The sequence below is a fragment of the Enterobacter sp. H2G27 genome (assembly GCF_054403075.1).
Genome location: NZ_JBSVSI010000002.1, coordinates 1 through 57,671, shown reverse-complemented (window position 1 = coordinate 57,671; position 57,671 = coordinate 1). Strand labels below are relative to the sequence as shown.

Sequence of the window (57,671 nt, the reverse complement as noted above, 5' to 3'; positions counted from 1 at the left end):
GACGAGAAATGTTCCCGTAAATCCACCTCCTTGAGTATGTCTATCAACTCCAGATCGGCCCAGCGCTGGCCAATCTCCTGTTTCAGCGCTGCGGTGTTGGGGGGCTCTGCCTGCTTATCCAGCGGTGTCAGGTGGATGCGGTTTTTCCCCTGTTCCCTGATGCGAAGTCTGGGATTATCCGGCAGACCATTATTCAGCGTACCGAGCCAGTAACGCATCCTGTCCTGGATTTGGTTAATAAAGGTTGTCGCATCAGTAGGTGCCTGCAACAGGGAATAATAATATGCGCGATTGGTGACAAAATCGGCAGGGAGATCTTCTGCCGGATCACGATAACGATCAGCGCCGGTGACCCAGATTTCTTTGTTGCGCAGACTTTTGCGTAAGGCCCGTAACACACAGATTTCATAGTTGATACGATTAATACGCTCTTCACCGGACGGGCTCTGTACGATGACAACATCCCGCCATTTTTTCTGAATAATACCGTCAACAGGCACATCACCCACCACATAGAAATGCTGATTGCTGGTCCTGTTTTCCTTAATAATCTGGATGGCATCAATCACAGGGCGATACAGGGCGTTGCCGGACTGAAACTCAAGCCGGTCCAGTACCGGCATCAACATCCGACGATAGTGGCTACCGTAAGAAGAACGCATGGATTCATGTACTTCCTGTTCGGTATTTACCCCGAGTGATTTGAATTCATCGACCAGATTTTGCAGCATTTTCTGTGAGACAACGGGATAGACAACCTCCTTTATGACGCCGTCCGGCTGGTCAACAGTGGCCTCGGCCATGCGGAACAGCAGGCGCGCCTTGCCCCTTACTTTTTTAAACGCCGCAAACTGCTTTTTATCGACCTTTTTTTCAGCCCGGGTGCCGAGGTTATGGATTAGCACCATCAACATCTCAATCAGCGCATCGGTCAGTTGCTGGCGCCGACGCCAGCAAAACATAGCTACCATGCTGTAACGGATCGCGGAAGGGTGGCGACGAAGCTCCCTGATCGATTCACTTGCACACCGTTGTTGAAACTGCACGATGAATTTAGGGGATATGCCCTGAAAAATATTCGGCTGAAGCGCAACACCATCAAGGCATTTTAGCTGGGCGATGACGGAAAGAACATTCTCCAGACTGGGCCTTCCCGGGTCAGCTTTGAGGCCGCTGAATGTGACTTCGTTTATTCTGGCAGTGCCCGGTTCTTCGGCGGACAGTAAGTGATTGATGGCAACCTTACTGTCGAGTGAAAGTCGGGTAAATATGGTGTTTTGTTGCTTTGTTTCAAACTGGTGCACGGCTGAACGTATAATCCGATCCAGATGCTCGGCAGCGGGCCGTTCAATCTGCTGCTCCTGACACCAGTCAGTAGCAAGTTCGCTGCCGTGTACAGCCTGCGGGTTTAACGGGAGGATAAATTCGGTTAACCAGGTGCTGAGTCGTGCGATATCAGCTTTATTGGGGAGTCTGACACCCAGATAGCGACGAATATTTTGGCGGTGCCGCTGAGCCTGCCGTCCCTGTAGCGGATAGTTTTCAAGAGATACCGAAGTGCATCCGATCTGCTCAGCAATAGCATGCACAACACCTGAAGGGAAATCGTTTAATGACTCAGGGTAATGGCCCTGTACCTGTCGGAATTTTAGTTGAATGGCAAATCCCAGGCGCCCTGTATCGGTCATTCCCGGTAACAGGGAAAGCTCTTCAGCAAGCAAACGCCACTCGTCCCTGCCATCAAAAGTCTGTTCCGGTGACAACATCACAACTCCCTGAATCATCAATGATTAATCGCTATGCCAACCATTTCACAGGTGAGTGTTTTTTACTCAGATCCAGTTCAAAAAAGTCAGATGTCGCATTTTGCAGCTTCGCTCCCACCAGGCCAGGTCGTTATCCACACAAAAGGACCGCAGCCCTTCTGGGCTGCGGAATTTTCGGTTTTCTTTTCTCGTCGGGTCAGGGGGCGGCTGAAGAAGTTCAGCCTGCGATGAGTCATCCTGATGTCGGCATCTGACTCTTTGTTTTAGAATGCATAGCGAACTTTCAAAAAACCGCCTAAGTTACGGTAGTCATCGGTTCCCATATGGCCACTAGCCCCACCGCCTATACTGAGTTGTTTTGTCAGTTGACCCTCAACACCCAGTTTCAGCTCACCAATATTTTTCACACCAGAAGTAGATAGTTTAATATCGTCCATCTTAACTCCATACTCATTGGTGTTATGATGCCAATTCATGGTGACATAAGGTTTCCACATAACCTCAGAACTTTCTTTACCGGTTCGGATTTCCATCCCAGCTTTTAAACCCAACCGTGTATGAATGTTATCAGTCCCTTCACTTTTAACCACTGTTCCGTTGCCTTCGCGGAATTCTTCAGCTTTAACACCATTCCAGATGGCCTGCGCCTGTGGTTCGATGATATAATCCAAGTTCTTGTTACCTGATAATACAAATGCATAACCTGTTTCCACAGATGCCTGCAAACCATCAGAATCATATTTCTCTTCCAACAGACCTTCTCCCTGTACGCTATTACTGAACCACGCGTACTGAAGCCAAGTATCAATCCAGGCCCCCCTGCGGCGATCAGCATATTCAAACCATGTTCCGTACAGTCCCATGGTATAACCATCCGCGTTACCTTTTGACTGATAGCCAGTTATATCTGAACGGGTACTGCTGTGGCTGTTACCATAGCCCGCCATGACGCCCAGACGCCAGTTATCCTCTCCGGTAAAGGAACCATTGATAACATCACCGCCAATCTGAATAATATAGCGATTTTCATCGGTGAAGAGTTGATCACTGCTATCTTTGCTGTCCAGATGGCGCCCTTCCGAGCGTAGCCACATACTTGTCTGTTTTTTCTCACCCGTAGTCAAATCAGTGTAGAGGTGCTCACGACCACGGTCTTCCATTCGAGTGAAGAACATATCTGTGGCGGCTAAGTTGCTAATATAGCTTCCGGCTTCCGGGCGAGTAATATTAACGCCCGGAGTGACTGGTAAAGTTGGGTCAACTGGGTCAACTGGGTCAACTGGGTCAACTGGCAAAGGGCCAGGGATTACTGGTGGTATTACTGGATCCACACCGCCATTACTACTTGTCAGATACCAGCTATTACTATTACCACTGTTACCTCCCTGAACTAAGTGATAATCATAAGCACCTGCAACAATCCGACCGTTTTGGCGGAATTCCGTTCCTTCTGCAATGTTACCGTCGATAGTTATTAGTTTTATTCCCTCTACGGTCTGAGAACCACTACCACCCAAGTTATTAACGGTGACAAATGTTTCTCCATCAGCGCTACCAGTAACATGAAGTGTATCAGTAAGCGAATTATCGCTTTCAAGTACACTGTTGAATACCAGACTGCCACCATTACCATGATAATCACCATTTACAGTGAGCTCAGTTCCAGCCGAATCACCGGTCTCATTGAAATAGATAGTGCCAGAATTATTAATTGTGCCCGTTGTTTGGCTGAATCCATTTAAATCAAGAACCCCTGTAGTAAGTAAAGAATATTCAGAAGATGCGCTTGTTACGTTTTCGTTTTGGGCTACAAACATAGCATTATCAATTACTGTAATTCCAGTGATGGTATTTCCCCCGTAAAAATTAGAAGTGCCTCCGCTAAGATACATCGCTCCATCACCTGAGAAATTGGAGTGAATTTCATAATCATTAGAGTTGTGATTCAATATAAATCGGGAGCTTTCACCCCCGAGAATTATATTTTCAACATTTAAATAACCAGGTTCAACAGCGTCAGACTGCCCCCCTATAATTATATTGCTTTCACCATAGCCAGTAGTAATGTTGTTAGCGCTTATTTTTGCTCCATCTGAAAGTGTGATATTTCCGATGGAACCCTCATCTGGAGCGACCTGAATAGTAGGAGCAACCCATTCAGAGCCTTCTCCCCTAATATCTACATAGCCTTTTCCTCCACCTACTCCAACGATGGTAGTCGAATATAACTTACCTCCATTCGATATATTTAAAAAACCAGTTCCAAATCCACCACCAACAGCAGTTTGTATTGAGTTAACACGCCCCCCATCAATATTAAAAACTGCGTAATCAGGTATATCGCTATTGGCAGCAGCTACATATAACCCCCCCAAACCTACATTCACAGTGGAACCATTAGTTACATACATTTCAGCCGCTTGACCTAATTCTCCTTTTAAATTTAACTGCCCTGTACTTAATGTTGAATTTCCGTCCATAATTACAGAAGCGTTGTTACCTAACTCAACGAAACATTGCGCACAATTGGAGACACTTGCACCATTTGTAAGGTGTAGTGTAGATGGAGCTGAAAGGTCGCCTCTCAAAACAATATGACTAGTTGCTTCAACATTTGCATTATCAACTGTGAGAGAACCATTTCCATTTATTTGTATGCTAGAATAAATAGTTGTTCCTGAGTCGATTGTTTGTTCTTCATTGGTTAAAGTCAATGAATCAATAGCAAAAGTTGATTTTGAAATAAATATAAACAAAAGGGCTGGGGTTGAGTTTGATATTAATTTTCTCACTGGAAAAACCTAATGTATTGAAGATTATAAGGGTGATAAAAAAGGTATTGCTTACCTAGTTCAAAATACCACATCATAAATTCTAGTGATCCATAAATGTCACATTCACCAACCTAGATAACATTTAATTAACAACCTGCTTGTTTTGAGGTACCTGGTTTCAGTTGCCACATACTGACCCCTGATCCGGGTTACGGGATACCGAAGGTGGGGTTCTTTAATACGCCCGATCTGTATATACACTGTCTGTCGCAGAAATCCCCCCCTTATACCATCACTCTGAAGATTGTCATTGAAGGCCTTATGAACGAAGACTGGACTAAAGGATGGAAGCCAGCCACAAAATATTCAGCAAACAATACAGATAATTAATGTACCATCTTCACCCATTTAAATGAGTCTATAAATTGAGCAAAATTTAGAACTCTAATATGAAATCTTATTAGGAATTTTCTTGTCATGCTAAATATAATATTCATGCGGCCGATAATAAGAGTGTAAGAAAGGGGGCGGTGTGAACGATTTTCATAATTTAAGTATTTGTATTCAGAATAAGGATGTGGCAGGCGCATTGCGCGTGCTGCGTGATAAATCAGAATTTGCGGTGCGCAAGATTCTGGAGAAACTCAAGATCAGGGTCACATCGCAAACCGGCAGGGCATTCTGGCATTATGTTCAGGGCTGGCTGTTAACCGCGTGTCGCCAGGGGAGTATACAGCATGAACCATTCAGTACCCGACGTTCTTCCCAAAATCCGGAATGCCAGCCAGCTCAGTCCCGCTGCTCTCGATATGGTCAAGCTTCTCGCACTTCTGGCCATGATTATCGACCACACCAATACGGTGTTTCTGTCGCCAGCCTGGCCGATGATGTATGCGCTTGGCCGGATGGCCTTCCCCCTGTTCACGCTTATATGGGCGATGAACGTACAGCGCACCCCGGAACGACTGCAGAAGAGAGCCAGTCGCCTGTGGATCTGGGCAGTCATCACGCAGCCGGTGTTCAGCCTGGCATTCTGCCATCACCAGCCCTGGTGGGCCCTGAACATTCTGTTCGTGTTTACCGGCGTCACGCAGCTGCTTGCCCTGCAGTACCGGCACGGCCGGAAAGGAATGCTCGCCGGATATCTGCTCCTGGCCCTCATGATTTGGCCACTGCAGCCGGCAAGCTACGGGCTGGCAGGAATAACGCTGGCCATCAGTATGGCAACGGTTTCTGGCAGCGATACACTCGGAGTACAGCGGCTGGCAGCCATAACTGCCGTGCTGTCACTGATTTGTTTAAACGGGTTATCGCATCTCCTGGATATGCCTGCAGAAACATTATTACTGGCCACGCTGCCTACTCTGGCATTCCCCCTGGCAGTGGTTTCCTTCTGCAGGCAAATCTGTCCGGAGGGCCGCAGGCGTTTCATGCCGCGTAATTTCTTTTATTATGCTTACGCCGGTCACCTGGGGATTATTGGTCTGGTACAGTATACTTTCGCCTGATAAGGGAGGACGTGATGGCTATCAGTAAATCAAGCGCCACTTTGGCTTTAACCCCCCATTCCGCAATTTTAAGCGCCATTGCGGGACGTGGCGTGCCGGATACTTTCCTGAAGAAATCGGGCCTGGTCCAGTACCACAGCCGTTGTGCTTCGGGTTTCAGCCTCAGGCCATACGCGCCGTAGACTTCGCTGAAGAGTGTGACAGCCTTATACGTCCCCAGCCCCTGCTGCCGGCTGAAGCCCAGAAATTCAGCGATCTCCATCGAGCCGTCAGCGAATATTCCCTCCGTCTGCTTATCACCGAGGAGGTTGTGCGCGGCTTTCCGTGAAATCGTGTTAAAGCCATTTACGACAATCACCGCGCCGGCCACTACGACGTCGACAGCTGAAATGATGTAACCCACAATTTTATTCTTATCCCGGACAACCTTCACCTCGGCATAGAGTTTTGCATAGCCGGTTTTGAGCGATCGGGACTGCTCCAGCAGGCTGGTATTTTCAGCCCGTAAGGCCCGCAGACAGGCCATACAGTCATCAACCGTTTTCGCCCGGCGTGCGGCCTCAAACTGGGCCATGATGAATGCTCTGATCTCATCCACAAACTGAATCCGGATGAAACCATCCTGGAGATGCATAGCCGCCACCGTGTTGGCCGTATTCACCAGTTTCCTGGCCTCCAGGTTGATCATGGTTTCCGCCCAGACACGGGAATTCTGGCCGGGTAAAAGCAACGTGTCCATTTTATCGCCTCGCTTATCTGTTTCTGAAAGCATATTCCCGAAACGAGTTTTGACAACAAAAAAGGGCACGCTACCCTGCAGAACTCACTGATGCCGCATCGCGGCATGGAGGCGCCAGCTGAGGCCAGACAGGGAGAGAATGCCGACGGGCGCCGTGACCGGCGTAAGCCGCTGCGGTTTGAAAGGTTCTGCCTGTCCCATCCCTTACCCTGCAAAGCCATATCCGGTAACCGCCACGCCTGATGGTGATGTGCGCGGTCGGAGTGAGCCCGTCGAGGCCAGAGGCCGCTGACGGGCTGTATCTCCGCGTTAGCGCCGTGAGGCGCTTACGAGCGTGTACAGCGGGCTTGCCGCGACGCTAACTGCAGCTGCTCTGATTTCTAGTTACAACATCCCTCTTAAAGCGAGGGTGTTCCGGCCCTTCGGGCCGGGGCGGCGTCGGTTTAGCAGGGGTCAGGTAAGTATGCAGTGTTGGGTTTTGGCCAGAACGGGGCCCGGCGCTTGCGACGGGAGGTACTTTTGGTTTTTGTTCTGAGCGCGCGGCCGTGAGGCCGCTGCATGCGAAGGCATTTTACGTTATCCACAGAGTTGCCGAAGACAAAGATCTACTCTGGAATGTAATGAACAGAGAGATAAAAATGGTGAAGTAAGACTGTTTTGCGGAATGTCTTTTATTCATTTCCGGGTTACTTCACTTATTCGTTTGCGGATTTCTGTGTAAAAAAAAGAGACAGTGGCCATTGCGGACCATAACGACCGGCAGAACGTCATGATGATCGGAAGTAGAAAGGAGTAAAGGATGAAAAATGAGCAGAATGGCCGAAAAAAACCAGCACTAAAAGCCCCGGTTAGGGGACTGTAAACAGAAAGTCTGTTGTTTCGTCTGTGATTAGTCAGGTGGAGAAAGCGCCAGATCCAGCTGGTAAAGATGCTGGATGGCCAGAGCTTTCAGGCGCTCAGATGTGCACCAGTACGCTTCGTCAGGCGGCAGGGTGCGGTAAATCCATTCAGACATTGCATGGAGTCGTTCATCTGCCGGCAGCTTGATCAGATTGTTGGCACGTTTACGCTCCGCGCCTTTTTTGCGGCGGTAAACGAGTGCCTCCCGGCGCTTACGGCCGGACCAGCATTTCCGCGCGGAATGGGGCTGAACATCATCATGTTCGCTCATCACCCCTTCCCGGATCAGCTGCTCACGCTCGGCGCTCTGGCGGAGCTTCTTCTCCTGCTCTTTAAACAGCTTGTCCATATCGACGCCCAGCATCTGAAATCCCACGGGGGTGATATAGACATACGTTGGCAGCCAGGAGCGGGATTCACGATCCCAGGTGCGTTCTTCCGCAAGGCCAAGAACGCCAAACCGTACCTGTTCCTCAATAAGCCGTGAAAGGCGTGACACCGTCACCTCCGTTTCCGGAATGACATTGCCTTTGGCGTCCTTTGCACTGAGCTCTTTTGCCAGACGGGAGATACACATGCCGACAGTATGCTTGCCGGCATCACAGAAGCTGATGAGCACTGGCCAGAGCGCATCGAGCAGGCGCTGACGTTCCGGACGGAAGCCATATTTACGTCCAGCTTTACGGCGGCCGGCGACATAGAGAGGGTGACGAGAAACATGCATGCGCAGGCTGACCTGCCCGGTTTCTTTATCTTTTTTCACCAGGCGATTGTAGGCATGACCAAGCTGCCCGGAGAGCTTTTTATAATGCTCCGGGCGATACCAGGCCGGATTCTCACATTTGGCTTTTGTGGAATGCTTACCGCGTTTACGGCGGGTCAGTTTTTTGACCGGAGCAATGAGGAAATTACTCTGAGTTCCGGCCTCGACATCCTGCCAGAAACGTTTTAGCTCATCTGCCGGTAAAACTGACCAGTGAAGAGAAATCTGTTTGTCATTCACGGCGGCCTGTTCTTATGGCGGCCGGGTGTTGTGTTATGTGGTGCATGCGTTATAATCCTTCACAGGCAAATCGCCTGCTTTTGGACCCCCTGATATCTGTGTCTTCCGCCAAGTTGATGACAGTTATCGGGGGGTTTGTGCATTCAGACTCCGGGAAGTCCCGTTACCTGCTCCTGAACGTTTTACTGGACACGTCCTGTCCTTATTTGTTTCCGGAAGTCCGCATTTCTTCCGTAAACCATTTTTGTCACCCGCCTGCCTCACCACAAAGCAGTCAACCCGTCAGTTTGAGTTAGGTCACAAAAGTAATCTGAATCAACAATCTGTCCCACCACAAGACGATCGCTGACGATCAGAATACTACCTTCTCGTCAGTAATTTTTCCAGATGTTAGACCAGATTACTATCCATCATATGCGACTGATTACCCTTACGAGATTTTTACCGACTGCGTTCGCCGTTATCTCTGAGCGTTAGGTGTAATCAAGTGAGCCTACAGAGAGCTGAGACATTTGCATGCAGGGCATTTGAGTCATGAATTTATAAGGTGAAACTTTCGAACCATAACCGCAAAGATAAAAGTCTGTATAGCTTTTGCTATACATGAATCTTATGCTATGCTTGTAAAGCAATTACTATACAAGGAGAGCACTTATGAAATCTGATGTTCAGCTCAATCTTAGAGCCAAAGAGTCACAAAGAGCACTAATCGATGCTGCTGCAGAGATCCTCCATAAATCACGTACAGACTTCATTCTGGAAATGGCATGCCAGGCTGCAGAGAATGTGATCCTGGATCGGCGCGTTTTCAATTTTAACGATGAGCAGTATGCAGAATTTATCGATATGCTCGAAGCACCAGTTTCGGATGACGTTGCCATTAATAAACTCCTGGCAAGGAAACCTCAGTGGAACGTGTAACAGCTCCAGAACCGTTATCCAGCTTTCATCAACTTGCTGAATTTGTAAGTGGTGAGACGGTACTTGATAACTGGCTTAAACAGAGAGGATTAAAAAATCAGGCTCTTGGTGGATCCCGAACGTTTGTTGTGTGTAAAACAGGAACGAAACAAGTTGCCGGTTTTTACTCTCTGGCCACCGGCAGTGTTAACCACGTGGAAGCAACGGGAAGTGTCAGGCGCAATATGCCAGACCCAATTCCCGTAATCATACTTGCTCGTCTGGCTGTCGATGTCTCATTTCGAGGGAAAGGTCTTGGTGCTGATTTACTGCACGATGCAGTTCTGCGCTGTTACCGTGTAGCTGAGAATATTGGAGTCCGTGCGATTATGGTTCATGCACTGACTGAAGAAGCCAAAAGCTTTTACCTTCACCATGGCTTTAAGGCATCACAAACCCAGGTGCGGACTTTGTTTCTCAAACTACCATAGTAGGTTTTGAGTACGGAAGGGGGGGGTATTAACTCCTTGATTTTAAATATATAATTATTTTATTTAACATAATCTTTGTTAAGCGTACTAAAAATGTAGTGGCTCAATGCTAATGTCTATTTGTGGCTCATTAGGAATGTCCAGGCTATAGTTTTTAAATCTGTATGACTAGACAAAGACTCACTTTTTCCTGATGAGGAGTTTTCTATGGCTATACAAGATACCGGGATGTTCTCCGTGAACGAAATCAACCGCCTCAAAATCCTTCAGGATGTCATCGATCACAACCTGCGTCCTGGTCAGGCAGCGGAGATGCTCGGCATCACGCCACGTCATTGCAGCCGTCTGCTGAAACGCTATCATCAACTTGGACCGCTTGGCATGAACAACCAGAGTCGTGGCCGCACTGGTAACCGTCTGTTGCCAGCGTCACTGACAGATCAGGCACTAAGTATAATCCGGGAGCACTACCGTGATTTTAGCCCCACGCTGGCGCGGGAAAAGCTGGAGGAAGTTCACGGTCTGGTCCTTGGCAAAGAAACCATCCGACGCCTCATGATACAAGCCGGACTCTGGATCCCTCGCAGACAGCGCGCACCTAAAATTCATCAGCCTCGTTACCGGCGGCCTTGTACTGGCGAACTGATACAAATTGATGGCTGTGACCATCACTGGTTTGAAAACCGGGGTCGACCCTGTACTGCTCTTGTCTATGTTGACGATGCCACCAGTCGCCTGATGCACCTGCTGTTTGTGAAATCTGAATCCACATTTACCTATTTTGAAGCGACTCGTGGCTATATCGAAAAATACGGTAAACCCATGATCCTTTACAGCGATAAAGCCAGTGTCTTCTGGGTTAATAATAAGCATGCCACCACCGGTCCCGGCGAAACCCAGTTTGCCAGGGCAATGCGCTGCCTCAATATCACACCGCTGTGCGCAGAAACCAGCCAGGCCAAAGGCCGTGTGGAACGTGCTCATCTAACCCTTCAGGACCGGCTGGTTAAGGAGTTCAGGCTTAAGGGGATCTGTACGATAGAAGCGGCCAACGCATTTGCAGAAGAATACATGGCGGATTATAACCGGCGCTTTGCTAAAGAACCATTGCATGATTTTAACGCGCACCGGCCACTGGCATTAGACGATGACCTTGATGCGGAATTTACTTGGCGAGAGCCCCGTCGTGTATCAAAAAGTCTGACTGTACAATACGATAAAATCCTCTATCTGATTGAGGACAGCGAATGCAGTCGAAGAGCCATCGGCAAATATATTGATGTCTAGCATTACCCTGCCGGACATAAGGAGTTGTGACTAAATGGCGTGCTGCTGCCCTACTCCACCTATGACCGGCTTTCTGAGGTTGATACCGTCGCAATTGTGGATAACAAGAGACTTGGCCATGTGTTGGATATTGCCCGTCAGGTCCAGAGAAAACGGGACAATAATCGCTCGCAATCGTTACCTTGTTCTGGTGATGAGCCTTCCCGCAGACGGCACGCCCCTAGTATCAACAAATCCCAGCGCTCACTGAACGAAGATGACCTGCTTGAAGCCATGATTAAGCTTCAGGGGAGCTCTGAGGCCATTTTTGGTAAAAGGTGAACTTGCCTCGTACTCACTGACCAGCGGCAATGTGTGCGCTATCTTTCGGCTATTGCAATCAAATCCAGAAAAGATTTCTGAGAAATGCAAAAACTTCAATGATATTATATACAAAGGAAACCATCAGAAACCGAGGTAAAATTCGGGTGTCACAGAACCCCGAACTGGTTTGCGATGAAAATAACTATTTTATCCAATTATACTATTGAGGTTATATGGCAGCAGATACAGCAAGTGCACTGGACACAGCAATAACTATTGTAGGTTTCATTGCAACAATTGCTTCATTAGTTCTTGCAATCGGAGCTATTTGGCTTTCATTTGTATTTTACAAAATGTCTAATGAAGCATCTAAAGAAACAACGAAAGCTGCGAAAGATATCCAATCCAGTGTTGAAAGACTAGAAAAGATATTTGACAAATTGTATTCTGATACATTTTCCATGATGAAGGACACTGTGACTGATATGCGCCAACATATATGGAAAAAGCCACAGCCCAACAGTGCTGTTGATGCTATTGGTGATGATGAAAAAATAAACGCACTTAAAAATAGCATTAGCCAGGAAATAATTGGTTTAGTTGATGAGAAACTCAAGTCAAGCGAGGGAAACGAGTTTAAAATCAAGGAGTTAGAGGATAAAATAAAAAGGACCCTTGAAAGTGGCATTCAGAAAACGATGCGACTCCAAGCCCTTCCTTCCGCATTAATTCGCCGCAGGCTATTAGGTTTGATAAGGAGAAACAATTCAATATCGCTTGATGGGTTGATAAAAAAAATGAACGCCATGTATCCTGAAGAATATTCATTAGACGATACCAAATTTATAAATAATTTATTTTCATTGCGTGAGTCTGGTGCGATAACATGGGATGGCCCATCAACTAGAATTTCCACAAGTAATATTTTGACGTATGTTGGTGAAAATAAAGAACATACAGAAAAAGATTGATTGATGGTTCGCATAATGACGTTATGCTAAAGAGGCGGCTGCGGATAACATTTTCGCAGCGGCCTTTTCAACATATAGACATTTCTAACGAGCCAGTGATTAGACATTTTCACTGAGCTTTGACAAGAAATGTAGAGGCTCAATGCTAATGTCTATTTATGGCTCATTAGTCATTAGGAATGTCCAAGCTATAGTTCTCAGACCTGTATGATTACATGTTTGGCGCTAAACAATGATCTCAGCTCGCGCGAGATCGATACGCTGGTCGAACAGGCGAGCAATGCAGAACTTGGTCAGGTCGTCAAAGACTTACTAAACCACATCCGAACGAAGAAATAAATGGATCTATGTCAACATGTTAAGTCTGATTTGTGCGAATCCGTGAGTCACGTGACATTTGATGCTTCTCGCCAGCATGTGTACAAAAGTATCTTTAGCGCGTTACGCGGCAAATAATCATCATATCGGCACCGTAAATCAGGTTTTTTGATGCCATTTTCTGTTTTGTTGTCGTGCATGCATCTGATGCGTGAGTTTGCACGCGCTGCTGTGGTTTTCTCACCAGCTCTTCCGCCAGCGTTGGTGGGGGTGCAAGTGCATTAAAAGCGGCCCTTAAAGTGGGCAGGCGTGGCGGGGAAAGCATTGCGCGCGGAGAATGCTATAAATGATTATCACATGTTGTTAAACATATCTTTAATCGTTGGCACAAAACATTTTTGTGATTTAAAAAGTATTTGATAGTCTTGAAAATATGGGGGTATAGAAATTAGATTCCCTGCACCTACATACGAACAGAGAACCTAAGGCGACTTAACTTACGTTGCGATAATTACTTTTTAGGTGAATAGTTAAGATATATGGGTATGTGAATGACTTTATACTCATTACCGCTTACATCGTGCGTGTGAGTGGTTATTTTGATATTGTGGTCATCATTAAGGCATTCTTCTTTTGAAATTGCAGGGAATCTGGATTTTAGTTCAATCATCCAATTCGACATAAAAGAATTAATTTTTTTTTGATTGCAGTATAAAATTAAACCACCTGATTTAGAGTTTGCTCCACTTACTGAATATCGAGTGGTTAGTTGTTGAAATCCATCGAAAACCCATTGATAATCTTTTGCCTTTTTTGCTTCCCCAAGCCATTTATACTTTCCTAACTCTATGGATATGTCACAATGCCCACCATTGTTTGCTTCTCGGCTAACATTTAATCCATAGCTTTTATATCCGCTTAAAATATAAAAAAGAACGGCTGAGTAGCCATCTTCTGAAGTGCTTTCATACTTCAGATGGTTTCGCGATTCAGACATTGATGCAGATGCATTAATGAGCAATTCATGAATTAAATTCTCAAAATCATCCCAGCTACTCCTGGCTTTTCTGAATCGAGTTATGTTTTGGAAGAGTCTTAACTCGTCAGGTGATGAATCTGATAAATTTTCAGTTTGAAAGGTTAGCATTCATGCCGCCAATGTTTTTGTTCGATATACAATTCATTAATGACGAATGTGGGAAAAATATAATCATTAAAATCGTATATGATTTGGTCGGGGTTATTAGGGTTTTGTAAGTAGCCAAGTCTAAAAGCATCGGCCATAGCATCATTGCTTATGTCTATAGGTTCATCGTTATCATCAATAACTAGAACATATTCAAGCTGAAGAAAGTCAATGTCAGGATGAGTTAGTAAAGAAACTAAATCAAGATAACTTGTTTTTATGTTATTGTTTTCTATTATTTTTTTAACCGCCCCCATGGAGAGAACAACATTCCTTGGGTCTTCGTTTAATCCCATGGCAACCCTGGCAAACTCTACAGTATCGTCCTTAATTCCATCATAAACGACTAGTGATGATATTTTATCTTTTAAAATTGCCATGGCAGTATCTATATTCATGATTAAAGAATCAACGGTTCTATGGTTCTGAAATCGCTCATGCTTAGGAAGTTTGTTGATAGGAAGTAATCAGTTTTCCCCTTCGCATGTGCAGCTTTAGAATAACTTCCAGGTATGCTAACTATGACCTTATACTTGAAGCCTACAATTGGATGAGTTTTGTCGATATTAAAAGAAACCTTGTAAAAAATTAGAGATTGAATGTTGTTTTTTAGACCATCTTTATTAAATGTGTCATTTCTTATATCAGGTTTGTTTGGCGATTTCTTTGCGGTGTACCTGGATAGTTCTGGTGTTATAAAATTGATTTCATGTACTGAATAATTGGCCTTATTGTAAGGCGCTGTATCTTGAACACAAATTAAACCAATGGAATTAAAAATGTCCTTTGTACTTATGTTGGATATTTGAGTATGCTTGAGTATCTCTAGTTTTATTTTGGGAAGTAAAATGTCGTATGACTGTTTGCAATACTCATGGCTGTCATCATCTATAACGTCAACTAGCATAAAAGCTTTATCATGTGTGAGAAGTAGACAGTCAATATACTGGTTTTTTACGAGTTCATAACCATAAAGAGAATCAAATCCTTCCATGCCAGGATGCTTCTTAGGGTCTAAGGATGTCTTTTTATTTGCCTCCTTTACTGAAGGAAAAAAACACACCTTACAATTTTCATAATCTATCCAACAAGAGTTTCTTTTCTGGCCGCTAAAGTCTTCACTTCTGTCCACTATATCCAATGCATTGTCTTGTGGATCAGAATTAATGCTGTTTAGCAAAGCGTCAACATCTTTTTGTTGCAAGTTGATACTATAAATTGCCTTGTTACTGATGGTAAGTATTGATAGTGCGTAATCCTTTATTTCTTTAAATACAAGTTCAAATGCAGCTTTGTTTTTATCCTTCAACTCGTTAAAGCTGATATTTAACTTCTCATATGTTGCGCGTCTGCTGTTGCTCATCAAGTTATCTAAGCTATGATGTTTTAAAAAATCACGAATAAACTCCCAATTACCTCTCATTGCAAACAAGAAAATGGCACTCTGTTCTTGCTCGCTCAACGCATTGATCAGCACATCTTCATTAGATACGCTCTCAACACCACCATCGATAGCTACAGCTTTCATCTTTGAATACGCCTTGTTTAGTCGAGTTGCTCTGAAACTAGCTTATAACAGATAACGTACCTGTTCTAGAATTTCCTAGACTCTACAATCTTCAATCTGATGCGTTTTGACAAGCTTGGAAAGCACATCTATCGCGGAAGTGTGATGGAAAGCAATCTGTCGTTGGCTATCATCCTCTACTAGTTTTTATTAACGCCTTAAAAAAGCCGCCTCCCGGCGGCACTATCCGTTATTCGTTATAAGGATCTAATGAGTACTTCGAAGCGGATGATGTCCTCGCCCACCCACTCGTTCAGCTCCATACAGCGCGACTGTAGAGGCCCCAGCTCGTTACGGACAAAGACCTTTTCCACTTTCTCGACATCACCAACGGAGCCGACATTCTCGGGCTTGCCGCCCATTAACTGGAACGGGATGCGGTGCGCATCGAGAAGGTCACCGGCGCTAACTTTCTTGATGTTAAAGAAGTCATCTTTTGTCGCGACCTCACTCAGCGGCACCATTTTAATGCCGTCGGCTTTGCCGTTCGGCGCGTAGAAAAACAGATTCTTAAAGTTCCCGAGCCCCTTCGAGTCACGCATTGCTTTGCCCTGCCCCGGACTTATGAGCTTAGTTTCGACAAGTGGCGTAGTAGCTAAATTGAGATGTCCGTCTCTGACCAAATAGACATGTCCGCACTACAGTCTCACCACAGCGATCGCTGCTTTCAAAGGATGAGACTCATGACGACATACGGAACGGGTTTTTTCTCAATGAACGATCTAAACCGAATCATGATCCTTCAGGACGTTATCGACCGCCGTCTTACCACACGTCTTGCAGCAACCCGGCTTGAGATATCTGACAGACATTGCCGACGGTTGCTGGAGCGCTATCGTGAACATGGGCCACTTTCACTTGTTAACCGTCGTCGTGGCCAGCCTGGCAACCGGCAACTCATGCGGGGCCTCGCTGAACGAGCACTACGTATTATCCGCGAACGCTACGCTGATTTTGGCCCGACGAGAAGGTTATTATCTGGTATAGGAGTCAGTTTGGAGATCGGATAATTTTGTAGTTATGCATATTATTTTACAGATCGATATGTGCAATGGATTGATTTTACGCCTGCGGCTATCGCATTCAGGTTATCCGATTAAGATCAAATCCCATGAAAACAGCGTATAAAGCGGGAGAATTCCCTACTGCGAAGGCCTGATCTGTTCAAAAAAATGCATACCGTATCATCCAAACTGACCCTATATAGGTTTTTAAGTACTAAAAGACTTAAGGGAGTCTTGTTAGGTAAGCATCCACTTTCATGCGTTTGCCTTCTGCATTGTATGCATCGGGATTTTTTGACCTAAAGGCCCTGAGCTTTTCATACGTCTTAGGAAGGGTTTCTGCTATTTTATCGATGAAGGAATCCGATGGATTGCCTTCAACATCAGGAGTTATTGGTGATGTAGTAGTTTGCAAGAATGAAAAAATCAATTTGATGATTGTTAGATCATCAAATTTAGATGCGAAAATTTTATCATTTGTAGTTAAATAAGACACTCTTTTCTGTATTCTTTTGTACTGATCCTCATCAACCTTATATTTTGGTGATAGCCATTTAATGAAATAATTAATAAAGTCGGTTTTTAGAGGGTCACTATCACTAGATATACAGGAATCCCAACAGTCATATTTTGTAAAGACGTTTTCTTTAAATGCAATATTGAATTTGCCATAAAGTTCAGGGTTTTTTTCCGCGATTGAAACAAATGCTCTCCTCACACTCCTGATAGAAGACATACTATAGTTATTAGTTTTCATATCCATAGATAATAATGATATTATTCTAGCTGAAAATTTATTTTCAAGAACATCAGCGTGCTGGATTGCAGTGGCAATAACCATCCATTTGAATTCATCTTTGGTATATTTTGTTTTGTTAATCTGGCTAATTACAATTTTAGATAAGTCATCTCTATTCTGATTAAGAAGAGATAGTAAAAATAAAACATAATTCTCTTCATCTGGATCGTTAGATATACTATCAATAACCTTGCTTACTAAATATAATAATGCCGATTCATGAATCGAGTCTATGTCATATCTTACTATTTTAGTATTTTCTTTAAAGTCAGATTTTGATGGGAAGTAATTATTATCTTTTAACAAAGAAAGAATGTCATCTGCAGCAGAACGAGAAAGTATTCTTCCTTTAGAGAGAACAAGATCAATGATAGTGGTAAATACATACCTTGCCTCTTCAGCTGTTGGCTCATGATCTGTTGGATGAGAGGCCTTATTCCTCATTACTCTCATACCATCCAATATATCTTTTTCTAGTTTGGAAATTAGATTATTTGATGCAAGATTGTCTATTAAAAAAGATTCATATACTTCTTGCTGCTGCTTCTTTCTCTCTATTTCTTGGTACAGGGCCTTAATCGATGAGTTTGTTTCCTTCAAAGCTTCAAGCTTATCGCATAGGTCGTGAAACATGGCATTGAATGCTGTGCTTATAGATGCCCTATATGCAAAAGCGTTATAGCACCTCATGGATTCTTCCATTAGAGGGACTATTTTTTTATTCCTTATGTTTAATAGCATTGTTTCCATATCTCTAATTGCCATACATACCTCTTTATTATTCCTAAAGTAATTTCTTCTTATACCAAATGAATTGCATTGTGAGTTAAGGCTGAGGCTTCGAATACCTTTACTTCTCTTTCCAATTAGCAATGCTTTTGGCTATCCCTGTCACCTCATTTTCATCTAGAGGTGCAGCAAATTGCGGGTTATAGGCACTGGCTCGTTCACAACATTTTACCGTGGTTACCGGAATGCTACCGCCCTCAGAGCGTCATGTCTGATAGCTATATCATCTAACCGATAATTCAAATGTTTTATCTTTGTTAAAGATATAGGCAACAGGACATAGACTCAATATTATTTCTACTTATTAAAATGTACGTTTGAAAAAGTAGACTCTCTGCGGTACGCTTTGGCGTATACTTTTCCCCGATTTTTCACGCAGCGCGCCGGACGCTTTCCGTCCCGGACGGAGCCCTGGATGACCCTGATGCCTGACGATGAACCCGAGCAGATCCTGTCCCCGGCGCGCATTCCGCCCGGCGAAGGTTTCCTGCCGGAGCCGTTCGCCAGTGATGTGCCTGTCAGTCCCGCCCGGGCCTACCTGCTGTCCCTCAATTCTCCCCGAAGCCGGCAGACCATGGCCTCATTCCTCGGAATTGTTGCCGGCATGCTCGGCGCCGCGTCCCTGGAGTCCTGCAGCTGGGGCAGCCTGCGGCGCCATCACGTGATGGCAGTCACCGAGCTGCTGCGCGACACCGGCCGTGCAACCGCCACGATCAACACCTATCTTTCGGCACTGAAAGGGGTGGCGAAGGAAGCCTGGATGCTTAAGCTAATGGACGTCGAGAGTTTCCAGCACATCCGGGCGGTACGTAATCTGAGGGGCAGCCACCTGCCGCGCGGCCGGGCCCTGCCGCCGGAGGAGATACGGGCGCTGTTTGGTGCCTGTGAGGCCGATGACACCAGCATCGGAGTGCGCGATGCGGCGATGCTGGCCGTCATTCTCGGCTGCGGCCTGCGTCGCTCGGAGGCCGTGGGGCTGGATTTGAGTGACGTTGTCACAAATGAGCAGGCACTTCGTGTGCTGGGCAAGGGCAACAAGGAGCGGCTGGCCTACATGCCGGCTGGTACCTGGCAGCGGCTAACAATGTGGATTGAACAGGTCCGGGGAGAGAGAGAGGGGCCGCTGTTCACCCGTATCCGCAGATTCGACACCCTGACGAGAGACCGCCTGACCGATCAGGCGGTGTACCATGTCCTGCAGGTTCGCCAGCGCCAGGCCGGAATAGCGAAATGCGCGCCACACGATTTAAGGCGAACCTTTGCCACCGCCATGCTTGATAATGGTGAAGATCTCATCACTGTGAAGGATGCGATGGGCCACGCCAGCGTTACCACCACGCAGCAGTACGAGCGCCGCGGTGAAGCGCGTCTTCGCCAGGCCAGGGATCGCTTAAAAATTTAACCGTCATCCATAAGGTATATAAATGCTTCTGTATCATTACACTGACCAGAATGGGTTCATGGGTATCATTAATAACTGCGAGCTCTGGGCTACGAAAATTCAGTATCTTAATGACAGCAATGAGTTCTTCCTTGCGATTACTTTAGCTAATCGCCTTCTGAATGAAATGATTGCCAAAGAAAAGGATGAAAGGATTAAGCTAAGGCTTAATCGATTTATCAGTAACCTTAAAGGGATTCGGAATCTTAATCTGTGTGTTTGCTCATTGTCAGAAGAGGGCGATTTGCTGAGCCAGTGGCGCGGATACTCCAAGCAGCAGGGGGGATATTCGATAGGCTTTGATTCAGATGCTCTTACTTTGCTGCTGCAATCACAGGGCTTTCGTTTAGGTAAGTGTGTTTATGAAAAAGATGCCCAGAAACATCTCGTCCAGGATGTGATTAACAGATCTCTGGTCAGATATCAGGACATGGATGAACCTGAACCTGAAGTTTTGATATATCCATCTGATTCAACACGTTTTTTCATTAATGAGTTGTCACTGACTGCCCCTTTAATAAAAGACATTTCTTTTTCTGAAGAGAAAGAATGGCGCATATTGTCTGAAGGTGGAATTACTTTTGGTAATCTAAGGTTTCGTGCGGGTATTTCTATGCTAATTCCTTACTATGGTATAAGTCTCAGACCTGACTTCTGGAATCTCATCCGCCAGGTAATTGTTGGACATACACCAAATCCTGAGCTCGCACATTCGTCAACCAGTGCTTTTTTGATTGGAAAATTCAGGGAGGTATCAAAAGATATGCCGCCGTTCAGTATTCAACCAGATGTTGCGCCGGTTAAAAATAGCTCGATTCCTTACCGAAGCTGGTGATGAGGTGAACTGACTGTCAACTTGTCATCTACTGGTAAGAGTTAGTATTAATGCGTTTCTCTGGATAAAGTTGTTTAATCGGCCATTCTCCTTCCCTTCTAACCGGGGTGGTTTGGATTAGGAGGATGGCCGATTTTCTATCAATTTTTCAGGCTGCTTTTTGTGCATTATTCAAGCTATTTACATTTACAATCGCTGTAAGCTGCGTCGTTTGTACAGCCGTCCGTATACTTTGTTCTGAATCAAATATTTCGCAAACTTGTTTGATGCAAATCACTATATGTAGCACTTAGAATACTATCCAGAAACAATAACATACAAGATATTGTATTGTGTTTCCGGGTCTCTGTTCGGTGATTCTGCCAGATCACTTATGCGTATAAACAGGGCATTTATTTTGGTGGCAAGGCTTCGCTCAGATAGTCGTTCCTGCACAAAAGCGCAGATGGTGCAGGATGTCGCCCCTGATTACAGGAGGCTTTATGAACAGATGGGTTTACTGCATTCTGGTTCTGGCACTCTGCGGTTACCCCTCAGGTAACCAGAGTGGCTGGGTTCTGAATGTCAGTCACATCAATATCAGCGTCTCAATCTGATTCGTTGATATATTTACAAAAAAACCACCTGCCAGGGTGGTTTTTTTGCGCCCTGATAGTGAATAACAGGACTGGCAAGACTTCGCTCACGACGAATTATCCGTCGGACATGGATGTCCCGCAATCCTTTTATTCGCAAAAACGACTCGCGTTTCATGACAGTAATCAAAAACCTGAGAGTGGAAGTTATGTTACTGGGCTTTCCGGATTGCAGCTTGTAGCCTGTCAGCGGTAACGGCTTCCGGGAAAACCGTGATGGTGTCGGGAGTCGCCCCGCTAACGGGCATGACGATGATCCCCGGCGTTCCGGTGAGCCCCAGTTCCTCTGCCAGGTTACTGTTTTTCTCAAGGGACGCGGTATGGTCGCCCGGCACAGAGGCGGCCAGACCTGCCTTTGACGCTGCCGCGAGTATATCCTCCGCCGTCAGCTTGCCTTCATTATGGCCGGTGGCGTAGATGGCATTGTGATAGGTAACATAGGCCTGTGGCCCTTTCTTTTGCCAGACCGTCAGCCCCTTCTGCGCTGCCTTAAGTGAAGCTTCCCAGCGGCCACCAAATATTGGCCACTCCTTAAAGAGGTAGCGGACGTCCGGCTGCGCTTTCATGACCTTCTCCAGCTCTGGCGCGAAGCGGCTGCAGAACACGCACTGGTAATCAAAGAATTCAATCACCGCGACCTTTGCATTATCAGGCCCGTAAACCGGGGTGTCCGGATCATGCAGAAGGTTCGACTGATTCTCCATCACGTTGAGTGCAAACATCTTCTGCTTACGTGCCTCCTGCTGTTCCTGAAGCTTATTACTGACGGTCACCAGAATCTCCGGGTGAGATACCAGATAGTCGGCAGCGATTTCGCCGATACGAGCCTCCTGCTCCGGGCTGAATACCGGGGTCGTCTCAGAAAACGGAAAATAAAGCACGCTAAGGCGTAACTACCCTCGGCTACACCGCGTCGGCACCACGCGGCTCTTTCTCCCCTTGCAGCGAAGCAATCAGCGGGCAAGAAACGTTCCCTTGCCGCGCATGGCAGGCGAACACAAGTTCGGATAGCACGGTTTCCATGCGCGCCAGGTCGGTCATTTTTTCGCGCACGTCCTGAAGCTTGTGCTCGGCCAGGCTGCTGGCTTCCTCGCAGTGGGTGCCGTCATCCAGCCTCAGCAGCTCTGCGATCTCGTCGAGGCTGAATCCGAGCCGCTGGGCTGATTTCACGAAGCGCACCCGCGTCACATCCGCCTCGCCATAGCGGCGGATGCTGCCATAGGGCTTGTCCGGCTCCGGCAACAAGCCCTTGCGCTGATAGAACCGGATTGTTTCCACGTTGACCCCGGCCGCCTTGGCGAAAACGCCAATAGTCAGATTCTCCAAATTTTTTTCCATATCGCTTGACTCCGTACATTGGTACGGAAGTAAGCTTAAGCTATCCAATCCAGATTTGAAAGGACAAGCGTATGTCTGAACCTCAAAACGGGCGCGGGGCGCTCTTCACTGGCGGGCTAGCCGCCATCCTCGCCTCGGCTTGCTGCCTGGGGCCGCTGGTTCTGATCGCCCTGGGGTTCAGCGGCGCTTGGATCGGCAACTTGACGGTGTTGGAACCTTATCGCCCGATCTTCATCGGCGCGGCGTTGGTGGCGCTGTTTTTCGCCTGGCGGCGCATCTACCGACCGGCGCAAGCCTGCAAACCAGGGGATGTGTGTGCGATTCCCCAAGTGCGCGCTACTTACAAGCTCATTTTCTGGGTCGTGGCCGCGCTGGTTCTGGTCGCGCTCGGATTTCCCTACGTCATGCCATTTTTCTATTAATCACAGGAGTTCATCATGAAAAAACTGTTTGCCTCTCTCGCCATCGCTGCCGTTGTTGCCCCCGTGTGGGCCGCCACCCAGACCGTCACGCTGTCCGTACCGGGCATGACCTGCTCCGCTTGTCCGATCACCGTCAAGAAGGCGATTTCCAAGGTCGAAGGCGTCAGCAAAGTTAACGTGACCTTCGAGACACGCGAAGCGGTTGTCACCTTCGATGATGCCAAGACCAGCGTGCAGAAGCTGACCAAGGCCACCGAAGACGCAGGCTATCCGTCCAGCGTCAAGAAGTGAGGCACTGAAAACGGCAGCGCAGCACATCTGACGCCCTTGTCTGCTACCACAAACGAAAAAGGATCTGTCGCATGACCCATCTAAAAATCACCGGCATGACCTGCGACTCGTGCGCGGCGCACGTCAAGGAAGCGCTGGAAAAAGTACCCGGCGTCCAATCTGCCATAGTGTCCTATGCGGCTCTGTTGCAAAGATTGGCGGCAGTCAGAGGTAGGCTGTCGCTCTGCGCCGATCAGGCGGCTGCTGCGAAATGGTGGTTGAGCATGCCCATGGCCTCCGTCAGCGCCGAGGGCCCAATGCCAAAAGCTCTCTCCACAAGGCGCACCTCGCCCCTGATGCCGGGCTGCAGGCACCAGGGGCGAGCCTGTCCTTTGCGCAGGGCTCGCATGACTTCGAATCCCTTGATCGTGGCATAGGCCGTGGGGATCGATTTGAAACCGCGCACCGGCTTGATCAGTATCTTGAGCTTTCCGTGATCGGCCTCGATCACGTTATTGAGATACTTCACCTGCCGGTGGGCCGTCTCCCGGTCCAGCTTTCCTTCGCGCTTCAATTCGGTGATCGCTGCACCATAGCTCGGCGCTTTGTCGGTATTGAGCGTGGCAGGCTTTTCCCAGTGCTTCAGGCCTCGCAGGGCCTTGCCCAGGAACCGCTTCGCTGCCTTGGCGCTGCGGGTCGGCGACAGGTAGAAATCGATCGTGTCGCCCCGCTTGTCGACTGCCCGGTACAGGTAGGTCCACTTGCCCCGCACCTTGACGTAGGTTTCATCCAGGCGCCAGCTCGGATCAAAGCCACGCCGCCAGAACCAGCGCAGCCGCTTCTCCATCTCCGGGGCGTAGCACTGGACCCAGCGATAGATCGTCGTATGGTCGACCGAAATGCCGCGTTCCGCCAGCATTTCCTCAAGGTCGCGATAGCTGATCGGATAGCGACAATACCAGCGCACCGCCCACAGGATCACATCACCCTGGAAATGGCGCCACTTGAAATCCGTCATCGTTCCGTCCGTCCAATCTCCGCCAAGCATGCTCAAGCTTCACGATTTTTGCAACAGAGCCCACACGAGTATTGAGCATAGTCGAGATTGGTGCAGATCACTTCTGATATTGAACTGTCAGGAGCTGGCTGCACAACAGCCATTACGCCCAATCAACTGGTGCAGTCGTCTTCTGAAAATGACATTTGGTATCTCTCATAAACGGATGTTTTTGAGAGAACTATCTTCGGCCTTCACACGCACGAAAGGCGGCGAAGCTCCGCCGTTAATCCGTCCGCCGGAGATCTCGCCCAGGCAGGCTGAAGGCCGAGCAAGCCTGACAGGCCCGAAAAGCCCGGCACGGGCGTCGGCGGCGATGACGGCGGCGGCATTATCCAGGGTTGATGATGGAAGTGGAGGATATCGACAACCTCTCGCGCAACCAAGACATCGCGGTCGGACTGCAAGTGATCTTGAAGCCACGGGCCCGTCCCACCCCGACATGGACCTCGATGCCCGAACGGACGTTAGATTTCGAGTTCTAGGCGTTCTGCGATGAAGGTTGGATCCCAGCCGGGATTGAAAGTGTCGACGTGGGTGAATCCGAGCCGCTCGTATAGGCCACGCAGGTTCGGGTGGCAGTCGAGCCGCAGCTTGGCGCACCCCTGCGTTCGCGCGGCATGGCGGCAAGCCTCGATCAGCGCGGAGCTGACACCCCGGCCCGCATGTGTCCGTCGCACCGCGAGCTTGTGCAGATATGCGGCCTCCCCCTTGAGGGCGTCGGGCCAGAACTCGGGATCCTCGGCCGACAAGGTGCAACAGCCGACGATGCCGTCGCTGCAACTCGCGACTAGGAGCTCGGATCTCAGGACGAAGGTCTCCGCGAATGTCCGGTCGATCCGCGCGACGTCCCAGGCGGGCGTTCCCTTGGCGGACATCCACGCCGCAGCGTCGTGCATCAGCCGCACAACCTCGTCGATATCACCCGAGCAGGCGACCCGAACGTTCGGAGGCTCCTCGCTGTCCATTCGCTCCCCTGGCGCGGTATGAACCGCCGCCTCATAGTGCAGTTTGATCCTGACGAGCCCAGCATGTCTGCGCCCACCTTCGCGGAACCTGACCAGGGTCCGCTAGCGGGCGGCCGGAAGGTGAATGCTAGGCATGATCTAACCCTCGGTCTCTGGCGTCGCGACTGCGAAATTTCGCGAGGGTTTCCGAGAAGGTGATTGCGCTTCGCAGATCTCCAGGCGCGTGGGTGCGGACGTAGTCAGCGCCATTGCCGATCGCGTGAAGTTCCGCCGCAAGGCTCGCTGGACCCAGATCCTTTACAGGAAGGCCAACGGTGGCGCCCAAGAAGGATTTCCGCGACACCGAGACCAATAGCGGAAGCCCCAACGCCGACTTCAGCTTTTGAAGGTTCGACAGCACGTGCAGCGATGTTTCCGGTGCGGGGCTCAAGAAAAATCCCATCCCCGGATCGAGGATGAGCCGGTCGGCAGCGACCCCGCTCCGTCGCAAGGCGGAAACCCGCGCCTCGAAGAACCGCACAATCTCGTCGAGCGCGTCTTCGGGTCGAAGGTGACCGGTGCGGGTGGCGATGCCATCCCGCTGCGCTGAGTGCATAACCACCAGCCTGCAGTCCGCCTCAGCAATATCGGGATAGAGCGCAGGGTCAGGAAATCCTTGGATATCGTTCAGGTAGCCCACGCCGCGTTCGACGCGCTCCGGCGCACGATCGAGACGCAGGGCGCGCAGATCGGCGCGGAAATGACCGTGATGCGGCGCGGGCTGGAAGCGGCTTTCGACCAGCTCGAAAAGATCGAGCCGGCGCAGGACTACAAGCCCCAGCTCGCCCAGCTCGTGCAGGCGCTCGACAATGTTGCGGAGCGGCTGCACGGCGTAGAGCAATCGCCTATTCTCCGGCAGGGTGCGACACACTATGCGGCGCTCCTCGAGCGCAGCGGCGAGGCCCTGATACGCACCGCCGCGCAGCAGCTCGAGCGGCAGGCGTCCGACCTCGAGCGCGCCGGCCGGAACCTCGCCGCTCATACGAAAAGCGCCTACGACCGGAAAAGTCAGGATTTCCGCATATGGATGGCCGGCCTTGTCGGGCTGTTCGTCGGCATATTCCTGATTTTGCTGTTGCCGCGTTTCCTGCCCTTCTCGGCCGACACCCATGTTGCGGCGACCGTCATAGGTCAGGACCGATGGAACGCCGGCGTCACCATGATGCGGGTGGCCGATCCCCGAAGCTGGCGCGGCGTGGCCGATTCCTCGCAGCTCGTGCGCGACAATGCCGAGGCGATCGGGCAATGCGCCGAGGCCGCGCGCACGGCCGGTTCAGATCAGCAATGCACCATCACCGTGAAAGCGCCGGCAGCACCGGCGCAGTAGGGTTGTGGGGGGACACCAGTTATTTCGGGAGGTTTTCTTCCGCCTCAACAGGTCCGGCGGCCATCGCGACGAGGCGCGCCGCGATACGCTTGCGCAGTTGCTCGGGGAGCGGGCGCGACGACAGCGCCTCGTGAATCCACAGCCCATCGGCGGCAAGGCGCGAAATGAACCTGTCCAACTCGGCAGCGTCGTTTCCAATCGGCGCAGGAGGTGCCCAGCGGTCGATGACCTGTTGCCACAGATCGCCAAGCTGCCGATTGTCGGAGCTTTCCAGCATGAGCAGCAGTTCGACCCGCCGGGCAGCTCTTGCGCAGGTGTTGATGTAGGCGGCGTGTCGTTCGGCGTCTGTCGCCCTGTCCGAGGTGTTGCCGGCGCTCGCTTCCAGCTCCTGTTCCCATGAGCGAGTCAGATGCTCATGGGTGGCGAGGATCAGGGCTTCGCGCGACGGGAAATGATACAGAAGGCCGGCGCGTGTCATGCCGGTTTCGAGCGCTACGGCGTCGAGGGTGACGGCGGTGAGGCCGTCACGCTCGATGATGCTCACAATGGCTTCAAGCACTTCGAGGCGCTTGCTGGCTCTCGCCATGTCGGCTTCCTTAGTGTTGTGTGGGATAGGCTGACGATTGCGAGCCGGGACCGTAGCGCCGCAACAGGATGCCGGTGATCAGGGCACCCACGGCCAGAACACCCGCCGCCACGTACATGACGACCGTATAGGCGTGGTCGAATGCGATTCCTGCCGCTTGACGCACGACAACACCATCGGCCCCCGCCTCGTTGGCAAAGACCAGCGCCGACGCCATGCTGTCGCGGGCCGCTTCCGAGGTTCCGGCGGGGAACACGACGTTGACCGTATAGAGGTAGGCCAAAAGACTTCCGAGAATTGTGACAGCGAACAGACTGCCAAACTCGTAGGACACTTCCTCGACCGACGACGCCATGCCGGCGCGATGCACAGGCACATTGCCCACAATAGCCGTTGATGCCACCGACATTGTTGCACCTACGCCGGCACCGGTCAGCGCCAGACCGGCGATCAGCCAGCCAAGGCCATGAGTGATGCCCCATGTCGCAAGCAGGACCGCCAGCGATCCCGCCGCAAGCCCGCCAGCTATAAGGATACGTAGGCCAATACGATGCAGGAATGCACCACCGAGCAGCGCAGTCGGCAATGATCCGAGCGCCGCCGCCGAAACCAGCATCCCGGCTTCCAGCGGCGTGAAGCCCGCAACGAGCTGGAAGCGTTGCGTCGTAGCAAGCTCAACACCGCCGATGGCGAACAGGGAGAACGCGGCCGCTAGAACGCCCGATGTGAACGCGGCATTGCGGAAGATCGAGAAGTCGAGCAGCGGGAACGGCAGGCGCAGTTGCCGGCGGACGAACAGCGCTCCGGCGAGGATGGCAACCAGCAGCGAAATAGCGGGGACGGCCCACGACTGCCCGGCATGGGCAGATTCCTTGATCGCGATCACAAAAGCCGACAGCGCCACCAATGCCTGAAACGACGACACCACGTCCCAAGGCTTGGTCGCATCGCCGGCCACCTTCGGCGCAACGATCAGCGCCGAAATGAAGGCAGCGACCACTACCGGCACATTGATGAGGAACACCGACCCCCACCAGAAATGGCCGAGCAGAAAACCGCCGATGATCGGTCCGAGCGCAGCGCCGACGACCGACAACGACCCCCAGATCGCAATGGCGATGTTGCGTTCCCGGTCATCCTCGAAGGTGACGCGGATGAGGGCGAGTGTCGCGGGCATCATCGCCGCCGCGCCGACCGCCAGAAAGGCCCGCGCCCCGATCAGGATTTCCGCTGTAGGCGAATAGGCCGCCACAATCGACGCGACACCGAACAGCACGAGGCCGATGAGGAACATGCGCCGGTGACCGATCCTGTCACCCAGCGTCCCGGTGCCGAGCAGCAGGCCGGCCATGACGAGGGGGTATGCGTTGATGATCCACAACCCTTGCGTTGCCGTCGCGCCAAGCTCGCGCGTCAGGGTAGGCAGGGCCGTGTAGAGGGCCGAATTGTCCAGAACGATAAGCAGGAGACCGGCGGCGACGGTCACCAGAAGAACCCAGCGGTTCGAGTGGGCGGCAGGCATGATAGCACCATTCAGTGAGAGTAGCCAAACTTTACAGACAAGTTAGTAAAGTGTCAAGCGCCTGCCCGTGAGGAACTTCAGACAATGGCCGACTGTCGTTTTCAGAAGACGACCGCACCATCTGACTGGATGTAACGCCTGGTGTGCATACGGCTCCTGACAGCCCAATATCAGGAGTCGTCTGCACCAATCTCGACTATGCTCAATACTCGTGTGCACCAAAGCGAGGTTTGGGCATGACATCAGACACTCCACCGATTGCCGCGCAAGGCGTGGCCACCCTGCCCGACGAGGCATGGGCGCAAGCCCGGCACCGGACGGAAATCATCGGGCCACTGGCAGCGCTTGAGGTGGTCGGGCATGAAGCCGCCGATGAGGCAGCCCAAGCGCTGGGCCTGTCCCGGCGACAGGTATATGTCCTGATCCGTCGCGCCCGGCAGGGTACTGGCCTGGTAACAGACCTGACGCCCGGCCGATCCGGCGGCGGCAAAGGCAAGGGGCGCTTGCCGGAACCGGTCGAGCGCATCATCCGCGAGCTGCTGCAAAAGCGCTTCCTGACCAAGCAGAAACGCAGCCTGGCGGCGTTCCACCGCGAAGTCGCGCAGGCGTGCAAAACCCAGAAGCTGCCGGTGCCGGCGCGCAACACCGTGGCCCAGCGGATTGCCGGACTACACCCGGCGAAAATAGCCCGCAGCCGGGGCGGGCAGGACGCTGCCCGTCCCTTGCAAGGCGCGGGTGGCATTCCGCCAGAAGTCACCATGCCGCTGGAACAGGTGCAGATCGACCACACCGTCATCGACCTGATCGTGGTCGACGAGCGCGACCGGCAACCGATTGGCCGCCCATATTTGACCCTCGCCATCGACGTGTTCACGCGCTGCGTACTCGGCATGGTGGTCACGCTGGAAGCGCCGTCCGCCGTCTCGGTCGGCCTATGCCTCGCGCATGCCGCCTGCGACAAGCGGCCCTGGCTGGAAGGGCTGAATGTGGAAATGGACTGGCCGATGAGCGGCAAGCCCAGGCTGCTCTATCTGGACAACGCGGCCGAGTTCAAAAGCGAAGCGCTGCGCCGTGGCTGCGAACAGCATGGCATCCGGCTGGACTATCGCCCACCAGGCCAGCCGCACTACGGCGGCATCGTGGAACGGATCATCGGCACGGCGATGCAGATGATCCACGACGAATTACCGGGGACGACCTTCTCCAATCCCGGCCAGCGCGGCGAGTACGATTCCGAGAAGATGGCCACCCTGACGCTGCGCGAGCTGGAGCGCTGGCTCGCGTTGGCGGTAGGCACCTATCACGGCTCCGTGCACAACGGCCTGCTCCATTAGGCCTTGGCTGGCCCCGTCCAGCCAATCCGATCGAGCGTGCCGATGAGGGTCGATCGGGGCACCTTGAAGGACCGGCACACTGACGCTTTGCTTGCACCAGCATTGAGTGCGTCCGTGATCTGCTCGATCGTCTCCGCGTCGATGCTCGGCGGTCGACCGCCGCGTCTGCCCCGGCGCTTTGCCGCCGCCAGTCCCGCCATCACCCGCTCGCGCGTAAGCGCGCGTTCATATTGAGCAAGCGCGCCGAAAAGCGAAAACAACAATTCTCCGTGGGGCGTGGTTGTGTCCATCTGCTCCGTCAGCGATTGAAAAGCCACGCCCCGGACTTTCAGGTCGGTGATAATGGTCAGCAGGTTGGCCAAGGATCGCCCAAGGCGGTCGAGCTTCCAAACGATCAGGGTGTCGCCTTCCTTCAGGTATTCCAGACACGTCTTCAGGCCGGAGCGATCATCCCGGGCGCCCGATGCCTTATCGGAATAGAGATGGCGTTCATCGACGCCGGCGGCGAGCAGAGCATCGCGCTGGAGGTCGACCGACTGGCGGTCGTCGACCGATGAGACACGCATGTACCCGATGAGCATGTACGACAAACCCCTGGATCAATGTTGTCGCACAGTAGGTCAAAGCGACAGGGTTTGTCGCGCATAATCAGCCGCGATCATGGAGCTTCAATCCGTTTGCGTCGTCCCCTGTCGGGAAACATGCGGTTTCCGACATGGCAGCATTGCGCCCCAGTTGGTCGCTCCGGACCTAATCCAACCGCTCTAACATGACGAATGGACCACCGCAGTCTATGCCAGTCAGCGGCCGGAGGCGACAGATGGCGATCGGGAAACCCCTCAGAATCTCAAGCTGGTGTAGGCGCCGAAGTAGTTCCCGTATTTGCCGCCAACGCTTTCCAGCGACTTGCTCGGCATGAAATAGCTGTTGGCCACGCCGAATTGCAGGCGCTTGGTGGCCTGCCATGATATGTCGATTTCCATGGCGGTACCGATCCGCCGAGCGGAAGCGGACGCAAACGATGCACCGGCAGGCCCGACGTAAGCGCCGTCTGCAATGCGATGGCGCCAGTAAAGTTGGGCCCCGGTCACAATCGTCACCGATCGCGCCGGCTTCAGCGTAAGCGTTGGGTTGAGGTTCATCAAATTTGAGTAGTTGAACAAACCACCGGCATTGAGCATCTGATAACGAGGCGCAGGCGCGACAAAGGTACCCAGCGTGTCATTACCGGCGTTGCCGTCGCCGCTAAATACATTGGCTCTGAGCCCCAGGCGCGGCTGAAGGGCAACCTTGGGGAAGGTATAACCACCATCCATCATCATCGCCCATGCGCTGATGTCCTTGGTTCCAAAGCGACCGGACTGGTAGGTACCTTCCACGTCGAGATCCCAGGTCGCAGTGCGCTGCCACAGCCTCGCACCCCAGCTGCTACGGTTCTCGGAGGCCCTGCCCTGAGCGTTCAATGCAGTGTCACGCTTCACCTGGAACCAGTACCCGTCGACGCCAAAGCCAGCCACCACGTGCGGAGCGCTGACGTAAACGCCGTGGAATGACTGTGTGTGGTTAGGGGCATTGTTGAATTCGCCGTCCTTAATGTTTACGGGGCGAACGGCGAACGTGTCGACAGAGATCTTGCCGGGAAGGGCATAGGTCGCGCGCAGGCCCTGATAGAGCACACGCTGATTGACACCGTCCCGCAGCGTGACAAGCTTGCCGTTGCCAAGCGGCATTTCGAACCGACCAGGACGCAACGTCAACTTTCCAGCTTTGCCGAGCGGCACCGTCACATCGAGGAACGCCTGCTCGACGTCGAAGGGCCCCCGGTTCGGCGGAGTGACCAGGCTGGAACCGTACTCACGATTGTCGCCCAGTTCCACAAAGGCCCGGACGTGCGGCCCCATGTGCAGATCGGCCAGCAGTCGCAAGCGACGCTGCACCGGGTCATTGGCGTCATTCGCAGTGCGCCCGGCATTCTGATGATCCCAGGCGGTGTAGTATGCGCGCGCCTCACCGCCGAGGGAGAGGTATATGTCATCCGAGCCGATCGGGATGTGCTTGATCCTGTCGATCAATGGCGCATCCTTGCTGACGGGCTGCGACCAGTCCTCCGTCCAGCGGATCGCCTGGGGAAGGTTCGGCGTTCCCGTCTGCCCGCCGGGGACCGCCACGGCAGCGCGGGGCTGCGATCGTGGGGGGCGAACACCGGGTTGCGCCTGGCTGCCCATCGGGCCACCTGCGGACTCGTCCTCGGTGCTGGCCGGAGGCACCGATTGCGCCAGGGCGACAGTCGACCCGGTCATGATCGCTGCTCCCAGCAGACAGCCGCACACGATCGTCTTGGAACCTTTCAACACAGCCTTCTCCCAGACGACGCCCCTGTCTGCCGCAGTCCAGCAGCCCCACAAGCGAGGTCGTTCACATCATTTTGAAGTTCTCTTGCGCAGTCTCGCGCGGGCTAATCCGCAATCGCGGAGATCAAGCTGCGGACAGCAGGATTTCCGATATACGCCCTACCCGGGTCACTTCTCAGTGGAAATCAACAGAAACGGCCTTTGGCGTCCTTGACCATCACGAACCACACGGCCGCATCGGAACCCCAGACCACAGGGTTGCCAGTGGTCATGGCGCTGGTTTCGAGCTTGCGGATCTCTTTCACCAGCGTGGCGCCGTCCAAGAACTTGCCGGTCTTGCGGTAGTGCTCGGCCGAGGCCTTTTCGGTGTACACATCGTGCAAGCCGCGAGAGGCGGATTTTTCGTCCAACACCGCATATGAGCCCAGGTGGACGAAGTTTGTGCGGAAGTCTGTGGGGCGGCTGATGCCGCCCTGGCTGTCCACATAGGGCGAAAAGTCGCCGGCCGTGACGGCCAGTGGCAGGACGAGGGCGCTGGCGAGCAGAGCGCCGGTGAGTGCGATTTTCATCGTGTTCTCCTTATATGCCTATGGAGATCAGACGGCGACCACGGGGAAATCCACCGTGGGGTCGGCGATGTGGTTGGTGTAGTTGGTGAGCGTGTTCAGCGCGACGTTGGCGATCACTTCCAGTATCAGGCCGTCGTCGAGCCCCGCGCGGCGGTAGTTGGCCATGGCGTCGGCCGACACCACGCCGCGTTGCTCGACCAGCGCGCGGGCAAAGCCGGCGATTGCATCGTCAAGTGCGTTGGCCGCCTGGCCGGTGCGGGCCGCGGCGATGGCCTCTGCCGACAGTCCGGCACCTTTGCCGATCAGGGTGTGTGCGCTCAGGCAATACTGGCAGCGATTGGCTTGAGCGGCAGCGAGCGCAACGATCTCGCGCTGGGAGGCATTCAGGCGGCCGGTGCCCAGCGTTTCGGACAAGCCGAGGTAGCCATTGAGCGCCGCCGGCGCGTGGGCCAGCGTGGCGAACAGGTTCGGCACCATGCCAAGCTTGGCTTTGACGGCCTTGAGTGTGGCAGCGGTAGCGGCGTCAGCGGTGTCGATGGTCAGGGGGGCGATTTGGGGCATGTCTATCTCCGTAGTGGGTGAGGTGCAAGAGCACGTGGGCATGATCGCCCTTTGTTTGGTACGATATGGCACGTAAAGTATCAAATACGTAACCTATCGTCTTATATGGAGAGTGGAATGGCGGATCGACTGGCCGGCTTGCTCCGGCACTACTCGCTTTCGGCGCGCGTTTTTCACAGCGGCGCCTTCTGTAGGCAGCATCATTACGCGGCGCCGCATGGCTATATCCATCTGGTGCGGCGCGGCCCGATTACGGCGCGTTCGCCCGTGCATGAAGATCTGCTGGTTACCGAGCCGAGCCTGCTGTTTTATCCGCGCGTGGCGTCGCATCGTTTTGTCGCCGCCCCCGGCGATACCGCTGAGCTGTTGTGTGCGGAGGTCGACCTGGGCGCTTCGACGGGCAATCCGTTGGCCATGGCCTTGCCGTCGATGCTGCTGATTCCGTTGGCGGACTTGCCCGGCCTCGGGCCGACGCTAGAGTTGCTGTTTGCCGAAGCCGAGCGCGACCAGTGCGGTCGGCAGGCCGCCATCGACCGCTTGTGCGAGTTGCTACTGATCCAGTTGCTGCGTTATCTGATGGATGGGCGGCTTGGCGCCACCGGACTGCTGGCGGGCCTGGCCGACCCGAAACTCGCGCGCGCCATAACCGCCATGCACGATGCGCCGCAGACCGCGTGGTCGCTCGAGGCGCTGGCGGCGAAGGCGGGCATGTCACGCGCGCGCTTCGCCGCCGCGTTCAAGGACGCGGTGGGCGTCACGCCGGGCGACTATCTGGCCGACTGGCGGATGAACGTCAGTTGCACCCTGCTCAAGCAGGGGCGGCCGGTGGCGGTGGTGGCCGACCGCGTCGGCTACGGCAGCCCGAACGCTCTGGCGCGCGCCTTCCGCGTGCGCATGGGCTGCGCCCCGCGCGACTGGCTGGCGCAGCAGCGCGGTGACGCGGCGCTCAGCGGTTCGTGAGTTTGAGTTCGATTCGCCGGTTCTTGGCGTAGGCGGCGCCGGTGTTGCGCTCGTCGAGCGGGTGAAATTCGCATCACGCCGGAACAACTGGCGGAACTCCAGGTGGCGATCCGTCAACGGCTGGTCAGTCTGTTCGTGCGGCGCGGCCGGCTGGACAAGGCTGAGTCAGTGGCGCAGGTAGCTGGATGACGCTGTCCCGCCCTGAGCCGACGCTCACAGGCGGGGATTTCCAGTGTCGTCATTGTCGGCTATTGGCCGGCAGCAGCCCGTCGTTGCCTGATGGATCCAACCCCTCCGCTGCTATAGTGCAGTCGGCTTCTGACGTTCAGTGCAGCCGTCTTCTGAAAACGACACCGACAGCGGGGCTTCGCATTCCGGGGCGCGATCAATTTGTCGCGAAATTCCTGATTTTTGCGACAAAATCGCCGGCGCTGATTTTGCAGGGAAAAATCTGTCGCAAAAATCAGGTGCGAAAGTCAAACTTGTGCGACTGACTTTCGCGACACGTCGCGGCCCGGATTCCGCGCCGCTGCGGACGTGGTGCAGGTTTCAGGATTTGCGCGACATAAGGGGCGCGAAGGAATTTAATTCTGGATCACCAGATCAAAAGACCTTGGCGGGCAGACGCGCTCGAAATAGTAGCTTTCAACATCGTCCCAAACAGCGTGCCACGCGGCTAAAAAGCCCTCCGCGCCCTGTTCGCGCGCAGCAGTCCGTTCATGCCGCACTTTGGTCGGCACATCCACGATCACGGCGAGGTCGATCAAATCCCGAAGGAACGGAGATGCGGAATAAGCTCCTTCGAGCAGAATCGTGGGCGCTGGCGCGACTTCGGTAAATTCGTTCTTGAGGCTGTAAGTGCCATCCGGGCCTAGTCCCTGCATGAAGTCGAAAGCTCGCCACTGTGCAGGTTCCCCCTTGCGTAGAGGCTCTATTGCCTCGCGAACGCGGTCCCACTCAAAAACGCGATTCAACCGCTCCGCCACGGTTTTGTGAGGCCACTCGGATTCGGGAACCTGCGTTTGATAGAAATCATCGAGCGTAACCAAGGCTATGTCGGTCAGCTTCGCCAACCTTGCCGCAATCGTTGACTTACCGGAGCCGCTTCCCCCGTCAAGCGCCACGACAACAGGACGTGCGAGTTCGGCGCGGAGGGCTTCTATTCTCTCAAGGGCTCTGTTGCAAAGATTGGCGGCAGTCAGAGGTAGGCTGTCGCTCTGCGCCGATCAGGCGGCTGCTGCGAAATGGTGGTTGAGCATGCCCATGGCCTCCGTCAGCGCCGAGGGCCCAATGCCAAAAGCTCTCTCCACAAGGCGCACCTCGCCCCTGATGCCGGGCTGCAGGCACCAGGGGCGAGCCTGTCCTTTGCGCAGGGCTCGCATGACTTCGAATCCCTTGATCGTGGCATAGGCCGTGGGGATCGATTTGAAACCGCGCACCGGCTTGATCAGTATCTTGAGCTTTCCGTGATCGGCCTCGATCACGTTATTGAGATACTTCACCTGCCGGTGGGCCGTCTCCCGGTCCAGCTTTCCTTCGCGCTTCAATTCGGTGATCGCTGCACCATAGCTCGGCGCTTTGTCGGTATTGAGCGTGGCAGGCTTTTCCCAGTGCTTCAGGCCTCGCAGGGCCTTGCCCAGGAACCGCTTCGCTGCCTTGGCGCTGCGGGTCGGCGACAGGTAGAAATCGATCGTGTCGCCCCGCTTGTCGACTGCCCGGTACAGGTAGGTCCACTTGCCCCGCACCTTGACGTAGGTTTCATCCAGGCGCCAGCTCGGATCAAAGCCACGCCGCCAGAACCAGCGCAGCCGCTTCTCCATCTCCGGGGCGTAGCACTGGACCCAGCGATAGATCGTCGTATGGTCGACCGAAATGCCGCGTTCCGCCAGCATTTCCTCAAGGTCGCGATAGCTGATCGGATAGCGACAATACCAGCGCACCGCCCACAGGATCACATCACCCTGGAAATGGCGCCACTTGAAATCCGTCATCGTTCCGTCCGTCCAATCTCCGCCAAGCATGCTCAAGCTTCACGATTTTTGCAACAGAGCCGATCCGACTGCCACCAGTTGCTGCGTGTGCTGCAAGGAAATCCCGCTCGATGCCGCCTTCACCCCGGAAGGCGCGGAATACGTCGAGCACTTCTGCGGGCTGGAGTGCTATCAGCGCTTCCAGGCGCGCGCCAAGACCGGGAGCGAAACCGATGCCGATCCGAACGCCTGCGACTCATCACTGTCAGACTGAGGCATACCCTATCCTGATGTCAGGAGAAGCCACCCAGCAACGTCAGAATAGAGTTAACTTTTGTGTTTCTTGACACCTGCGGCGAAAGGTCATAGATTTCTTCCTGACACTTTCGTATTTGGAGGTATCTTGCAGGGTCAACGCATCGGCTACGTCCGGGTCAGCAGCTTCGACCAGAACCCGGAGCGGCAACTGGAGCATGTCGAAGTCGGCAGGGTGTTCACCGACAAGGCGTCGGGCAAGGACACCCAGCGGCCCGAGCTTGATTCGCTGCTGGCCTTCGTGCGCGAAGGCGACACCGTGGTGGTTCACAGCATGGATCGCTTGGCGCGCAACCTCGATGACTTGCGCCGCCTCGTACAAAAGCTGACCAAGCGCGGCGTGCGCATCGAGTTCGTCAAGGAAAGCCTGACCTTCACCGGCGAGGATTCACCGATGGCGAACCTGATGCTGTCGGTCATGGGGGCATTCGCCGAATTCGAGCGGGCCTTGATCCGTGAGCGGCAGCGCGAAGGCATCGCGCTCGCTAAGCAACGCGGAGCCTACCGAGGCCGAAAGAAGTCTCTGAGCGGTGAACAGATTGCTGAACTGAAACGGCGCGTCACGGCGGGCGAGCAAAAAGCGAAGCTGGCCCGTGAATTTGGTGTCAGCCGGGAGACCCTGTATCAATACTTGAAATTGGATCAATAAATATGCCTCGTCGTTCCATACTGTCCGCCGCCGAGCGGGAAAGCCTGTTGGCGTTGCCGGACACCAAGGACGACCTAATTCGACATTACACGTTCAGCGATACCGATCTCTCCATCATCCGCCAGCGGCGCGGGCCTGCGAATCGCTTGGGCTTTGCCGTGCAGCTCTGCTACCTGCGCTTTCCCGGAATCTTCCTTGGTGTCGATCAGGCGCCGTCTTTGCCCCTACTGAAACTGGTCGCCGACCAGCTCAAGGTCGGCGTCGAAAGCTGGGACGACTACGGGCAGCGGGAGCAGACCCGGCGCGAGCACCTGGTCGAGCTGCAAACGGTGTTTGGCTTCCAGCCGTTCACCATGAGCCACTACCGGCAGGCCGTGCACACGCTGACCGACCTGGCCATGCAAACCGACAAAGGCATCGTGCTGGCTAGCACCTTGGTTGAGCATCTGCGGCGACAGTCGATCATCCTGCCCGCGCTCAACGCCATCGAGCGCGCTAGCGCCGAGGCCATCACTCGCGCCAACCGGCGCATCTATGACGCCTTGGCCGAACCACTGTCGGACACGCATCGCCGCCGCCTCGACGATCTGCTCAGGCGCCGGGACAACGGCAAGACGACCTGGCTGGCCTGGCTGCGCCAGTCGCCGGTTAAACCGAACTCGCGGCACATGCTGGAACACATCGAACGCCTCAAGGCGTGGCAGGCGCTCGATCTGCCTTCCGGTATCGAGCGGTCGGTGCACCAGAACCGCCTGCTCAAGATCGCCCGTGAGGGTGGCCAGATGACGCCCGCCGACTTAGCCAAGTTCGAGCCGCAACGGCGCTACGCCACCCTCGTGGCGCTGGCCATCGAGGGCATGGCCACGGTCACCGACGAAATCATCGACTTGCACGACCGCATCCTGGGCAAGCTGTTCAACGCCGCCAAAAACAAGCATCAGCAGCAGTTTCAGGCATCCGGCAAGGCGATCAACGCCAAGGTGCGGCTGTTCGGGCGCATCGGCCAGGCGCTGATCGAGGCCAAGCAAGCTGGCCGCGATCCGTTCGCCGCCATCGAGGCCGTCATGTCCTGGGATGCCTTCGCCGAAAGCGTCACCGAGGCGCAGAAGCTCGCTCAGCCCGATGACTTCGATTTCCTGCACCGCATCGGCGAAAGTTACGCCACCTTGCGCCGCTACGCGCCGGAATTCCTTGCCGTGCTCAAGCTGCGGGCCGCACCCGCCGCCAAGAACGTGCTCGATGCCATCGAGGTACTGCGTGGCATGAACACCGACAACGCCCGCAAAGTGCCTGCCGATGCCCCGACCGACTTCATCAAGCCGCGCTGGCAGAAGCTGGTGATGACTGACGCGGGTATCGACCGGCGCTACTACGAGCTGTGCGCGCTGTCCGAGCTGAAGAACTCGCTGCGCTCGGGCGACATCTGGGTGCAGGGATCGCGCCAGTTCAAGGACTTCGAGGACTACCTGGTGCCGCCCGCGAAGTTCGCCAGCCTCAAGCAGTCCAGCGCATTGCCGCTGGCCGTGGCCACCGACTGCGACCAGTACCTGCACGACCGCCTGACGCTGCTTGAAGCGCAGCTTGCCACGGTCAACCGCATGGCAGCGGCCAACGACCTGCCGAATGCGATCATCACCGAGTCGGGCCTGAAGATCACGCCGCTGGATGCGGCGGTACCCGACACCGCGCAGGCGCTGATCGACCAGACAGCCATGATCCTGCCACACGTCAAGATCACCGAACTGCTGCTCGAAGTCGATGAGTGGACGGGCTTCACCCGCCACTTCACGCACCTGAAATCGGGCGATCTGGCCAAGGACAAAAATCTGCTGTTGACCACCATCCTGGCCGACGCGATCAACCTGGGCCTGACCAAGATGGCCGAGTCCTGCCCCGGCACGACCTACGCCAAGCTCGCCTGGCTACAAGCCTGGCATACCCGCGACGAAACCTATTCGACAGCGCTGGCCGAGTTGGTGAACGCCCAATTCCGGCATCCCTTCGCCGAACACTGGGGCGACGGCACCACGTCATCGTCGGACGGCCAGAACTTCCGAACCGGGAGCAAGGCCGAGAGTACCGGTCACATCAACCCGAAATATGGCAGCAGCCCTGGGCGAACCTTCTACACCCATATATCCGACCAGTACGCGCCGTTCCACACCAAGGTGGTCAATGTCGGCGTGCGCGACTCGACCTATGTACTTGACGGCCTGCTGTACCACGAGTCCGACCTGCGCATCGAGGAACACTACACCGACACGGCAGGCTTCACCGATCACGTCTTTGCCCTGATGCATCTCCTGGGCTTCCGCTTTGCGCCGCGCATCCGTGACCTGGGCGACACCAAGCTGTTCATCCCCAAGGGGGATACCGCCTATGACGCGCTCAAACCGATGATTAGCAGCGACAGGCTGAACATCAAGGCTATTCGTGCCCACTGGGATGAAATTCTGCGGCTGGCGACCTCGATCAAGCAGGGCACGGTGACAGCCTCGCTGATGCTTCGGAAACTCGGCAGCTATCCGCGCCAGAACGGCTTAGCCATCGCCCTGCGCGAGCTGGGGCGCATCGAACGCACGCTGTTCATCCTGGACTGGTTGCAAAGCGTGGAGCTGCGCCGCCGCGTCCACGCTGGACTGAACAAGGGCGAAGCGCGCAACGCGCTGGCCCGCGCCGTATTCTTCAACCGTCTGGGCGAAATCCGCGACCGCAGCTTCGAGCAGCAGCGCTACCGGGCCAGCGGCCTCAACCTGGTGACGGCGGCCGTCGTGTTGTGGAACACGGTCTATCTGGAGCGCGCAGCACATGCGTTGCGTGGCAACGGGCATGCTGTCGATGACGCGCTATTGCAATACCTGTCGCCGCTCGGCTGGGAACACATCAACCTGACCGGCGATTACCTCTGGCGCAGCAGCGCCAAGATCGGCGCGGGCAAGTTCAGGCCGCTACGACCGTTGCAACCGGCTTAGCGTGCTTTATTTTCCGTTTTCTGAGGCGACCCCAATACCGGCTGAGGTGCCGAAGCGTGTGCCGTTGAAATAAAGCCAATGTATGTTGTAACTATTAATGCGGCTAATTTTTTTGCTTTCATTGTCTGATTCTCATGGTTAAAAGGGAGATTAACGTTCTTTCTGAATGGTTCGGGTGAGGGTCTGTTCTTCACGCTCCGGCATGCGGCCGCGTTCAGTATTTTCTGCCGCCCTGAGCATGTCGCGTTCAGCGTTTGCCAGATCTGCAATCACACGCGATGCCCGCAACTGTTCACCGGCGGTCTTGTCAGCACCTTCCAGCTCGCTTCTGACGCCTGCAGCGGCCTTTATATCCCGTCCATCGGTGTTTTCCTCACCTCTGACCCTGCCGATCACATCCACATCCGGGTTGAATGGTTCCGGTTTACGCGGGTTAATGTCTTCCGGTTTCAGTCTGATTACCTCTTCCTGTGGAACTTCCGCCAGCAACGACTCCGGCTGCCTGCTCCGTCCGGCTTCTTCATTGCGAACCTGGTCTGCCAGCATTTGCTCGCGCAGCTGCTGTACGTTCTGTTCGTCCGTCAGCGTGGAGACAATACCCGGCGACACATCCTGTTTTGTCCCACCGCTTACCTTAAGCAGCCATGCTGAAGGCGGTTCATCACCGGTCTGCCAGACCACGCCGTCCTTTGGATGATTTCGTACTGCATCGAGTGCAGCCGTTAGGTCGCTGGCCACAATCGTGTTTCCGGACTGACTCCGCTGCAGCACGGCGCCACGGGCACGCTCTGTCATGACCATTCGGGTCGCCCCCTGAGTCATCCGTCCTTCCGGGCTGGAAACCAGGGAAACCAGGGCCAGGCCCGCACTCCTGCCAATGTTGTCATAAACCGGCAGCGCCAGCGCCGGTTCAGGAAAGCGCCGGGTGGCCGGGATGATTTTTGCCGTCAGTGACGCATCCTGCATGCCCTGATGGCGCACCCAGGCGCGACCGATGGCCGTTTTATTCACCGGCTGCCCCATTGCCCAGATGGCTTTCGCCTGTTTGCGCTGCGTTTCCGGTGCCAGCGCATCGTGCGCAGTTTTGATATCACGCTCCGGTGTTTTTACCGCCTTAACCCAGTCCGCTTTCCCGTCGGTGTATATCTGGACGTGCTCTTTCACGCGTGAGGCTGAAATGTAGAAGGCACGACGGGAAGCCAGTGCCTTACGTCCGTCTTTCGTGCCCTCAAGCGCAATGACATAATCACTGCTGGCCCCCTGTGCGCCGTAGCCGGTGACGGCCCAGCCGTAGTCGATATGCTGCTGCGCCCGGACCTTCTCCGGATTGATGGTGACGCGACCGTTCTCCCCTTTCAGACGGATATTTCCCTCCTCGCTGACCGACTCCACCGTATAGCGCTGGTTGGCCATCTGCCCCTGTTCGCGATCGGTCGCCGTGAACTTAAGCAGATCGCCGGAACGGACTTCCATCTCGCTGCGGCGAAACAGCTGCACGTCACCGGTGATCAGCTCCTTCGGTGAAATCAGAGCAATCTTCCCTTCCTCATCACGTACCGTCACCGTTCTGCCGTTACGGTCAACAGCCACCACATCCTGGTAGCGGTCACCGCGTTTAACCACCATCCCTGCTTCCCAGGCCTCTGTTTTGTTGAACTCATGGCGCGTATGGGTGATTTTATCGAGCACAGGCACCTTAATGGCCTTCTCCCCCAGTTCTCCCCGCGCTGCAAGCGCGGCATGAATGCCGGCATTTATCGCTTTACGGTCGGCGTTCAGTTGCGCAATGATGAGCGTACGGGACCGCGCCTCCGGCGTCCGGTCCTTCCAGTCCGCCACGATGTCGTTAACAGGCGTCTCCGTTTCCTGAATCGCACTTTCCGGGAGCGCGGCTGAAGCGCTACGCGCCACACGGTCAGCCGGCTGGGTTTCAATGCGCTGCAGGGCCGCATCGATCCGGTTATCGATGATGTCGTGAACGGTGCCGCGCAACAGCAGGTCTTTCTGACGGACGATTTCCTTCATGATGGCCACATCCATCGGGCTTCGCTCCTGCATCAGCTTAAACGGCGCGCCCACGTCGACCGCTTCAAACTGGTCGATATCCCCCATCGAGACCGCGCGACCGCCGCCGCTGGCAATGGCCTGGAACAGTGCCGCCGTATCCTGGTTGCCTGCCATTGAGGACTCATCGATAAGAAACACCTGTCCTTTATAGTCAGGTTTCCCGCCTGCGGCCGTCACCTGGTCATGTTCAACGACAAAAGATTTGATGGTCTGCGCCCGGACACCGACGTCGCTCATTTCTTTCACCGCCTGGTGCGTAGGAGCAAGCCCCGTCATCACCGGACGAACATCCGCCGGCAGGGTCTCCAGTGCAGATATCACCGCCTTCAGCTGCGTGGTTTTCCCCACGCCGGCATAGCCCTGAATCCCGATAAACTGATCTGTGGTACCCAGCACCAGGGTGGTCGCCTTTTTCTGGCCATCGGTGAGTCCGTTCAGCACTGCCTCCGGTACCTGTTCCAGCAACGGCTGCTGCGTACCTTTTCCTTCCTCCACCACGCGCAGAATGGCTTTCTCCATCTCCCAGGTGGACCGGGACACCAGTACCGGCTCTCCCACTGCGGATACGGACAACAGCTCGCCATTTTTAATCATCGCGCCAATTTCATTCCCGATGGCCTCGAGGTCGGGATGATATTTCTGCGCTTCCGCCGCCAGCTTAAGCTCGTTGATCACCACGGTGCGCTGGTCGTTAATGGCACGCCACACGGCCAGGCCCGCGTCCGTCCGGACGCGGTCATGCAGTGAATCAACCGCCTGACTGACGTCCTGGTGACCGCTCAGGTTTCTGACCAGCTGCACAGGAGAGGCATTGGTCTTCATGCGCTGCAGCCGGGCTTCAGCCCGGCCCTGCACTTCGGCGGTGAACACTTCCGCCCGGTGGCCACTCTGTGCCAGCGAGTTCATGGTCTGGGTCGATATGTCGCGGCTGTTGAGCGCGGCCAGTACCACGCCGGTGTCATTATCCCGTCCGCCCGGCGCGGTCACGTAAGCATGTGACAGATAGAGCGGCTGGTCTTTTGGCAGCGTCAGAGTGTCTTCCCCCCGTTTAACCTCAATCCCCTTTTCACTTATCCCGGTCACCTCAAGACGATCTTTGGCCTTCAGGCTGTGCTCGCGGTCGCCCGCCACGGAAAGCAGTTTTTCGCCGGTGGCCACGCTGAGGGTTTCACGGCTGAAGAGACGCCAGTCAGCGCTGATATCACCGATTTTCATCCGGGTCAGCACGCCATCCCCGTCGATGAGCGAGAGGACTCGCGTGTCCTCATGCACCCGATCAATTACATAGGACTTACGTTCTTTCGCGTCCGTGCGATCTTCAAGCACCATGCCGGGACGGTACGAACCTGACATGCGACGGGTTTTGCTGTCGAGCCACACAGGCTGCCGGGCCTCTATCTCCACGCCATCGCGGCCCAGCTGCCCTGCGTTCTGCAGCGCCTCACGTACCAGGCCCGTCAGCTGTGCCTGTTCACGTTTGCCGACCACGACGGCGGTGACGTTATCAGTTCCTCCGCTCAGCTCTGCAAACCGGTTGGCCAGCGCCTCGTAACGGTCGCGTTTGTTCGGAATACTGACCACTTCAGCTTCCAGCCCGGGTGCCGGCTCAGTGCGGCGGGAGCGGGCAACCCCCGCGGACTCCAGTACGGACATGGCATTACCGTTCGCCTGACGGCCGGCACTGTCGAGAAAGACCAGCTGTGCGTCCTGCGCGCGCGCTTCGCCCAGCAGTACCAGCGTCTCCTTTAGCCCCAGACGCTCTGCCCCTTCGATAATTAGCGTGCTCTGGGGTTTAAGATGGAAATCACCGCTCAGAACATGCTGCCGGCTGATAATCCGTTCACGCAAATCGTCGGATTTCGCCAGCGAAATGGCGCGCTCGGCAGAGCTGGCCAGCACCTGCACGTCACGACCATTCGCGCCGGCAATACCGGCCAGCTGCGCGGTCAGGTCACGGATGCCCGTCACGCCTGACGGGGCATTCATCAGTACCAGGGCGTCCTTCTCCACAACTTCAAGAGCCGCCGGCGCGTACTGCGCCGGGCGGGTGAAACTGACGACTTTTGTGGATTTGAGATGCTCCTGACTCAGCGCCTGGATCGAGAGTTCATCCAGCAGGTGAATACGGGAAGTGAAAACCCCTTTCTCACTGTCCAGCGGCACAATCATGCCGTCCTTCAGCGCTGCATCGATGGCTACACGAATATCCTTAATCTCCGGCAGCCGTTCACTCAGCTCAGCGGTGGTCATCATCAGCTCGCCAAAGGTGAAGCGCGTTTTACTGTCGCTGAGCTGCGAGATGGCCAGCCGGACAGCCTCAGTCAGTTCCGGGCGGGGTATTTCAGTGTCCAGCTGCGCTGCAGGAACGCTCCTGGTCGCCGGCGTCTTTTCGGGACCGGTCTGTGCCGGCTGACTCAGCGTGTCAGTCTGTTGTGGTACTGGCTGACGGGAGAGGCTCTCCCGTTCTGCGGGTTGAGCAGGTGTATCGACGCTCTTTTCTGCTTTGGACGACGTCTGCAAAGAAGCCTGTTCAGGCACGGCGGGAACCGCTTTAGCCTGGTGATCTCGCTCCGGCTGAGGCGCGGCCTCACGAAGACCTGCATCACGCGGCACCACGCTTTCCTGATACGCCTTCAGGTCAAATCCTTTCTCCTTCATCTGGCCCAGCCAGCGTTCCATCAGGCGCATCCTCGAAGGGTCGACTTTCGCCCTGCGGGTGTCTTTGGCGGCCACATCCCGGCTGCGCAGCGTGGCTTCAGCCCCCACGGCCCCCTGAATTTCCCGGCCCCGTGAGGAATACTCGTCCCTGACTTCTTCCGGCACGCCCTTGATTTCCCACATGCCATGTTTGCCTACTTCTTCCACTTCATGACCGAGCGCTTCAACCCGCTCGCGCAGCGCGCTGCGATAGATTTTGCCGAGCGTGACCTGGTGCTTCATGACGGTTTCGATAAAGCCGGCGTTATGGATATAGTCCGTGGCCAGGGCTTTCCATTTGCCCGCATACTCCGTCATGTTGGCAATCAGGAGATGGGTGTGCAGCTGAGGATCAAGATTGCGCGAGGTATCATGCGTATAGGCGGCCGCCACCATCTTGCCGGTGTGTACAATGGACGTAACGCCGTCTTTCGTGTCGCGGGCCGAGATGAGCTTCTCCACATAGCCAGCCGCCACGCGGACGGCATGGTTATGTGCTTCCACCATTTCTTTATCATTCCCAATGAGCGCCAGAATGGACACGCTCTTGGGAGCGGAAAAGGTCAGGTCATGGCCCGGGCGGTGGACGTGCTGTCCGTTAACCTCCTTGCCCAGCCTTGAGCCGTCCGGCAGACGGCCCTCGAGCACGGCCGTCAGGTCATCGCCACGGACGTTGCCCTCAAGGCCCAGCTCTTTTGCACCTTCCCCCATCCAGAGGCTCTGCAGGCTGCCCAGAAAATAGTAGTTATCGGAATTGCTGTAGTAGCCTGCAGCCTCGCCGGCTGACGCTACTGGGGCGACTGACATCATAGGTCATGCTCTCTGTCGTAATAGTGATGGTCGTTTTCGTCGTAACCCGGATCGTCCGCGTGACGGTGAATTAAAATGTTCTCTTCTTCCTTCGCCAGCTGTCGGCTCGTCCGGTGTGCTTCATCCGGGGTCTGCGGTGTCACTGACTTCCCAGCCGTCGTCAGACTCAGGCCGCCGTCTGGCAGTGCTGTCACCTTCATATCCAGGTTCATTGATTCGCCCGCATTCTCGCTGGCCTGATCTTCTTCTCCGCCTGAGGTGGCTCCGGTATTGAGCCGCCGTTTCAGCATCCCCAGCGCGCCGACTGCAGCTGGCTCGGAGGGAGCATCCAGTTGGGTTCTGCTGCGGATTTTTTGCAGTGCTGCAGGTATTTCCGGTTTGAGGGGCGCAGTCTCTTTTTGACGAGTTACTGAAGGAGGAGAAGACCGAAGTGAAACGACGTTGTCTTTTTTGTCTTCGGTGACAGGGTCTGTCACCGTGCTGTGATTTTCAGTTACGACTTCCGGGACCACTGGCGCTGCTCGCGATGTGACGGGCTCCCTGGCAGATACCGACTTCTGTTCAGGTACAGCGCTGCGTGATGGTTTCGGCTCCTCCATTCGGGCATGAGCCACTTTTTCGACGGGCGATGTCGCCGGAGAGCCGGATGCGCCTGCAGACGAAACCGGAGCAGGAGCGCCAGCTACAGATGATGTATCGCTACCCTTCTCCAGCACTTCGTCACCGGTCGGGAACGTCAGACCTGCCGCTGTCGCTGCGCGCTCATTCTCCTTAATAACGTTCTCCAGCTCCGGACTCAGTGCATCGCGGATATTGCGCTCGAGAAGGCCAGCGTGACGTTTTTTGAATGGACGGTATTTCAGCTTCAGGCGAACGACCGGATACTCACCCGGAAGACGCACATAAAAGTTGAGGTTTGGCAGACGCATGATCTGCTCGTAGTCGACAATCGGGTTATTGACCTCGTCCTTGCCGAGGGACACACCGTCACGCACCTGATCCATACCGTAGCTGTTTGATTCACGGATTTTGCGAGTACGCTGCTTACCGAGTTCTTCTTCGACCACTTTGGCCATCTCCGCACTCGGCGAACGACCGTACATACGGGTATTCATCAGGTCGAAAATGCTTTTAGCCAGCTCGCGGCCGTAGACGTGAACCAGTTGCGCCATGTTCTGCATCCCCAGCACGAAACAGCCGCCAAACTTACGCGCCTCGGCAAGCGTTTCAGCCAGTTCCGGGATGCGCTGAAGGCTCGGGGCTTCATCAAGAATGAACCACACGCGGCGCTCGCTGTTTTCACCCATGCTCTGCAGTAACAATGTGGCCAGTGACACCCAGAGTGAAATCAGTGGTCGCACACTCTTGCGGTGTCGGGCCTGAGTGGAAATAAACAGCCAGCTATTGTCATAACGCTCCTGCGTCATCCACTCCCGAATGGTGAAAGGTGGTTTAGTGCCGTCATCAAGCCCCTGAAGAAACCGCAGCGCTTTGGCGTAGTTGGTCACCACCGAGCGAATGGAGATTGCTGTTTTCTCGATCTTCTCCTCAACCAGGTTGGCTGAAGGCGTATTGACCAGATATTCACGCAAACTTTTCATGCTGAGTGACAGCAGGGTTTTGAGAAACTTTTCTATACTCCTGTCCGGGTCAACCGACATACGTATAGCGAGGTCAGCGCAGATGGTCCGTGAACTTGAAACCCAGAATGGATCGGACTCCCCTTCCACCGGAATGAGGCTGGCAGCCAGGTTGTCATAATCGACCGCATCAATACACTCACCCCACATCTGCCAGTTAGCACAGCGTTCGTCGTGGGCATTCAGGATGAAATCGGTGGACGGGTTGTAATGTGTTTCGGTAAAGGTACAGCCTGAGTCGTAGATGATGGCCCGGTCACCACGTTTGCGTATGTAGTCCAAGAGCCAGCGGATGATGGTTGATTTACCCACGTTAATAGTGCCATGCATGAGGAAGTTCATTACCTCAGCCCGTTTAACCATGTGTAAATCAGCCACCCGCAGATCGGACAATTCACCGTTTTTACGCAGCAGCTTATTCACTTCAACAGGTTTGTCGGTCAGCTGCATACCGGAAATGTATTCGTCTTCACTTTCCTTACGACCGATATTGGCGATAAACCAGGTCACAGCGAGAAACACAACCATACTGAACAACCCGCTGGCGCCAGCCGCCCACTGCAGCTCAGTCAGACACTGGTCACCCATAGCCTGCATGTACGGGTCGGCATAGATCTGCGGCAGGGTCATTTTGAGCACCATCATCGTCGCCGTGGGCGCATACCAGTAGTGGACGTCGTAAATTTTTGGCGTCCCCGTTGCCGGCATCAGATCGATAAAACTGCTGTTGATGCTGGCGAACCACCACAGGGAGCCGTTATCAAGGGCTTCCTGTGGAATTCGCCAGAGAAAAATGGCGGTAGTCAGCACGGCGAACAGGATGAAGATCCAGAATCCTATCCAGTTGTTCACCTGAATGAACATGCGCCAGCGGTAGGCGGTCATCTGCCCGCCCTGGGTGAGGTTTTTTCCTGCGAAGCTCATAGAGTGTTGTCCGGCCGTTATCGCATCACCTGTTCGGTGATGTGTGTTATCAGGGGAGAAACGTTGAAAAGGGTGATTAATTACGTGATAGCGCGAGTGGGAAAACGTCGGGTTATTACATCAGACTCAGTTCATATCTGGCCTGCTGACATCCGTCCTCCCAGTCCTGTGCATTAATGTATGCAGCCATAGAGCGGACTGAGGAGGCCACATCCTTATAAACCGGTGAATGCCACTCCTGGGGCTCCAGACCATATAGAGTGAATTCATAGCCAGCCCAGCCAGCAATGATGGTCATTCCCTGCCCCTCCGGAAGTGAACCAAATACATTCATATAAGCCCTCGCTACCATCAGCTCACTTTCCAGATGGATAAGCGACCAGAATTCAGCTGAGTAATCTGCACGTTCATTTATCTGATGCATCATGATGGACAAACTCCTTTGAAATTAAGGACGCAACGCTCGCCGCAGACAGGGCTGCGTCAGGCGCAGTCATGCGAGGAAGCGTAATTACTGGTAACTGACAGAAAGCACCGACGCACCCTGCCCGGAATGAGCACGGTTAAAAATCAGCTGTGAGGGAGAACGGCTGCGGCGATCGCCGCAGCCGCGGGTATTACATGATGCCGGCGATGGACTTGGCCAGCTGCGCTTCCAGGACAGGTTTTGCCTCTTCAAACTTGAGGTTCACCTTGTTGGCGTTGGATACCACGCGAGTCTGGTATTTAGCACGGTTGCCCTGCTCCGTGCTGGTCTGCAGCTTAATACCTGACGTGCCCTGTTTCAGGGCGGCAATATTGTCGGTAGTGACGGCCGCTTTGCTGCGCTCGGAGATTTGCAGATCGGTCACCATCGTATAGTTCACGTCTTCAACCATTGCATCTGCAGCCATACCAATCAGCCCGGTGGCCAGCCCTACACCCAGCGTTGCGCCAGCTGACGACGAGTTATACGCCGTAATACCCGCGCCCAGTGCCGCACCCATTGCCGCACCTTCATACCCGGTCTTAAGGAACCCCTGTGCATCGCGCAGATCCATTTTTTCAGCTTTCAGCACGTTTGCCTGAATCCAGTAGTAGGCCGTGTCCGGAGAGCTGGAGACGCGGTAGCCTTTCGCGGCCAGTTCATTTGTAATTTGTGCCTGCAGACCAGACATGTCCTTGTCAGAGGTATTACGGATCTGCAAATAAACAGTCTTCTCTGATGATGGTTCCAGCCAGATGGTTTCACTCATCTGGGTTTTGACATCAAGATTACGTTTCTTCACCGCAGTGGACATGGCGCCACAACCTGACAGAGCGAGAGTAGAAGCGATCAGACCTACAACGGCTAATTGTTTTAATTTCATGAATTCATCCTGAGCATAGAAAAACGTCCCCGTTAGCGAGATATAGCTAACAGAGACGTTATCGGCTGATTTGAAAGGGAATTTAGGTTAAATAGATGATTGGCTTAGATTACTACAAAAATTAAGGGGGCCATTGCCCCCTTACTCTCAGTATCCCCGGTTAGGGTCATACGTATTTGAAGGTTCGTTGAAGTTTGTTCCCCAACTGTTTCCGTGAATATCCAGGCCAGAGATGCCACCAACCATTGGCATTCCTGACGAAGGATTTATAGCAATCCCTTGATTAATATCCGTATGACTCGCACCGAAATTGATTGGTAGTACAGATGAATTTGTATCTAGCCCTGAATATTGGCTCGATGAAAACTCAGCCAATGCTGTTCCCTTGCCAGACATACTTGATTGATACCTTGCGGCCTCTTCATCTGAGAGTTTATACGCTTTACTCCCGCGTATTTCATAGATATTGCCTGTATCTTTATCCTTCAGGAGGTTTAACCCCTTCCTTCCAGCCCCAAATAACACGGCGGAAAGAACCATAACTGCGGACATCGACAGATATAGATATATTGAATTTTCCCAGAGGAAAAAGAGGCATATTACTTGCGCTATCATTGAAGTAAGTAAGCGTGGAAAGAGCGAGGCGATTGAAACGACACTGCCACTCTTATCCGCTTTTTTAAGAAGATAGAACAATGGTAAAGATATCAATGTACCTAACGCATACATCCCTGCCAATGCGATCCAATCTTCACTGTAATACCCGTTATGGTTAGGCATCACATCATGAATGAGTGGAATAGCAGCATATATACTAAATACAGGAATGTACGAAATTCTGCATAGATTAGACTTTAGCATTTATCCTCCTAGCCGGCCCTTTTCCTCAATTCCAGCAATTGCTCTTCTAACTTCCTTTTTTCACCACTGTCTATAACTGGCGTTTGCTGGTCAATCTCGGCTTCTTTTCGTTGAATTTTGAAATTACCGGTTGCGTTTAAATTCTCTCCTTTCAGGATATCACTGGATGTCTGAACAGTGGATTGTTTTTTATCAATTTCACCAGCAGATTCGTTGATTTTATGCTCATTTTCAGATCTTTGTTCCGCCACTCGACGCTGTAACTCATTCTGGGGACCAAACCCCTGCGTGGAGTGTTCATGCAACTTAGCCTGATTTTCTCTATATGACTCCTGCATAGCATCGCCACGTACTTTTTCGCCGCCAACATTAATGCCTGAACGACTATGAGCAACTTCACTCCCCTGGCCATGCGTGGTTCCTTGCTCCCTGACGGTACCTGAATGTTGGAACTCAGGATGCGATTCTTCAGTGTGGCCGGTCCTTTCATCTGCAGTCGTGCGTCCACCGGCATCAACGATCCCTGCCGACGAGGTGATATTACCCGAGCTGCTTCTCTGTCCGGCTGCTTGTCCTTGATGAACAGTTGACTGACCAATACCCGGAGAAACAGAATCATCTATTCTGGCAGAATAATTTCCACCCTGCTGGCCTCCATATTCAGCGCCCTGAGTCGTTCCGTTAGTCTGGGCATTGGCAATACCTCCCGAGCTATGAGCACCGCCATCCTGAGAGCTGTAACTGACTCCAGCATCATGGCCAGATGAACCTGATACCTGTTGACTGCCTCGCGCTGGTTGTACGATATGCTCCCCACTGAATGCTGCATGCTCCTGGCCGCTGGTAAGATCTGAACGGCCCTGCTGATAATCCCCCATGATTTCAGGTTTGAGACGTTCATTTACGAATTCCATCGCTGCTTCTCGCGCCGACGGCGCACTTGTCAGCATGGACTGTGCCTTATCACCGTATTTATTAGCCGCCCAGTCCACAAACTCCTGCGTATAGTTGGTATCGAGGCTTGCGCTCTGGTTCTGCGCAACGGTGGCCATACGGCTGAACTCGTTACTCTGCGTCGAACTGGTGGTGTACTGATGGTACTGGCTTTCAGCATCATTGAGCGTTGCGGCCAGCTGCTGAACATTGCTGCTTGCAGCATTCTCAGAATGATTCGCGCCATCGCTGATACGGCTACTTTTGACCATATCCATACCCTGGCGGAAGTCATTAACTGCCTGGCTATTCTGATCATGTCGCGAATCTTGTGTTTGGGAGCCCGAATCCTGAACACCTCTTGAGCTGCCTGTCGAATGCCGCAAATCTCCAGAAACACTTCCTTCTGCGCCAAATTTAACAACACCTAAATTGACGCCTGCTCCGGCGGTCCCTTTAATACCTGCAGATACAGATCCCTGATTACTGATATCCATCAGCTTGTTATAGGCTTCCTGAGTCGAGATGTTGTTCGCTTTCGCATAGCTTTCTGCGGCAGACAACATCATGCCAGCTCCGCGTGTCGCATTAGTGGCCTGACTGTTTTCACTGCCTTGGATCAGGCTGTCGCTGGTACCTGTCTGGTGAGACAACTGAGAGAGCTGCGACCAGCCACTGGTAACGCTGTGGTTGTAACCATCGAGTGCAGTTTGCGCCTGAACCTGCGACTGGCGGGCTGATTCCTGGAAACCACTGCTGGCCAGCTGGCTGAGCTTCATGTTCACCGGCAGATTCGACATTGCACCCGAGCCGTCGATAACCGTATGGCCACCGGCCGTCTGAGTCTGCGTGGAGCCGTTATCCGCCTGCCAGGTTTGCTGACCCTGACGCTGCATCAGGTTGGTATCCATCTTGTTCTGGCTGACATTGTCCATCGACATGTTGTTAAACGACCAGTTTCCGTCCGCTGTGGTCGCTGCCACACCTGCTGACGTGAAGGCGCCCGAGCTGAGTACACTTCCTGCCACCTGAGAGCCCATCGCCGCTGCACCTTTGGTCAGATAGAACGACAGTACGGGAATGGAAAGAGACAGATACCCTGCCAGATTCGCCACGTCCGAATGCTGCAGCGCAACCACATCCTTGTTGGCAAGCACCAGGGGCGTGCCCCCGGACTGGCTCTGCAGCCAGTAGTTGGCGGCATAGTTAAGAATGGCGAACATCACCGGCCACATCTGGAAATAGATAAACCCGGAAACGTATATTTTCAGGGTGTTCAGGCCAAAAAGCGTGTGGTTTGACGCGGCCAGCGCAATCATCAGCGGGAACAGGCAAACCAGGATAAGCATCAGCAGCGACTGTGCAAACGGCAGCGTGCGGGTCGCCAGCTCATTGCCAGCAGCCCAGGCAAGACGCTGTTTGGTAGCCGCGTTCTCGGTGGCCAGATTAAGCAGGTTAGCCGTGTCTGATGAGCGAGCGGCAAAACCCCTGATCCCCTGCCGTACTGCACTGTTCGTGATGTTGTTCTTCATGATCTGCGCAGCAGTCATACCACCGGAATAAAAATATCCGTAGCTTTCCCCCATAGCGTTGGCCAGAAGCGTCGCGCCATTCAGCTTGTTGCCGAAGACCTTTCTCGTCAGCCAGGTAAACGTCGCACTGCCCGGGTTGACGTCGGTATTGGCCAGCTTCTGTATCTCCGTTGCGGCCTGCTGACAGGTCAGGAACTGGCGTAAAGTGGAGGTCATCTTAAAGATGCCCCGCAGCGGGCTTGGGTTACTGGTTATCAGCGTCAGCGGGTCAGTGGAATTGAGCAGCTGATTGATGGTGTATTTACCATTCAGAAGAATGTCGCCGATCACACAGTTTTCCACATAATCCGGCAGCATCTGAGCCAGCTCCGGATTTTGCGTAGCGAAATCGCTTGTTTCCGCCACAATCTGCGAGCCAAACAGCATCCCGGTTTTGCTGTAGGTCACCGAGTCGGGTCTGGCCATCAGCATGTCGTAAACAGACGCCATCTTATACCCGATACTGGTCGTCAGCGACGCGATGGCTGCCAGGCCAACCGGTACGTTATCAGTAACCCAGACTGCACCTGGATCGGACAGGTCAATGACCTGCACTGAGCGTTTCGGTACCAGCAGGATGGATGTCAGGATCATGAAGACCGCCAGCCACTGGACGAAAACCATCGGGTTACGTTGTTTGATGAAAGTGAGCAGTACGGCCAGCACCCCGAAGGTGCCGGCAATACGCATTAACGTGTGGAAAGTATTCTGACCGACAAGGGTGACTACGGCGTCCAGCGCCGTTTTCCACATTCCCCCGCCATAAATGGTGTATATCTCAAGCATCAGCGATCACCCCAGTGATAGTTGCTTTGATAGGAGCCTGAAACAATGGTGGATACCTGCTGCTGCAGGTACTGCATGTTGCGGTCGATACCGTCCAGCGCGTTCTGATCAGCTGCGGACTGCAGCTTCATGTCGGCGAGAAGTCCCTGCGCATGAATAATGTTGTCGCGTAGTTTTGCGGCAGCTTCTTCAGGGAAGTTCTTGCCAGCCAGAGACAGGCTTGCCTGTTTCACCAGCTCCTGGAGGTACTGAATCATCAGGTCCTGGGCAATGAAGTCGGAAACCTGCAGAAGGTACGTGGCGCTCATCCCCATACTCTGGGCGTTAGTCAGATACTTCAGCACCGGTACAGAGGTGGTGTTCACAAAGCCTTTTTCCTGATCGGTCAGCGCAGTATCGTCGACCAGCTTGTTCTGCATTGAGAGCATCAGGTTTTTAACCAGAGTGACCAGAGCGTTGGACTCAGAAATCGTCAGATTGGTGACAACAGGTCCCAGGCAGAGGTCGGATTCGTCACATCCGTAGACCTTCGCCGTTCCCCCGCGCATCAGGACTTTAATCAGGTCGCGGTTATCAACCAGTGGCGTCAGAATTGTCACATCGCCATTCTTGTTGAAAATGATGGAGCCGACGGTACTCATGACCAGCTCCTTCAGCGCGCGGTCATTGCCGAGAAGTCCATTCTTACTGAGGGTGTCCCAGATAAGGTTTTTGTTCTTCAGCACCTGATCCTTCTCAGCATCACCGGCTTTAGCCGTGACTTTGTCGCCCTGTCCTCCGACGGTACAGCCCTGACGGGAAGCCGCCCAGTCTGAGAACATGTTGGTTTCGCCGGCAATGTCCTGACAGATTTTCTGCTGGGAGACCTGCGTCACTGGCCACAACCCGCCGATGATGCCCTGAGCAGCCTGGCATGAACTCATGTTCATGGAGTTAACATCACTGGCCAGTTTCTGCAGGAAGTCTTTAGCCTGCTTCAGCTCCGGTACCATCGTCTGCAGGGCCAGGTCGAAAGCATAGCCTGCGGCGTTGCTCATGATTTGCTTCACGAATCGCTGGATTTCCTCGCCGCTGATCATACTGAACGACCCGAGATAGGCATCGATACCGCCGCAGCCGGCGTTAAGGGAAGGCAGCTGCATCGAGATCAGCTGGACGTTTTTTGCAGGGTTCCGGAGGTATACCGAGCCGCCGGAGAAATACCCTGCAGCCTGCCCCTGCCAGGCCTGCGCCTGAGTCACGTTGCCGCTGTAGCCCAGATTATTGAAGAAACCGTTCAGATCGCCGTTGACGTCCGCCTGAGCAGGCAGAGCAGCCAGGCCTGAGAAGAACACGACTCCTGCCGTAATAAGCGCCTTAATCATTTGGCACCTCCACAGCTTGCATATTCTTGCCTGCCGGGCTGTCAGCACGGTTAATTTTGCGGCAAAGATATCTGGCCAGACAGAGCCAACTGCAGACGAGTAAATTCAACGCAATGAGCGCGATAATCGCGGCCAAAACGCCCCACAACAGGTACTGCGGATAGTGGATGAGAAGTGAGAGCGTAAACTGTTCGGAGCGTTCAACGGACATCGCACTGAGCGTTGTGATGGCGCATTTCACGTATACCCTTTCGACTACGGCGGTAAAAATTAAGGCATAAAACAGTTTCAGGGTTAACAAATCCGTCCATTTTCGGGTTTCAGTCGCACTACAGTCTTTCACTATCGCGAAAGCCTGGTTCCGGATAAGCGTCTTCAGTCTGATAAGCCTCATGCAATCTCCTCCCGGGGTTTCCTGGCCAGGGTCTGCCGGCAGACGTACAACCCGGTAACTGTGAAAAAGAATCCGATGCTCAACGAGATGAGCAGAAGCACAGGGAAGTCCTGCAGACAGGTTGTCAGTTCAGGGCGATCCATGACGCTGACCACCCGGTGGGCCAGCACCCCATAGAACGCTGCGGACACAAGCAGCGTTACGCTGAATAACAGCCACACGCGCTCGGTACGCGATAACGCATACGTATTTGTCGTCATTTTGTAGTCCGTTTGTATTACTGAGGGGTGACCTGCGCGCTTGCCGGCATTGGCGGCAGCATCTTCGGATCGACGTTATCCATGTCTGCCTGAATCAGGCTGGCCATTCGGCTCTCAAGTGCGGGGATGTCCATCACGCCCTGGGTGAGTGGATAGGCTTTCAGGGTGTTGACGTTGACCATAAAGGCCGTCGGTGTCGCAATCGGCAAACCGTTTCCGAAGAAGGTGACAATCTCGTCTGCGATGGGAGAGTTAGGGTCAGTCTTACGCGGGACCATCGGGGTCGGATAAGATACGTCTCCGCCCCCGTCAAGGGTGTACGGGTACACCCTGATGGCATGCTCATCGGCCCAGCCCTTCAGCAGCGGGTCAAACTTAGCGCTGTACTGGCAGTGCGCCTGCATAAAGAGCACCACGGCATAATCTTTCATGTTAGCCCGACGTCCGTCCGGCAGCGCCATCAGGCTGGCTGGCGCGGGTACGGGAACGGTGGAAGCGATTATGGCTGCAGCGTCTGCAGATGGCGCCGTTTTTGTTGCTTCAAGCGCCATTAATTCCTCACGTGCACCGGCATTAGCCAGCAGGGGCAGGGATAACAGGAGCGCAGTGAGTCCGGTTTTAACGTTCATGATCGGCTTCCTTATGCGCCTGACCTCTTTCGTAACGGAACCAGCGATACACGGCATACACCACCATCCCTGCCGCACCGGCCCACATACCATTGCAAAGCCATAAGAGCCCCTGCTGTGTATGTTCCACGGACCAGGTCATCAGCTCGCTCAGTACGCGTGCCATCGTGCCCCAGAAAATCAGTCCTGCGAGAATAGCGGGTTTCATTCGTGTGTCTCCTTGCTCTGCCGTACCAAAAGCGAATGCGTATCTGGTGAAATGCGTTTCCGGGCGGTACGCACGGCTTCACCGATGAGGGTAAAAAGTCTGTATTGCATAGGAATTTCTCAGGAATTGGGTTTAAAGCCGGTGGCCACGTTCAGAAATCGCTTAGACAGGTCATCCTGAGTCATGAAGCCGTATGACAGCGCGCGGTAATTCTTGCTCCGGGGGTCAACAAGGTAGAGCGCCGGGAAGTGCGTGATATTCATCGACCGGGACTGTCCGGTGTCCGGACGGCTCTGCGGCAGGGAAGCTGCCACCTGTCCATCAACCGATACCGGGATAAGCGAAATACCGTTGGTTTTCGCAAAGTCCGCCACTACGCCCGCCATCTGCACGTCAATCGGGTCACTGCCCCGGTAGAAGTAGAACAGACCGTACTGCTGCGCCAGCTGCTCCACGGCGCTCTGCCGCGTCTGCTGGTCGCGGGTCTGCATAAACGGCGCCATGCTGTTGTAGTGCGGATACTCCAGGTTGTAGTCGAGGTCCGGATGGCTCAGCTGCGCCGCCGCAAAGGACTGGCTGAACATCGATGCCCGATCGGTCCAGAACTTTTGCCAGCGCAGGAACGTCGCCGTGTTTTCCCGAGAGGGGAACAGGATGGCGCGATTAAGCGCCTCCTGGGTGTATCCTTTCAGTACCCGGGCCTGCTCCATCGGGGACATTTTGCTGAGATCCGGAATGGCCTGCGGCGCAGG

Annotated in this window: 47 protein-coding genes and 6 pseudogenes (1 of these 53 running past the window's edge); 17 read left to right on the top strand and 36 right to left on the bottom strand. The window is 53.8% G+C overall.

Features of this window, described 5'->3' with window-relative positions; genetic code table 11:
* Positions 1–1,784, bottom strand: partial view of a Tn3 family transposase gene (locus ACW9E7_RS21925; RefSeq protein WP_458728467.1) — the 5' portion only. Its footprint begins 1,168 nt before the window's first position; the window shows 1,784 of its 2,952 coding nt (coding positions 1–1,784); the start codon lies at positions 1,782–1,784; the stop codon falls past the left edge of the window.
* A gap of 245 nt (positions 1,785–2,029) precedes the next feature.
* Positions 2,030–4,558, bottom strand: a complete 2,529-nt coding sequence (locus tag ACW9E7_RS21920; RefSeq protein WP_458728433.1) for an autotransporter outer membrane beta-barrel domain-containing protein — start codon at positions 4,556–4,558, stop codon at positions 2,030–2,032.
* 719 nt (positions 4,559–5,277) lie between these two features.
* On the opposite strand from ACW9E7_RS21920, the gene ACW9E7_RS21915 reads away from it, so the two are divergent.
* A complete protein-coding gene (locus ACW9E7_RS21915) occupies positions 5,278–6,048 on the top strand; it encodes a TraX family protein (RefSeq protein ID WP_252076407.1) in 771 nt (256 codons plus the stop codon).
* Here ACW9E7_RS21915 and ACW9E7_RS21910 read toward each other — a convergent pair.
* Entirely contained in the window at positions 6,017–6,787 is a 771-nt protein-coding gene (locus ACW9E7_RS21910) for a DUF4225 domain-containing protein (RefSeq protein ID WP_252076408.1), read from the bottom strand. The two genes, ACW9E7_RS21915 and ACW9E7_RS21910, sit on opposite strands and share 32 nt — an antisense overlap.
* Before the next feature lie 889 nt (positions 6,788–7,676).
* On the bottom strand, positions 7,677–8,690 hold the full coding sequence (gene repA / locus ACW9E7_RS21905) for a plasmid replication initiator RepA (protein WP_458728432.1): 1,014 nt from the start codon (positions 8,688–8,690) through the stop codon (positions 7,677–7,679).
* Positions 8,691–9,344: 654 nt separating this feature from the next.
* Between repA and ACW9E7_RS21900 the strand changes: the two genes are divergently transcribed.
* The 4 genes and pseudogenes from ACW9E7_RS21900 (at position 9,345) to ACW9E7_RS21885 (ending at position 12,642) form a co-directional block, all read left to right on the top strand.
* Positions 9,345–9,611, top strand: a complete 267-nt coding sequence (locus ACW9E7_RS21900; RefSeq protein WP_458728431.1) for a type II toxin-antitoxin system TacA family antitoxin — start codon at positions 9,345–9,347, stop codon at positions 9,609–9,611.
* Positions 9,599–10,081: a GNAT family N-acetyltransferase gene (locus ACW9E7_RS21895; protein WP_458728430.1), complete on the top strand. Its 483-nt coding sequence runs from the start codon at positions 9,599–9,601 to the stop codon at positions 10,079–10,081. Before ACW9E7_RS21900 ends, ACW9E7_RS21895 begins: the two co-directional genes overlap by 13 nt.
* 207 nt (positions 10,082–10,288) lie before the next feature.
* Positions 10,289–11,689, top strand: a pseudogene (locus ACW9E7_RS21890) (ISNCY family transposase).
* A gap of 215 nt (positions 11,690–11,904) precedes the next feature.
* Positions 11,905–12,642, top strand: coding sequence for a hypothetical protein (locus ACW9E7_RS21885; RefSeq protein WP_458728429.1), 738 nt, complete (start codon positions 11,905–11,907; stop codon positions 12,640–12,642).
* 829 nt (positions 12,643–13,471) lie between these two features.
* Here the strand turns inward: ACW9E7_RS21885 and ACW9E7_RS21880 are convergent.
* The 4 genes from ACW9E7_RS21880 to ACW9E7_RS21865 form a co-directional block, all read right to left on the bottom strand.
* A complete protein-coding gene (locus tag ACW9E7_RS21880) occupies positions 13,472–14,107 on the bottom strand; it encodes a hypothetical protein (protein WP_458728428.1) in 636 nt (211 codons plus the stop codon).
* Entirely contained in the window at positions 14,101–14,544 is a 444-nt protein-coding gene (locus ACW9E7_RS21875) for a hypothetical protein (RefSeq protein WP_458728427.1), read from the bottom strand. Before ACW9E7_RS21875 ends, ACW9E7_RS21880 begins: the two co-directional genes overlap by 7 nt.
* A 2-nt stretch (positions 14,545–14,546) precedes the next feature.
* Positions 14,547–15,674, bottom strand: coding sequence for a hypothetical protein (locus ACW9E7_RS21870; protein ID WP_063943163.1), 1,128 nt, complete (start codon positions 15,672–15,674; stop codon positions 14,547–14,549).
* A gap of 236 nt (positions 15,675–15,910) precedes the next feature.
* Positions 15,911–16,255 (bottom strand): capsid portal protein, encoded by a 345-nt coding sequence (locus tag ACW9E7_RS21865; RefSeq protein ID WP_458728426.1) that lies wholly within the window; start codon positions 16,253–16,255, stop codon positions 15,911–15,913.
* 141 nt (positions 16,256–16,396) lie between these two features.
* On the opposite strand from ACW9E7_RS21865, the pseudogene ACW9E7_RS21860 reads away from it, so the two are divergent.
* A pseudogene (locus tag ACW9E7_RS21860) lies at positions 16,397–16,678 on the top strand (helix-turn-helix domain-containing protein); the annotation flags it as partial.
* 262 nt (positions 16,679–16,940) lie between these two features.
* Here ACW9E7_RS21860 and ACW9E7_RS21855 read toward each other — a convergent pair.
* A complete protein-coding gene (locus ACW9E7_RS21855; protein WP_458728425.1) occupies positions 16,941–18,281 on the bottom strand; it encodes a hypothetical protein in 1,341 nt (446 codons plus the stop codon).
* 91 nt (positions 18,282–18,372) lie between these two features.
* Positions 18,373–18,471: pseudogene (locus tag ACW9E7_RS21850) on the bottom strand (primase C-terminal domain-containing protein); the annotation flags it as partial.
* Positions 18,472–18,720: 249 nt separating this feature from the next.
* Here ACW9E7_RS21850 and ACW9E7_RS21845 point away from each other — a divergent pair.
* Complete coding sequence (locus ACW9E7_RS21845) at positions 18,721–19,707, top strand: tyrosine-type recombinase/integrase (RefSeq protein ID WP_458728424.1); 987 nt, start codon at positions 18,721–18,723, stop codon at positions 19,705–19,707.
* 58 nt (positions 19,708–19,765) lie between these two features.
* Positions 19,766–20,581, top strand: coding sequence for a DUF2971 domain-containing protein (locus ACW9E7_RS21840; protein ID WP_458728423.1), 816 nt, complete (start codon positions 19,766–19,768; stop codon positions 20,579–20,581).
* 787 nt (positions 20,582–21,368) lie between these two features.
* On the opposite strand, the gene ACW9E7_RS21835 is transcribed toward ACW9E7_RS21840, so the two are convergent.
* Both ACW9E7_RS21835 and ACW9E7_RS21830 read right to left on the bottom strand, forming a co-directional pair.
* Positions 21,369–22,097 (bottom strand): DsbA family protein, encoded by a 729-nt coding sequence (locus ACW9E7_RS21835; RefSeq protein ID WP_458728422.1) that lies wholly within the window; start codon positions 22,095–22,097, stop codon positions 21,369–21,371.
* Between the two features lie 22 nt (positions 22,098–22,119).
* A complete protein-coding gene (locus ACW9E7_RS21830; protein ID WP_000414383.1) occupies positions 22,120–22,554 on the bottom strand; it encodes a mercury resistance transcriptional regulator MerR in 435 nt (144 codons plus the stop codon).
* A gap of 71 nt (positions 22,555–22,625) precedes the next feature.
* Here ACW9E7_RS21830 and ACW9E7_RS21825 point away from each other — a divergent pair, with 71 nt between their 5' ends.
* The 3 genes and pseudogenes from ACW9E7_RS21825 to ACW9E7_RS21815 form a co-directional block, all read left to right on the top strand.
* Complete coding sequence (locus tag ACW9E7_RS21825) at positions 22,626–22,976, top strand: mercuric transport protein MerT (protein WP_001294666.1); 351 nt, start codon at positions 22,626–22,628, stop codon at positions 22,974–22,976.
* Positions 22,977–22,991: 15 nt separating this feature from the next.
* On the top strand, positions 22,992–23,267 hold the full coding sequence (merP, locus tag ACW9E7_RS21820) for a mercury resistance system periplasmic binding protein MerP (protein ID WP_000732290.1): 276 nt from the start codon (positions 22,992–22,994) through the stop codon (positions 23,265–23,267).
* 71 nt (positions 23,268–23,338) lie between these two features.
* Positions 23,339–23,479: pseudogene (locus ACW9E7_RS21815) on the top strand (cation transporter); the annotation flags it as partial.
* Positions 23,480–23,499: 20 nt separating this feature from the next.
* Here ACW9E7_RS21815 and ACW9E7_RS21810 read toward each other — a convergent pair.
* The 4 genes and pseudogenes from ACW9E7_RS21810 to ACW9E7_RS21795 form a co-directional block, all read right to left on the bottom strand.
* The gene (locus ACW9E7_RS21810) at positions 23,500–24,264 is read right to left on the bottom strand and encodes an IS6-like element IS6100 family transposase (RefSeq protein ID WP_001389365.1); all 765 of its coding nucleotides are present in this window, start codon (positions 24,262–24,264) and stop codon (positions 23,500–23,502) included.
* A gap of 117 nt (positions 24,265–24,381) precedes the next feature.
* Positions 24,382–24,450 (bottom strand): annotated as a pseudogene (locus ACW9E7_RS21805) (EAL domain-containing protein); the annotation flags it as partial.
* A 320-nt stretch (positions 24,451–24,770) separates the two neighbouring features.
* Positions 24,771–25,271 carry a GNAT family N-acetyltransferase gene (locus ACW9E7_RS21800; RefSeq protein WP_000376623.1) on the bottom strand — a complete coding sequence of 167 codons (501 nt, stop codon included), beginning with the start codon at positions 25,269–25,271 and terminating at the stop codon, positions 24,771–24,773.
* Positions 25,272–25,398: 127 nt separating this feature from the next.
* Positions 25,399–25,962: pseudogene (locus ACW9E7_RS21795) on the bottom strand (dihydropteroate synthase); the annotation flags it as partial.
* On the opposite strand from ACW9E7_RS21795, the gene ACW9E7_RS21790 reads away from it, so the two are divergent.
* Positions 25,861–26,637 carry a DUF6118 family protein gene (locus ACW9E7_RS21790; protein WP_425267986.1) on the top strand — a complete coding sequence of 259 codons (777 nt, stop codon included), beginning with the start codon at positions 25,861–25,863 and terminating at the stop codon, positions 26,635–26,637. The pseudogene ACW9E7_RS21795 and the gene ACW9E7_RS21790 sit on opposite strands and share 102 nt — an antisense overlap.
* A 19-nt stretch (positions 26,638–26,656) precedes the next feature.
* Here the strand turns inward: ACW9E7_RS21790 and ACW9E7_RS21785 are convergent, their stop codons facing one another.
* Positions 26,657–27,223: a TetR/AcrR family transcriptional regulator gene (locus tag ACW9E7_RS21785; protein WP_008786762.1), complete on the bottom strand. Its 567-nt coding sequence runs from the start codon at positions 27,221–27,223 to the stop codon at positions 26,657–26,659.
* 10 nt (positions 27,224–27,233) lie between these two features.
* Positions 27,234–28,745, bottom strand: a complete 1,512-nt coding sequence (locus ACW9E7_RS21780) for an MFS transporter (RefSeq protein WP_110183789.1) — start codon at positions 28,743–28,745, stop codon at positions 27,234–27,236.
* A gap of 236 nt (positions 28,746–28,981) precedes the next feature.
* On the opposite strand from ACW9E7_RS21780, the gene ACW9E7_RS21775 reads away from it, so the two are divergent.
* The gene (locus tag ACW9E7_RS21775; RefSeq protein WP_458728421.1) at positions 28,982–30,079 is read left to right on the top strand and encodes a hypothetical protein; all 1,098 of its coding nucleotides are present in this window, start codon (positions 28,982–28,984) and stop codon (positions 30,077–30,079) included.
* On the opposite strand, the gene ACW9E7_RS21770 is transcribed toward ACW9E7_RS21775, so the two are convergent.
* The 4 genes from ACW9E7_RS21770 to ACW9E7_RS21755 all read right to left on the bottom strand — a co-directional run bounded on the left by ACW9E7_RS21770 (position 30,076) and on the right by ACW9E7_RS21755 (position 33,560).
* Positions 30,076–30,660, bottom strand: a complete 585-nt coding sequence (locus ACW9E7_RS21770; protein ID WP_070427539.1) for a recombinase family protein — start codon at positions 30,658–30,660, stop codon at positions 30,076–30,078. The genes ACW9E7_RS21775 and ACW9E7_RS21770 overlap by 4 nt on opposite strands.
* A 258-nt stretch (positions 30,661–30,918) precedes the next feature.
* On the bottom strand, positions 30,919–32,430 hold the full coding sequence (locus tag ACW9E7_RS21765; RefSeq protein ID WP_256763746.1) for an alginate export family protein: 1,512 nt from the start codon (positions 32,428–32,430) through the stop codon (positions 30,919–30,921).
* Between the two features lie 185 nt (positions 32,431–32,615).
* On the bottom strand, positions 32,616–32,999 hold the full coding sequence (locus ACW9E7_RS21760) for a cytochrome P460 family protein (protein ID WP_285833810.1): 384 nt from the start codon (positions 32,997–32,999) through the stop codon (positions 32,616–32,618).
* A 27-nt stretch (positions 33,000–33,026) separates the two neighbouring features.
* Positions 33,027–33,560, bottom strand: a complete 534-nt coding sequence (locus ACW9E7_RS21755; protein ID WP_064491481.1) for a carboxymuconolactone decarboxylase family protein — start codon at positions 33,558–33,560, stop codon at positions 33,027–33,029.
* A gap of 117 nt (positions 33,561–33,677) precedes the next feature.
* Between ACW9E7_RS21755 and ACW9E7_RS21750 the strand changes: the two genes are divergently transcribed.
* Positions 33,678–34,520 (top strand): helix-turn-helix transcriptional regulator, encoded by an 843-nt coding sequence (locus tag ACW9E7_RS21750; RefSeq protein WP_043743740.1) that lies wholly within the window; start codon positions 33,678–33,680, stop codon positions 34,518–34,520.
* A gap of 584 nt (positions 34,521–35,104) precedes the next feature.
* Here the strand turns inward: ACW9E7_RS21750 and ACW9E7_RS21745 are convergent.
* Together ACW9E7_RS21745 and ACW9E7_RS21740 are read right to left on the bottom strand one after the other, a co-directional pair.
* Positions 35,105–35,644, bottom strand: a complete 540-nt coding sequence (locus ACW9E7_RS21745) for a uridine kinase family protein (protein ID WP_158268867.1) — start codon at positions 35,642–35,644, stop codon at positions 35,105–35,107.
* 102 nt (positions 35,645–35,746) lie between these two features.
* The gene (locus tag ACW9E7_RS21740; RefSeq protein WP_001389365.1) at positions 35,747–36,511 is read right to left on the bottom strand and encodes an IS6-like element IS6100 family transposase; all 765 of its coding nucleotides are present in this window, start codon (positions 36,509–36,511) and stop codon (positions 35,747–35,749) included.
* Positions 36,512–36,539: 28 nt separating this feature from the next.
* On the opposite strand from ACW9E7_RS21740, the gene ACW9E7_RS21735 reads away from it, so the two are divergent.
* From ACW9E7_RS21735 to ACW9E7_RS21725, 3 genes are all read left to right on the top strand, one after another.
* On the top strand, positions 36,540–36,764 hold the full coding sequence (locus ACW9E7_RS21735) for a DUF3330 domain-containing protein (RefSeq protein WP_458728466.1): 225 nt from the start codon (positions 36,540–36,542) through the stop codon (positions 36,762–36,764).
* Between the two features lie 129 nt (positions 36,765–36,893).
* On the top strand, positions 36,894–37,454 hold the full coding sequence (locus tag ACW9E7_RS21730; RefSeq protein ID WP_003055107.1) for a recombinase family protein: 561 nt from the start codon (positions 36,894–36,896) through the stop codon (positions 37,452–37,454).
* Between the two features lie 2 nt (positions 37,455–37,456).
* Entirely contained in the window at positions 37,457–40,426 is a 2,970-nt protein-coding gene (locus ACW9E7_RS21725) for a Tn3 family transposase (RefSeq protein ID WP_026383935.1), read from the top strand.
* 150 nt (positions 40,427–40,576) lie between these two features.
* Here ACW9E7_RS21725 and traI read toward each other — a convergent pair whose 3' ends face one another.
* From traI to traF, 12 genes are all read right to left on the bottom strand, one after another.
* Complete coding sequence (traI, locus tag ACW9E7_RS21720; RefSeq protein ID WP_458728420.1) at positions 40,577–46,000, bottom strand: conjugative transfer relaxase/helicase TraI; 5,424 nt, start codon at positions 45,998–46,000, stop codon at positions 40,577–40,579.
* The gene (gene traD / locus ACW9E7_RS21715) at positions 45,997–48,564 is read right to left on the bottom strand and encodes a type IV conjugative transfer system coupling protein TraD (protein WP_458728419.1); all 2,568 of its coding nucleotides are present in this window, start codon (positions 48,562–48,564) and stop codon (positions 45,997–45,999) included. The genes traI and traD overlap by 4 nt, the downstream gene beginning before the upstream one ends.
* Before the next feature lie 115 nt (positions 48,565–48,679).
* Positions 48,680–48,991, bottom strand: coding sequence for a hypothetical protein (locus ACW9E7_RS21710; protein WP_029403823.1), 312 nt, complete (start codon positions 48,989–48,991; stop codon positions 48,680–48,682).
* A 190-nt stretch (positions 48,992–49,181) separates the two neighbouring features.
* A complete protein-coding gene (gene traT / locus ACW9E7_RS21705; RefSeq protein ID WP_032641144.1) occupies positions 49,182–49,913 on the bottom strand; it encodes a conjugal transfer complement resistance protein TraT in 732 nt (243 codons plus the stop codon).
* A gap of 147 nt (positions 49,914–50,060) precedes the next feature.
* Positions 50,061–50,774 carry a hypothetical protein gene (locus ACW9E7_RS21700; RefSeq protein WP_458728418.1) on the bottom strand — a complete coding sequence of 238 codons (714 nt, stop codon included), beginning with the start codon at positions 50,772–50,774 and terminating at the stop codon, positions 50,061–50,063.
* Between the two features lie 8 nt (positions 50,775–50,782).
* Positions 50,783–54,064, bottom strand: coding sequence for a conjugal transfer mating-pair stabilization protein TraG (gene traG / locus ACW9E7_RS21695; RefSeq protein WP_458728417.1), 3,282 nt, complete (start codon positions 54,062–54,064; stop codon positions 50,783–50,785).
* Entirely contained in the window at positions 54,064–55,428 is a 1,365-nt protein-coding gene (gene traH, locus ACW9E7_RS21690) for a conjugal transfer pilus assembly protein TraH (protein ID WP_458728416.1), read from the bottom strand. The genes traG and traH overlap by 1 nt, the downstream gene beginning before the upstream one ends.
* A complete protein-coding gene (locus ACW9E7_RS21685; protein WP_458728415.1) occupies positions 55,421–55,729 on the bottom strand; it encodes a hypothetical protein in 309 nt (102 codons plus the stop codon). Before ACW9E7_RS21685 ends, traH begins: the two co-directional genes overlap by 8 nt.
* 89 nt (positions 55,730–55,818) lie before the next feature.
* The gene (locus tag ACW9E7_RS21680) at positions 55,819–56,082 is read right to left on the bottom strand and encodes a hypothetical protein (RefSeq protein ID WP_032641305.1); all 264 of its coding nucleotides are present in this window, start codon (positions 56,080–56,082) and stop codon (positions 55,819–55,821) included.
* Between the two features lie 17 nt (positions 56,083–56,099).
* The gene (gene trbB / locus ACW9E7_RS21675) at positions 56,100–56,711 is read right to left on the bottom strand and encodes an F-type conjugal transfer protein TrbB (protein WP_208557644.1); all 612 of its coding nucleotides are present in this window, start codon (positions 56,709–56,711) and stop codon (positions 56,100–56,102) included.
* Positions 56,701–56,919 (bottom strand): hypothetical protein, encoded by a 219-nt coding sequence (locus ACW9E7_RS21670; protein ID WP_110915516.1) that lies wholly within the window; start codon positions 56,917–56,919, stop codon positions 56,701–56,703. The genes trbB and ACW9E7_RS21670 overlap by 11 nt, the downstream gene beginning before the upstream one ends.
* Positions 56,920–57,038: 119 nt before the next feature.
* The coding region (traF, locus tag ACW9E7_RS21665) for a type-F conjugative transfer system pilin assembly protein TraF (protein ID WP_458728414.1) at positions 57,039–57,671 on the bottom strand (633 nt) is incomplete at its 5' end.

Coding starts and splice junctions, on each gene's coding strand:
- ACW9E7_RS21915 (WP_252076407.1), top strand. CDS start 5,278: ATGAACCATTCAGTACCCGACGTTCTTCCCAAAATCCGGAATGCCAGC.
- ACW9E7_RS21910 (WP_252076408.1), bottom strand. CDS start 6,787: ATGGACACGTTGCTTTTACCCGGCCAGAATTCCCGTGTCTGGGCGGAA.
- ACW9E7_RS21900 (WP_458728431.1), top strand. CDS start 9,345: ATGAAATCTGATGTTCAGCTCAATCTTAGAGCCAAAGAGTCACAAAGA.
- ACW9E7_RS21885 (WP_458728429.1), top strand. CDS start 11,905: ATGGCAGCAGATACAGCAAGTGCACTGGACACAGCAATAACTATTGTA.
- ACW9E7_RS21880 (WP_458728428.1), bottom strand. CDS start 14,107: ATGCTAACCTTTCAAACTGAAAATTTATCAGATTCATCACCTGACGAG.
- ACW9E7_RS21875 (WP_458728427.1), bottom strand. CDS start 14,544: ATGAATATAGATACTGCCATGGCAATTTTAAAAGATAAAATATCATCA.
- ACW9E7_RS21870 (WP_063943163.1), bottom strand. CDS start 15,674: ATGAAAGCTGTAGCTATCGATGGTGGTGTTGAGAGCGTATCTAATGAA.
- ACW9E7_RS21865 (WP_458728426.1), bottom strand. CDS start 16,255: ATGCGTGACTCGAAGGGGCTCGGGAACTTTAAGAATCTGTTTTTCTAC.
- ACW9E7_RS21855 (WP_458728425.1), bottom strand. CDS start 18,281: ATGGCAATTAGAGATATGGAAACAATGCTATTAAACATAAGGAATAAA.
- ACW9E7_RS21845 (WP_458728424.1), top strand. CDS start 18,721: ATGACCCTGATGCCTGACGATGAACCCGAGCAGATCCTGTCCCCGGCG.
- ACW9E7_RS21840 (WP_458728423.1), top strand. CDS start 19,766: ATGGGTATCATTAATAACTGCGAGCTCTGGGCTACGAAAATTCAGTAT.
- ACW9E7_RS21830 (WP_000414383.1), bottom strand. CDS start 22,554: ATGGAAAAAAATTTGGAGAATCTGACTATTGGCGTTTTCGCCAAGGCG.
- ACW9E7_RS21825 (WP_001294666.1), top strand. CDS start 22,626: ATGTCTGAACCTCAAAACGGGCGCGGGGCGCTCTTCACTGGCGGGCTA.
- merP (WP_000732290.1), top strand. CDS start 22,992: ATGAAAAAACTGTTTGCCTCTCTCGCCATCGCTGCCGTTGTTGCCCCC.
- ACW9E7_RS21810 (WP_001389365.1), bottom strand. CDS start 24,264: ATGACGGATTTCAAGTGGCGCCATTTCCAGGGTGATGTGATCCTGTGG.
- ACW9E7_RS21800 (WP_000376623.1), bottom strand. CDS start 25,271: ATGGACAGCGAGGAGCCTCCGAACGTTCGGGTCGCCTGCTCGGGTGAT.
- ACW9E7_RS21785 (WP_008786762.1), bottom strand. CDS start 27,223: ATGGCGAGAGCCAGCAAGCGCCTCGAAGTGCTTGAAGCCATTGTGAGC.
- ACW9E7_RS21780 (WP_110183789.1), bottom strand. CDS start 28,745: ATGCCTGCCGCCCACTCGAACCGCTGGGTTCTTCTGGTGACCGTCGCC.
- ACW9E7_RS21775 (WP_458728421.1), top strand. CDS start 28,982: ATGACATCAGACACTCCACCGATTGCCGCGCAAGGCGTGGCCACCCTG.
- ACW9E7_RS21770 (WP_070427539.1), bottom strand. CDS start 30,660: ATGCTCATCGGGTACATGCGTGTCTCATCGGTCGACGACCGCCAGTCG.
- ACW9E7_RS21760 (WP_285833810.1), bottom strand. CDS start 32,999: ATGAAAATCGCACTCACCGGCGCTCTGCTCGCCAGCGCCCTCGTCCTG.
- ACW9E7_RS21755 (WP_064491481.1), bottom strand. CDS start 33,560: ATGCCCCAAATCGCCCCCCTGACCATCGACACCGCTGACGCCGCTACC.
- ACW9E7_RS21750 (WP_043743740.1), top strand. CDS start 33,678: ATGGCGGATCGACTGGCCGGCTTGCTCCGGCACTACTCGCTTTCGGCG.
- ACW9E7_RS21740 (WP_001389365.1), bottom strand. CDS start 36,511: ATGACGGATTTCAAGTGGCGCCATTTCCAGGGTGATGTGATCCTGTGG.
- ACW9E7_RS21735 (WP_458728466.1), top strand. CDS start 36,540: ATGCTCAAGCTTCACGATTTTTGCAACAGAGCCGATCCGACTGCCACC.
- ACW9E7_RS21725 (WP_026383935.1), top strand. CDS start 37,457: ATGCCTCGTCGTTCCATACTGTCCGCCGCCGAGCGGGAAAGCCTGTTG.
- traI (WP_458728420.1), bottom strand. CDS start 46,000: ATGATGTCAGTCGCCCCAGTAGCGTCAGCCGGCGAGGCTGCAGGCTAC.
- traD (WP_458728419.1), bottom strand. CDS start 48,564: ATGAGCTTCGCAGGAAAAAACCTCACCCAGGGCGGGCAGATGACCGCC.
- ACW9E7_RS21710 (WP_029403823.1), bottom strand. CDS start 48,991: ATGATGCATCAGATAAATGAACGTGCAGATTACTCAGCTGAATTCTGG.
- traT (WP_032641144.1), bottom strand. CDS start 49,913: ATGAAATTAAAACAATTAGCCGTTGTAGGTCTGATCGCTTCTACTCTC.
- ACW9E7_RS21700 (WP_458728418.1), bottom strand. CDS start 50,774: ATGCTAAAGTCTAATCTATGCAGAATTTCGTACATTCCTGTATTTAGT.
- traG (WP_458728417.1), bottom strand. CDS start 54,064: ATGCTTGAGATATACACCATTTATGGCGGGGGAATGTGGAAAACGGCG.
- traH (WP_458728416.1), bottom strand. CDS start 55,428: ATGATTAAGGCGCTTATTACGGCAGGAGTCGTGTTCTTCTCAGGCCTG.
- ACW9E7_RS21680 (WP_032641305.1), bottom strand. CDS start 56,082: ATGACGACAAATACGTATGCGTTATCGCGTACCGAGCGCGTGTGGCTG.
- trbB (WP_208557644.1), bottom strand. CDS start 56,711: ATGAACGTTAAAACCGGACTCACTGCGCTCCTGTTATCCCTGCCCCTG.
- ACW9E7_RS21670 (WP_110915516.1), bottom strand. CDS start 56,919: ATGAAACCCGCTATTCTCGCAGGACTGATTTTCTGGGGCACGATGGCA.